Source organism: Allosaccharopolyspora coralli (genome assembly GCF_009664835.1).
GTDB lineage: Bacteria > Actinomycetota > Actinomycetes > Mycobacteriales > Pseudonocardiaceae > Allosaccharopolyspora > Allosaccharopolyspora coralli.
In genome coordinates, this window is record NZ_CP045929.1 from 2976410 (window position 1) to 3034080 (window position 57671).

Below are 57671 nucleotides of genomic sequence, written 5' to 3' on the forward strand. Positions count from 1 at the left end.
GGTGTCGACGTCGCGCAGCCGCGGGAGCAGCTCCACGCTCAATCCCGCCGCCCGCAGGGCTTGCAGAGTGCGTTCACCGGTGTCCTCAGAGGACATCGGCACCTCGTGCAAGACCCGCGCGTGGCGTGGATCCCGGAGCCCGAGCGCCCACCAGCCGCCGTCCTCGGCGAGCCCGAGCACGGCGTCCGGACCGCCCTGCCGGTGCAGCGGCTCGGTGCTGTCGGTGAGCACGCGGGCCGTAGCCTGCGGAGTGTCCATGCCGATCTGCAGTACCGGCAGGGTGCTGGCCTCGGCGACGTCGGAGTGCGCGGCGGCGAGCCGCTCGCCGAGACCGTCGCCCCGTTGGGCCAGCAGCGTCACCTCCGCCAATGCCCGCTCGATCTCGGCACTGCGCACCGCCCGCTGCAGCGTTCCCGTCCAGGCGACGAACGCTGTCGCCTCGGGTACGGCAAGCACCGCGCTCATCGTGTCGAGCAGGCTCGCCGCAGCGACCTGCGCGGCGCCCTCCGGACTCAGCGGAGGACACAGCCGGGTCTTCGCGTGGCCCGGCTCGGGCGCTTTCGCCACGACCAGCAGCGCGGTCGAGCTCATCGGGTCACTCCTCGCTTCGGACGGGTTCGCATCATGCGGCATTCGGCACGGTACGGCGAGTCGGTTGCTCCGTGCGCAGCGTGATCCACGTCATCGGGCAATCGGTGCGGCAGCGCGGTCCGAATCGTCCCGGAGTGCGTACGGGTTCGGAGACCGGCCGTCACCCCGGCAGGGCGTGACGCTACCGTCCTGACCATCGGCACCGTGAACACGGGAGGGAAAGTCAGCGCAGATGAGCGACGAGCCGCCGCGAAGGCAGCGACCGACACGCCGCTGGATGTCCTGGGGAGCCTGGATCGTCGGCGTACTGGGTGTCCTCACCGCGCTACTCGTGCCGTTCGCACCGGTGCTGGCGGACGAAACCACGGTCACCTGGCCGCAGGCCGGTGAACAGCCCGCACCGACAACGGCGTTCTTCGTGCCGTACGCGCCCGCCGAGGTCACCGTCGAGATCCCGTGCGAGGTCGTGCGCACGGCTCAGGGCGCCGATCCGCCCACGACCGTGGTCTCCAGTGCGCTGCCGGGACAGTCCGCGAAGGGTTTCGAGGTCGCGGGCACCGCAGAGGACCTTCGTGTGCTGGTCGGCGGACGCGAGATCCACCGCGCGCCGCTTCCGGAGGGCGCGTGCGACGTCCGGTTGGAGACCACTCCGGAGCGCAGCGTCCTCAGCGTCGGCGGAGAGCAGGTCGCGGACTCGACCGCGCACGTGCGCGAGATCTCCGTGTTCACCACCGACCTCTCCCCCGCCGATGCCGACGGCATGTCGGTGCAGGCGCGGACAAGCACGTGGTTCGACAGCGTGCCCACCACGGCGAAGCTGTGGCTGATCGGTGTGCAGCTGGCCTTGGCCGCCGCGGCACTGACCTGGATGGTCCTCAGCGACCGGCGCCGCGGCGTGTTCCGAGCCCGACCTCGGCGAAACCGCGGACCGCGTCCCCGCTGGCCACGCGCCTGTGTGGATGCCGTGGTCGTCGCCGCGCTCACCGCGTGGGCGGTGCTCGGCCCTCGAACGCCGGACGACGGCTTCACCGAGGGCATCGTCCGCAATGCGCTGGAGACCGGCGCGTTCACGAACTACTACCGCTGGGAGAACGCGGCGGAGGCACCGTTCATGCTCGTGCTGAACCTGGTGTCACCGCTGGTGGCCATGGAGGCGGACCCGCTGACGATGCGGGTGCCGAGCACTGTGGCGGCGCTGCTCACGTGGCTGCTGATCAGCCGTGGCATTCTGCCGGTGGTGCTCCCCCGACACGCCCGGCTGTGGTGGGTGCGCGTGGTGACCGCCGCGAGCCTGCTGGCGTGGTGGATGCCGTTCAACCTGGGCGTCCGGCCGGAGCCGTTCGTGGCGCTCGGAGTGACCGTGGCGTTGACGTGCCTGGTGCGGGGCAGCGTGCGGGAGCGCACTCCGTGCCTGACGCTGCTCGGGCTGGGCGGTCTGGCCGCAGGGCTCACGATCGCGGTCAACCCGGTCGGCGTGACCGCGCTGGCACCGGTGCTGCTGCTGGCCCCGACGTTCTGGCGCGCGCTGCGGAACTCGGCCACCGACGGGCAGCGACCGGCGATCGCGGCCTGGGGGACGTTGACGCTGATCGGCTGCCTGGGCGCGGTCGGTGTGGTCGCGATGTTCGCCGACCAGTCCTTGCACGGTGCGCTGCGGGCCACCGACATGCACAGCTTCTACGGCCCGAACGTCTCGTGGTTCCAGGAAATCTCCCGGTACGAGTACCTGCTCGGCTTCGACAGGGCCGTGCCGGAACAGGGCGGCATGGGACGGCGGCTACCGGTGTTGAGCACGCTCGCCCTGCTGGCCTGCGCGGTGCTGTTGCTGGCGAGAGGCGCCGGACGCCTGCCGGGGATGCGCAGCAGCTTCGTTCCGGTCGGCGCGTTCGCGCTCGGCCTCGTGGTGCTGTGGTTGACCCCGTCGAAGTGGTCGCACTACTTCGGCGCGCTCGCTGGGCTGGGCGCGACGGCGCTGACCACCGCCGTCGTCCTGGTGTGTGTCGCCGCGCGCCACTGGTCCCGGGACCGGGTGGTGCTCGGTGTGGGTGCGTTCGGCGCAGGTGCCGCCGTGCTCGCCGCGAGCCTGTCGTTCTCCGGGGAGAACGAGTGGTTCCTCTACTCCAGCTTCGGTGTTCCCCGCGACGACGGCCCGTTCCGTCCGTTCAACAGTCCGCTGTTCTGGGCGCTGCTGGTGGCCGTGACACTGGCCGTGCCGCTGTTGCCGAGGCTCCGGGCGGCGGTGTCCGCGCGCAGTGTGCTGGCACGGATGCCTGCGCTGGTCGCCTCGACCACGATGATCCTCACCGTCGTGGTGCTGCTCGTCTCGTTCGCGGTCGCGCCGAGCAGAATGTGGGGCAGCTACTCGGTCGGCGGTCAGAACGTGGCGCACCTGACCGGCACGAGCTGCGGCATCGTGGACCGCCTCGTGACCACGCGCGACGCGCCGGACGGTGTGCTGCAGCCGGTCTTCGGTGCGGACGAACTGGACGGGTTCGTCCCCGAGGGCGGTTATCCGAGTACCTCGCCCGCTCCCGCGCCGGTGGGCACGGGCAGCGCCGAGTACCTGTGGGGCAGCATCGACGGGGACACGAGGACGACCGGGAACATGACCAGCCGGTGGTTCGAGCTGGACGACGTCGGGGCCCGTCAGGAGTTGGCGCTCTCGGTCGCCGGCCGGACCGGCGACGGCAACCGGCTCGCGCTGGAGTTCGGCACGTCCGACGGAGACAACGCACCGCAGCCCGTGGGCGAGCGCGTGCTCGACGACGCCTACAAGGACTCCGACGAACGGCCGACGTACCCGACGCAACGCGAGGTCGAAGACCGGCCGCAGGACAACCCGGCGTGGCGCACGCTCTACGTCTCCTCGGACGAGGTACCGGAGGAAGCCGACCGAGTCAGGGTGCGTGCGGTCGACGCCACCACGGACTCGGGGGGCTGGCTCGCCACCACCGGGCCCCGCCTCCGCGACATCAGGCCGGTCCAGCAGTTCCTCCAGGACCGGGAGTCGGTGTACGTGGACTGGTCGATGGTCTGGGACGCGCCGTGCGTACGCCGGTCCCCCGAGGTCGGGCACGGCTTGGCCGAAGCGCCACGGACGCTGTTGCTTCCGCCGGACAGACTGGGCTTCTCGGGAGACGCGGCGTTCGTGCGGGGCGCGGGCGGCAGCTTCGCACCGATGGACGAGGTCGGTACCCGGACCACGATTCCGACCCGTTTGCAGGGCGTCGAGGACAAGCCCGAGTACGAGGACTGGGGCGAGCTGGTGACCGTGTCGTACCCCATCCAGCGGGACGCCTACGATACGCGCACCTCTCGTGACCGTCAGTGGGGATGGGAGGGGGCGCGACCTCCTCTCGGCTACTCGGCCGAGTGACCGTCCACCGTGTATGGGTGAAGCGACCAATCCGGTGATTCCCCTGCTCCGAATCCACCAGCGGTGGACGATGCCCCTGTCGGTGCATCCCGGCCGACACAGAGACCTCCAGCAGAAGGGACACGAGCATGGCGGAGCCGACGGTGGAGGTGGTGTTGCCCTGTCTGGACGAGGCAGCGGCACTGCCCGCCGTGATCGACGCGATCCACGCGATCGACGGGATGCGCGCGCTGGTGGTGGACAACGGGTCGACCGACGGGTCACCGGAGGTCGCCGCCGCACACGGTGCGCGGGTCGTGCACGAGCCGCGGCGCGGCTACGGTGCCGCCGCGCACACGGGGTTGGTCAGCGCGACCGCCGAGATCGTGTGCGTGATGGACGCGGACGGATCGATCGACGCGGCACAACTCCCCGAGCTCATCGAACCCGTCGACTCACGCCGGGCGACGCTCGTCACCGGCCGCAGGGTCGTCACTGATCTGGGTGGATTTCCGTGGCACGCGCGGGCGGGAAACGCCCTGATCGCATGGATGGTGCGCCGTCGCGGGGTCGACGTGCACGATCTCGCTCCGGTGCGGGTGGCACGGCGCGCGGACCTCGTGGAACTCGACATTCGCGACCGAGCGTTCGGGTATCCGCTGGAGCTGCTGCTGCGCGCCGGTGAGGCCGGCTGGACCTTGGTCGAGAAGCCGGTCCGCTACCTGCCTCGTACCGCCGGAACCAAGTCGAAAGTGGCCGGCTCGGTGAAGGGCACCGCACGGGCGGTGCGAGACATGGCGCAGGTTCTGCGGTGATCGCGGGCGACCCGGTCGCCCTTCCCGGTGAGGAAGGGGGCGAGCGCTGATGCAGGCGCTGTTCGACCTCGCCCTGAGGGGTGACGCGCGGCAGCTCGAGCACGACGACGGCACCATCTCGTCGCTGGCGGTGCGGCGCTGGCACGGCCACCCGGACGAGGTGGACGTGCTGCTCATCGAGCGGTGCAGGGGCGCCACTCTGGACGTCGGGTGCGGACCGGGCCGGATGACGGTGGGCCTGACGCGGCGCGGTCTGCCTGCGATGGGGATCGACACCTCGGCGGAGGCGGTCCGGATGACCGTGCGACGCGGTGGGGTGGCCGTGCAGTGCGACATCTTCGACCCGGTCCCCGCCGAAGGCCAGTGGGACCACGTGCTGCTGGCCGACTGCAACCTCGGTATCGGTGGTGACCTCGCGGTGCTGCTCGGCCGCGTGCACGACGTGCTCAGCTGCGGAGGAAGCGCGCTGGTGGAGGTCGCCGCTCCCGGTACCGGCCTCCGTGAGGGCACCGCGAGATTCGGCGATGGCCCGTGGTTCCCCTGGACGCAGGCCGACGCGGAAGCGGTCACCCGCCTCGGCGAGGAAGCGAAGCTGGTGACCACCTGGACGGCCGAACGGTCCGGACGCTGGCTGGTGGAGCTGACCCGACGCTGACTGACCACCGCACGTGCGGGCAACTCCGTCGCATCCCCTCGTGCGACCTGCGCGGGTTCCGAACCACTGAGCGGGCATGGGAACGCGGTTAGGTGGTCCGGTACCGCCGGGTACAAGAGCCAGCTCCCACAATGCACTCCGAGGCACCGGAGGCCGCAGCAACGCTCTGCGTCCGACTGACCCGGTGCCCGGAGTGCCCGCGCCGGTCGCACGTGTGGTGCGATACGTGCGGCGTGCGCCCGGCACGTCCTTCGTCAGGACAGGAAGCAGCATGAGCACCTTTCCCGCAGAGTCGACCCGCACCACACAGCAGGTGCGACCGTGACCGTCGTACTCGCCGGGTGTGGCGATCTCGGCACCGAGATCGGCCTGCGGTTCGCCGGGACGGGTCGCCGGGTGCTCGGCCTGCGTCGCCGGACGGACGTGCTTCCGCCGCAGATCGCGGGACTCCGTGTCGACCTCGCCCACGAGGTGCCGACGCTCCCGGACGACACCGAGACCGTCGTCGTGGTCCTCACCGCCGACCGGCGGACCGCGGACGGGTACCGCACGACCTATCTCCGTGGACTCACCCACGTCCTGGACTCGCTGAATACTGTTCAGGCACAACCGCGCGTGCTGCTCGTGTCCTCGACGGCGGTGTACGGGGTGAACGACGGCAGCTGGGTGGACGAAGACACTCCCGCCGAGCCTCGTTCGGCGACCGGCCGGGTCTTGCTGGAGGTCGAGAGCGAACTGCTCCGGCGGCGCCCGGGCGCGACGATCCTTCGGCTGACCGGGCTCTACGGCCCCGGGCGCGGCCGCATGATCGAGCGGGTGCGTGCCGGAACGGTCGAGGAACCAACGACCCCCACCTACACGAACCGGATTCATCGTGACGACGCGGCAGCCGCAGTCCTGCACCTGGCGACGGCGGTGACGGCCCCGGACTCGGTGTACGTCGGCGTCGACGACGCCCCGGTCGAGCGCAGTCACCTACTTCGGTTCCTCGCCGACGAGCTCGGCGTGGAAGCCCCGCCCTCCGACGAGGGGGACGCAGCCCCCGGCGGCAAGCGGTTCCGCAACACCCTGCTGCGGGCCACGGGCTTCGAGTTCGCGTACCCGACCTACCGCGAGGGGTACCGAGCCGTGCTCGCCGGCAACGGCACGCGGCACCCCTGAGCGGGTACCGTGCGGGCGTGAACGAAGAGTTTCGGTCGGGTCGCGAGCACGCGCTCGTCCTCGCCCGGCGTGAGCGTGCGGTGACGACGCGATGACGGACCCCACCCGCGAGCGGGAGATCGTGGCCGTCGCACACAACATGCGTTCGGCCTACAACGTGGGCGCGCTGCTGCGGATCGCCGACGTGTTCTCTTTGTCCACTGTGTACTGTACCGGGTACACGCCGTATCCCGAGCAGGAACGCGACCACCGCTCCCCCGAGCTCGTCCACAAGCTCCAGCACAAGATCCACAAGTCCGCGCTGGGCGCCGAACATCTCGTGCGCTGCCTGCACCATCCGGGCGTACCCGCACTGCTCGCCGAGCTGAGCTCCGAGGGATTCACCGTCGCGGGCCTGGAGATCGACGATCGTGCGGTCACGATCGCCGACTACACGCCACCGGGCAAGATCGCACTGCTGCTGGGCGAGGAAACCGCGGGCATTCCGGCGAAGCTTCGCGGCGAGTGCGACGTCCTGCTCGAGATTCCGCAGTTCGGGACCAAGGGGTCGTTGAACGTCGCGGTCGCGGCCGGGATCGCCTTCTACAGCCTTCGCTGTTCCTGATCTCACGGTCAGTTCCCGAGCAAGGGCACCAGCTGCCGGCGAGCGAACGCACGGCTGCGCTCGTCGCCGGTGTCCGGGATGCCTCCGTCCGGCGTCAACAGCATCGAGTGCACCAGCCTGACGTAGACCTCGGCGGTCACGTCGGGATCCACTACCGGTAACCGGCCCGCCCGTCGGTGTGCTCGCAGCTTCTCGGCGAGAAAGTCGCGACCGATCGCGAGGATCGTGCCCGCGTGCACGGTCATCGACGGCAACACGTCGCGGGTGTCGTGGGTCAGCAGGCGATTCAACAGCCGGTGCCCTCGAAGGCCGGTCATCACCACCACGTAGGTCTCGACGATCTGCTCGGCCGGGTCGGTGAACCGGCCGACCGCCTCGTCGACGGTCTCGAGGAAGCGGCGCACTTCCCGCAGCAGCACGGCGGAGACCATCGCATCCTTGTCCGGGTACCGGCGATACACCGTGGCACGGCCGAGTCCGGCCCGCCGGGCGATGCCGTGCATCGTGGTGCGCTGGATCCCGTTCTCCTCGAAGGCACCGAGCGCCGCGTCGAGCACTCGTCGGCTCAGCGCTTCCTCGGGTTCGGAGTCCCGGACGCGCGTGCGAACCGCCTCGCTCGCGCTCATGTGTTCACCCGTGCAGGCCGGGACGCGGCGCGAGAGCGGTGGAACGATTCCGGTCCGAGCTCGGTGATCTCGTACCCGTGGGGGTACGTGGGCGTGTTCGGCAGGACCGGTCGCGAATCGGGCCGCGGCGGACCGAGACGAATCAGGGCACCTCGCAGTTTCAGCGCGAGTTGCGCCGTCGTCCGCAGCACTCGCGGCGGACGGGGCAGCGCGAACGCGTCGAGCAAGTGCGGGTCCATGAGCAGTCGGGTGGCTCCGCCGACCGGCCCGGCCAGCGGGGGCGGGAACCACGAGCCGAACAACTTCATCGTCGCGTCCGCGACACGTTTGCCGCCCGCATCGAAAGCGAACCGTTCCCGTTCGTACCCGTCGAGTAGTCGCTCGAACTCCTCGTAGGTTTCCGGTATGCCGTCGAGACGCATCCCCTCACCCATCCGACGCATCGCGTTCGTCAACCCGCGGACCTCCCGCGGGTGCAGCCGTCGCCACCCGTAGTTCTCGATCCAGCGGACCGGAACGACGACGAAGGTCGCCAGCGTGTACACGAAATCGTCGTTGCTGATGCGGTACCGGCCGTGGATCCGGTTGAGCTGGTCGAGCGCGTCCCGGCGGCGTTCACTGTCGACTTCCGACTGCAAGATCTCGTAGAGCACCAGGACGGTGTCGTCGTAGCGCTTCTGCGGACAGCGCGTGAACTCGCCCGTCGCGTCGAGCAGGCGACCGATCGCCGGAACCGCGTAGGTACGGAACAGGGCGAGCTCCAACGAACGCGTGATGTCCCACGGGAATTCGTACTGGGACAGGAGTCGGTAGATCTCGTCACAGTCCCGCTCCGGATCGAGCTCGAGAATGTGACGCAACCGGTCGAAACGCTGCATTCCACGACACCTCCGCAGTGGTGGTCGTCACGGCACGACCGTAAGACCAGCGAGACACACGGTCAAGCTTTGTCTCAGAGGCATGTAGAAGGCGTGGTACTCAACAGGACCCCAACACCGCGAGGCGCGAACTGGCGCGGCGGTACCGGACCACCTCGCAGTCCCACAGTGCGCTCTCACCGGCGCTCGTGCGCAGCTGCTGTCGGTACCCTCTTACGATGGGCGGACCATCCCCGCCCGTACGGAGACATCTGTGGCTCGCACTCGGATACCCGTGATCGTCGTCGCCGGATTCCTCGGCTCCGGGAAGACCACGCTGCTCAACCACCTGCTCCGCCAGTCCGGCGGGACCCGGATCGGTGTCATCGTCAACGACTTCGGCTCGATCAACATCGACGCCATGGCGGTCGCGGGCCAGGTCGACGCGATGGTGTCGCTGGACAACGGATGTTTGTGCTGTGCGGTCGATCCCGGCGAGTTGGACACGATGGTGCACAAACTCAGCCGGCCGCAGTCCGCGATCGACGTCATCGTCATCGAGGCCAGCGGCCTCGCGGATCCGCGCAGCATCGTGAAAATGCTCATCTCAAGCGAGGAACCGGGCATCCGTTACGGCGGCTTCGTCGAGGTCGTCGACGCCGTCGAGTTCGACTCCACCAGATCTCGACACCCCGAGATCGACACTCAGATCGACTTCGCCGACGTGGTGCTGGTGAACAAGATCGACCGCGTCGACGCCGACTCTCGTGCGTCGGTGCTGCGCACACTGGGGACAATCACTCCGGGTACGCCGTTGCTTCCGACCGAACACGGCCGCATCGACCCGAGCTTCCTGTTCGACGAGCACGCCCGCTCCACGCAACCCAAGGTCGGCGAGCAGCTGTCGCTGGACGATCTCTGCGCGCACGACGAAGACGACCACGAGCACTTGCACACCGTCTACGAGACGGTGACGTTCACCTCCGAGTCACCGATGGATCCACGCAGCCTCATGCACTTCCTCGACCATCGACCCGCCGGTTTGTACCGCCTCAAAGGCAACGTCTACTTCGGACTCGCGGACCATCCGGAGAAGTTCGTCCTGCACACCGTCGGCAACTATCTCCGGTTCCACCGGAGAGGATGGGATTCCGGCGAGACCCGTACCACCTCGTTGGTCGCGATCGGCGCGGGCCTGGACACCACGGACCTGACAGCTCGGCTGCGGGACTGCGTCGCGCCGGAATCGTCCGAACACGACGAGTTCAGCATGCTCCCCATCCTGCGCTTCACCGACGGATGAGAACTGCTTGCAGACGGTGCGCCAGGGGGGTCGGGTAGCGGAACCTCAGCACCGGTGGTCGGGCCGCGTACGTGGTGACGGCTCAGCGCCTTCGCCGCTGACACGACACGACGACTTCTCGTACTGCACACCCTCTGGATCTGTCTCGCGCACTCTCCCGCCCGGCCGCTACGGAACCACCCACGCAGATCAACGCGCACACCCGCTCGGGCGTTCTGTGCGGGCGAGCGTCGAGAGCGCGTCGGTCAGATGCCGCACGAACGTCCGGCGTTGTTGCTCACCGATGCTGTCGAGCGAGAGGTACGGGTTGAGGTCTTCGAGCTCGACCAGTCGCAGTTCGCCGTCGGGCGTGCGACAGGCGTCGACGCGCTGGATGCCGTGTTCGATACCGTTCCAGTCGACAAAGCCTCGTGCGAAATCCAGGTCGGTCTCACTCGGCTCGTAGGTCGTCAGACCCCACCGTTGTGCGGGGTCTGGTGTGTACAGTGCGTATTCGAAGGTGTAGCCGACGAAGTAGAACGACACCTCGTACTCGAGGTCGACGCGCGGCTGGATCAGCACGTCACGATCGTTGATCCCGGAGATCTCCGACGGGCCCACGATACTCATCCCCACGGAGTCGGCACCGAACTTCGGCTTGACCACGTAGCTGTCGCACTCCGGAAGCCGGCCGAGATCGTCGACGGTGTCGACGGTCGGGATCACCGGATACCCGGCTCGGTACAGGTCGACGAGGTACTGCTTTCCCTGCATGTCGGCTTTGCCGGTCAGCTCGGTGAAAACCCGCGCACCGGTGGCCAGGGCATGGTCACGGAACTGCTCGTACTCCCGCGGGTAGTAGATGACCGGACCGCTGTTGCGTACGAGCGCGACGTCGAAACCGTCCATCAGAGCGACGGCGTGCCGCGGATGGCAGAGGGCGACGTCGAACGCCTCGCCCAGTTGGGACGAGAGGGAGATGTCCTCGTCGCAGTACCGGCGACCACGAGCTTCGTACGACAAGTCGGTCACGAGGAGCAGGGTGGGCCTGGCGGAGGACATACCCCAGTGTTTCACGTCCCTGCTCTACTCCCGCACGACAGCACGAGCCCCCGCACAGGCCGCTCGCCCGCGCGCACCAGGTTTCGGGTCAGCGTGAGTACGTTCCGACGACCCGGTTCTGTTCCAGCACGTGCGGACCGTACTGGGTGAGGAAGTCCTCCCGGGTCGGTGTGCCGTCGACCAGCGTGTCCAACGCGTAGACCCAGAAGTAGTAGCGGTGCACACCGTGTCCCGACGGCGGATTCGGCCCGGTGTAGCCGGTTTTGCCGAGACTGTTCGGCCCTTGTCGACCGCTCTCGGAATCGACCGTGCGGGTCTCGGGCGCGAGACCGTAGACGGTCCAATGCGTGAACCCGTCAGGCATGGGTGCGTCCGGGTCGTGGCAGATCACCGCCAACTCGACGGCGTCGGCCGGGACACCCGTGATGTCGAGGTCGACGGAGGTGTTCACACCTTCGACCGCGTGTTCGCGCGGGATCGGCTGATCCGGCTCGAAGTTCCTGCAGCTGATGCTGAGCTCGTCGATCCTGACCGCCATGTCGTGCACCTTCCTGTCACCGAGGATGTCCGGTCCTCCACGATCGCAACCGGTCGTCGATCACGCCAACCCTGCCCAAGAGTCGGTTCACAATGAGCGGTTGTCGTGTCTTGTCAGCGGCGGAGCACTGAGCGTTCAACCACGTACGCAGCCGGACCTCCGCCACCCCACCCACCGAGCAAACCGACTGACAGGAGCCATCAACATTGTGCGGAGACCGCTCGTTCGGACAGGGCGGCGTCGAGTGTCCGCGCCCATTGCCGGACGATCTGCGTCCGCCGCGCCGAATCGTCGGTGAGTACGTCGGCCAAGCCGAGACCGCGTGCCATGTCGAGAGTGCCCTGCACGAGACGGTGACCGACCCGGTCGCCGTCATCGACGCCGAGCAACTCCACCATCGCGCGGTGCGCCGCTCGGCCGAACCGAGCCTCCAGCGGGACGATCCGTTCACGCAACGACTCGTCGGCCGCCGCCGCTGTCCACACCTGCAACGCAGCCTTGAACAGCGGGGACGTGTAGTGCTCGACCATCCGGACCAGGATCGCCTCCGTACGCTCCGGACCCTGCGGTAGCTCGCCGGCTTCCTCGCGGACCAGTGCGAGTCGGTTGTCGGTCATGAACTCCAGCGCCGCGGTGATCAGCTCTTCGCGCGTCGGAAAATGATGCTGGGCCGCGCCGCGGGAGACTCCGGCGTGCTCGGCGACGACGCTGACCGTGGTGGCCTGCCAGCCATGGTCGGCGAGGCAGTCGATCGCCGACTCCAACAGCCGCTGACGGGTGGCACGGCTTCGTTCCTGCTTCGGTTCCCGGGTACTCATGTCCCTCTCCTGGTGGTGTCCGTCACCGGGCCCACCACGGCGTTCGCTTCTCCAGGAACGCCATCATGCCTTCCCGGGCCTGCTCGCTCGCGAACAACCTCGCCGAGCGGGACGCCAGATCCTCGGCACACCGGTCGAAATCGGCGAGAATCGGCGCAGACACCAGTGCTTTCGACTCGGCCAATCCTTGCGGGGAGCCGAGCCGCAGACTGCGCAGGATCGCCTCGACCTCCTCGACCGGCCGCTCGGCCGCGACGGTCACCAGGCCCAACCGGGCTGCTTCGTCCGCGCCGAACTTCTCGCCCGTCAACACGTACCGGTTCGCCGCGCGTGAGGTCAGACGCGGCAGCACCGTCAGGGACACCACCGCCGGCGCCAACCCGAGCCGCGCCTCGGTGAGCGCGAAAGTGCAGGACGGCCCGGCCACGACGACGTCGCACGCCCCGACCAGGCCCATCCCGCCCGCACGGACGTGGCCGTCGAGGAACCCCACCACCGGTTTCGGCAGCGCGACGATCGCCCGCAGCAGGTCGATCAGTGCGTGGGTCGCCTCGTCCGGCCGGGAGGCTTCTGCCCTGTCGCCGGCCTCCGTCAGGTCGGCGCCCGCGCAGAAGGTGGTCCCGCTGTGGGTCAGCAGAACGGCTCGCACGTCGGAATCTTCCGCCGTCTCGGCGAGAGTCGCGCGAAGCTCGGCGACGAGTTTCGCGGACAAGGCGTTGCGGTTGTGCGGGGAATCCAGCGTGAGCGTCGCGACACCGTCGGCGACCTCGACGTGGACGAAGCGATCCGTCATCACTGCCCCTCAGTACGACTTCGGCAGGCCGAGGCTGTGCTGGGCCACGAAGTTCAGGATCATCTCACGGCTCACCGGAGCGACGCGCGCGATCCGTGCGGTCGCCAGCATCGCGGACAGGCCGTGCTCCCGCGTCAGGCCGGAACCGCCGTACGTCTGGATCGCCTGGTCCAGCGCGCGAATGCTCGCCTCCGCCGCAGCGTACTTCGCCATGTTCGCCGCTTCGCCCGCACCGTCGTCGTCGCCGCTGTCGTAGAGCACAGCGGCCTTCTGCATCATCAGCTTCGCCATCTCGAGCTCGACCTTGATCTGCGCGAGTGGGTGCGACAAGCCCTGGTGTGCGCCGATCGGTGCTTTCCACACGGCACGTTCGTTCGCGTACTCGACCGCCCGGGCGAGCGCGTACCGGCCCGTTCCCACCGCGATCGCGGCACCGAGGATGCGTTCCGGGTTGAGTCCCGCGAACAACTGGAGCAACGCAGCGTCCTGCTCACCCAGCAACGCCTCGTCGGGCAGCCGGACCTCGTCGAGGAACAGCGTGAACTGCCGGTCGGGTGCGGTGATGTCCATCTCCATCGGCTGTGCGACGAAATGTGGACTGTTCGTCGGCACGATGAACAGTGCCGGACGGAGCCTGCCGGTCCTGTGGTCTTCGGTGCGTGCCACGACCAGCACGGCATCCGCCTGGTCGACTCCGGAAATGAAGATCTTCTGTCCATTCAGGACCCAGGAGTCACCTTCCCGGCGCGCGGTCGTGGTGATGTGGTGCGAGTTCGATCCCGCGTCCGGCTCGGTGATCGCGAACGCCATGATGGTCGAGCCGTCACCGAGTCCGGGCAGCCACCGCCGGCGCTGCTGTTCGGTGCCGTACTTCGCGATCACCGTGCCGCAGATCGCGGGCGACACCACCGCGAGCAACAGCCCCGCCCCCTTCGCGGCGAGTTCCTCCTGCACCAGGGCGAGTTCGTAGATGCCCGCTCCCCCTCCGTACTCCTCCGGCAGGTTGACCCCGAGAAAGCCGAGTTTTCCCGCCTCGTTCCACAGCTCCGTGAGGGGTTCGGTGTTGCGAGCCTTGGGCAACACGTAATCGAGGTAGTTGTACCGATCCGCCAACTTGGCCACCGATGCGCGAAGCTCCTGCTGCACGTCGCTTTCGATGAAACTCATGTCCGCTCCTCGGTCGCTGGGCTGTTCTTCCGGCTGCCGGTGTCTTCGTCAGAGTCGTGTCGTGCGTCCCCGTCGTCGGCCAGCACGACGGCGAGCACAGTGCCGACGTCGACGGCGTCACCGGTCTGGACGTCGAGCTCACGCACGGTTCCGTCGGTGGGCGCCGCGATGGTGTGTTCCATCTTCATCGCCTCCAACCACAACAGCGGTTGTCCGAGCGTGACCCGCTCACCGGGCGCGGCAGCGACACGGACGACGGTTCCCGGCATCGGGGCCAACAACGACCCGGGATCGACCTGCTCGACGGGATCGGTGAACCGCGGCCGACGGATCAACGAAACCGGCCCCGACGGAGAGTCGACACACACGAGCGAACCGTGTCGAGCGACTTCGAACCGCCGCCGCACCACGTCGTTCCTGACCGGGACGTCGAGAACCACGAGCTCCGGTGTCGCGGAGACCACGGTGAGGCCGTCGTGACCCTCGATGCACACACCGTCGCGGGAGAACCGGTACGCCACGTGGATCTCGTTCCCGGTTCCCGCGACGGTGAACACCTTGCTTTGTGCAACGGCTGGAACATTGCGCCAACCGGCCGGAATCGACGCGTTCACCGGTGCCACGCGACGATTGGCGGCGGATTCGGCAAGGCTCGCCGCGACCGCCGAGAGCTCCACCGACTGCGCGGACGCGATCGGCCGCGCGAGCACGTCGAGCCCGTGTGTCGCGAAGAACGCGGTGTTCGTGTCACCGGCGAGAAACGCCGGGTGTCCGAGTACGTTGACGAGCAGTTCCCGGTTGGTCGTGAGCCCGTGGACTTTTGAGCGCGCGAGCGCGGACCCGAGGATCCGCGCCGCCTCGTCCCGGGTCTCCGCCCACGCGACGACCTTCGCGAGCATCGGGTCGTAGTGCACGCCGATCATCGACCCGTCGCGGACGCCCGAGTCGAGGCGTACTCCCGGTTCGCGCAACGGTTCGAATTCGGCGGTCACGCCGGGAACGTCCAGCCGGTGCAGTGTCCCGCTCTGCGGTTGCCACTGTTGTGCCGGGTCCTCGGCGTAGAGCCGGACTTCGATCGCGCTTCCCTGCGCCGCGGGAGGTTCGGGTGGCAACGCGGCGCCCTGCGCGATGCGTAGTTGCCACCGCACCAGGTCGAGATCCGAGGTGCATTCGGTGACCGGGTGCTCCACCTGCAGGCGCGTGTTCATCTCCAGGAAGAAGATGTCGCCGTGCTCGTCGGCGAGAAACTCCACCGTGCCCGCACTCTCGTATCCCACGGCCTCTGCAGCCCGGGTCGCCGCCTCGAACAACCGCGTCCGCATCCGGGGAGTGCGCTCGACGAGCGGAGACGGGGACTCCTCGAGGATTTTCTGGTGCCGGCGCTGCAAGGAGCACTCGCGCTCACCGACCGCCCAGACCGTTCCGTGCCGGTCGGCGAGCACCTGGACCTCGATGTGTCGTCCGGTGTCGAGATACCGTTCGCAGAACACGGTCGGGTCGCCGAACGCCGACTGGGCCTCGCTGCGTGCTCCGTCCAGCTCGGCGGGTAGCTCGTCCAGCGCACGAACGACACGCATCCCTCGACCGCCGCCACCGGCGGAGGCTTTGATCACCACGGGGAGGTCGCTTTCGGTCACGGCGGCGGGATCGAGTTCCGCCAGAACCGGCACACCGGCGTCGGCCATGAGTTTCTTGGACTCGACCTTGGATCCCATCACCTCGATCGCCCGCACGGGGGGCCCGATCCACGTGAGCCCGGCGTCGAGCACGGCGCGGGCGAAGTCCGCGTTCTCGGACAGGAACCCGTAGCCGGGATGGACCGCGTCGGCACCGGCGGTCCGCGCCGCGTCGAGGACGAGGCTCTCGCGCAGGTAGGTCTCGGCCGGTGTCTTGCCGGGCAGCCGAACCGCCGCGTCGGCTTCCGTGGCGTGAGGTGCTGCCGCGTCCTCGTCAGAGAACACGGCCACCGTGGACACACCCGTACGACGCGCGGTGGCGAAGACCCGGCGCGCGATCTCGCCGCGGTTGGCCACGAGCAGGCTGGTCAGCATCGCCGTCCTCACATTCGGAAGACACCGAAGTTGTCGGTGCCCTTCACCGGAGCGTTGTGCAGCGCCGAGAGGCACATTCCCAGCACCGTGCGTGTCTCGCGCGGGTCGATCACGCCGTCGTCGTAGAGGCGTCCGGACAGGAACAACGGCAACGACTCCGCCTCGATCTGTTCCGCGATCGCGGCACGGAGCCCGGCGTCGGCCTCCTCGTCGAACGGCACGCCCTTCGCTTCCGCGGACGCCCGGTTGACGAGGGAGATCACCCCCGCGAGCTGCGCCGAGCCCATCACCGCCGATTTCGCGCTCGGCCAGGAGAACAAGAATCGGGGGTCGTAGGCCCGTCCGCACATCCCGTAGTGCCCCGCGCCGTACGAGGCGCCCAACAGCACCGACAGGTGTGGCACCGTCGAGTTGGACACGGCGTTGATCATCATCGCGCCGTGCTTGATGATCCCGCCCTGTTCGTATTCCTTGCCGACCATGTAGCCGGTCGTGTTGTGCAGGAACAGCAGTGGTGTGTTCGCCCGGTTCGCCAACTGGATGAACTGCGTGGCCTTCTGCGACTCCTCGGAGAACAACACCCCCTGCGCGTTCGCGAGGATGCCCACCGGGTAGCCGTGCAGGTCCGCCCACCCGGTCACCAGGCTCGAGCCGTACCGCTGTTTGAACTCGTCGAAGTCGGATCCGTCCACGATCCGCGCGACGACCTCGCGCGGATCGAACGGGACCTTGAGGTCGGACGGAACGACGCCGAGCAGATCTTCCGGGTCGTAGAGCGGTTCGGCGACCTTCTCGCGCGGTGTGGGTCCTTGTTTGGTCCAGTTCAGCCGCCTGACGATGTTCCGGCCGATGCGCAGGGCATCCGGTTCGTCGACGGCGTAGTAGTCGGCGAGTCCCGAAGTGCGGGCGTGCATGTCGGCACCGCCGAGGGCCTCGTCGTCGGCCTCCTCACCGGTCGCCATCTTCACCAGCGGTGGTCCGCCGAGGAAGACCTTCGACCGTTCCTTGATCATCACCACGTGGTCGGACATGCCCGGCGTGTAGGCTCCGCCTGCGGTCGAGTTGCCGAACACGAGTGCGATCGTGGGAATGCCCGCCGCCGACGCCTGGGTGAGATCCCGGAACGCCCGCCCGCCAGGGATGAACACTTCCTTCTGAGTGGGCAGGTCCGCACCGCCGGACTCGACGAGCGAGATCACCGGCAGCCGGTTCTGCATCACGATGTCGTTGGCGCGGAACGATTTTCGGACCGTCCACGGGTTGCTCGTACCGCCCCGGACCGTGGGGTCGTTGGCGATGATCATGCATTCGACGCCCTCGACGACCCCGATCCCGGTAACGACCGACGCACCGACCTGAAAGTCACTGCCCCACGCCGCGAGCGGGCACAGCTCCAGGAACGGTGAGTCCTCGTCGATCAGCAGCTCGATGCGTTCACGCGCGGTGAGTTTGCCCCGCGCCCGGTGACGTTCCAGCTTCTCCGGGCCGCCTCCGGCGGTCGCCTTGGCGTGCTCGGCGGTGATCTCGGCGAGTTTCGTGCGCATTGCCTGCGCCGACTCGGCGAATTCGGTCGTGTGCGTGTCCAGTACGGACTTCAGTGTCGTCATGCGGTGAATCCCAGAACTCGTGCCGCCAAGCCGGTCATAATCTCGGTCGTGCCGCCGCCGATACCGAGAATTCGCATGTCCCGGTACTGACGCTCGATCTCGCTTTCCGCCATGTACCCCGCTCCGCCGAAGAGCTGCACTGCTTGGTGTGCGACCCACTCGCCGGTCTCCACCGCCGTGTTCTTGGCGAAGCAGGTCTCGGCGACGAGGCCGGTTTCGCCCGCCGCACAGCGCTCGGCGAGCGTTCTCGTGTAGACGCGCGCGACGTCGATCCGGCGCGCCATCTCGGTGAGTGTGTTCTGCACGGCTTGCCGAGAGATCAGTGCGCGCCCGAAGGTTTCCCGGTCACGACACCATTGTGCGGTGAGGTCGAGACAGCGTTGTGCGCTCGCGTACGCCTGCACGGCCAAGGACACCCGCTCGGTGAGGAACGCGTCGGCGATCCGCGCGAATCCGCTGTTCTCGGCACCGACCAGATTTTCCACAGGAACCCGGCAATCCACGAAGGACAGCTCGGCGGTGTCCGAGGCGTGCCACCCCATCTTCTCCCACTTGCGCGTGACGGTGAACCCGTCGTTGTCTTTGTCGATCACGAGCAGGGAGACGCCGGACGACCCGGCTTCTCCGGTGCGCACCGCGACCACGGCGTAGTCTGCGCGGCACCCGGAGGTGATGTAGGTCTTCGCGCCGTTGACGACGTAGTGATCGCCGTCCCGTGTCGCGCGCGTCGCGAGGCGTCCGACGTCGGAACCTCCGTCCGGCTCGGTGATCGCGAGGCATCCGATCTTCTCCCCGCTCAGGGTCGGCCGCACCCACCGCTCGAGCTGCCGGGGATCACCGGCGGCGACGAGGTGCGGAACCGCGATTCCGCAGGTGAACAGCGAGGCGAACAGTCCACCGGAGCCGCCCGCGTGGTGCATTTCCTCCGCGATCGTCACGACGTCGAGGAAGTCGCCTCCGCCGCCGTCCACCGGGAACCCGGCTCCGAGCAACCCGAGGTCGCCGGCACTCCGGTGCAGCGAGCGGGGCAGTTCACCGCGGCGTTCCCACTCCTCGAGGTTCGGCAGGATCTCACGATCCACGAAGCGGCGGACCGTGGAACGCAGCTCCCGCCGCTGCGGGCAGTCCCAGACGCTCACGGAATCAACTCCTCGGGTACGGGCACACGGCGTGAGCGCAGCCACTCGCCGAGCGCCTTGGCCTGGGGGTCGAAGCGAGCCTGCGAGGCCGCTCCGTCTCCGAGCACGCCTTCCACGACGAAGTTCACCGCACGCAGGTTCGGCAGCACGGCCCGGGTCACCGGCAGGTCGGCGATCTCTGGCAGCAGGCTCCGGAGCCGCTCGACCGTGAGCGTGTGCACGAGCCAGCGCCATTCGTCGTCCGTGCGAACCCAGACCCCGACGTTGGCGTTGCCGCCTTTGTCTCCGCTCCTGGCCGCGGCCACCACACCGAGCGGTTCGTGCCGGGTCGACTCTGTGGGCAACGGCTCGGGAAGTTCCGGCTCGGCCACGTCCGCGAGCGCCCTCGTGTCCCGGATGGGTTCGATATCCACTGTGGCCCCGTCGGCAAGGACGGCCCGGTGCGGCACGGCAGCGGAGTCCACGAAGCCGGGGGCGAACGCTCCGTACACCGACCCGCTGCGTGGCACCGACGTCAGATGGCATCCCGGGTAGCTCGCCAAAGCGAGTTCCACCGCGACGTTCGCGAAGGACCGCCCGACGACGTCGGCGTCCGGATCACGCACGACGCACCGGAGGGTGGCGCTGGCTCGTTCTTGCGTGTCGGCGTCGACGGCGTCGGTGCGGGCGAGTGTCCACGTCATCTCCCGCGGCCGCTTCACCAGCCCGGCTTCGAGTTGCTCGCGTGCCAGCTCGGCCTTGGCGTGGATGTCCAGCCCGGTCAGGACGAACTCCACCTCGTTGCGGTAACCGCCGATCGAGTTCAGCGAGACCTTCAGCGACGGTGGCGGAGGTTCGCCCACCACGCCGCGAATGCCGACGCGGTCCGGTCCATGCTGCTCGAGTGCGACCGTGTCGAGGCGGGTGGTCACGTCCGGCCCGGCGTAGCGGGCCGTGTCGACTTCGTACATCAGCTGGGCCGTGACGGTGTCGACCGTGACCGCTCCCCCGGTTCCGGGATGTTTGGTGATCACGCTGCTGCCGTCACCGGCGATCTCGGCGATCGGGAATCCGGGACGGGTCAGGTCCGCGATCTCGGTGAAGAAGCTGAAGTTTCCGCCGGTGGCCTGCGTTCCGCATTCGATCACGTGTCCGGCCACGACGGCGCCCGCCAGCTCGTCGTAATCGGTGCGGGCCCATCCGAAATGGGCGGCGGCGGGCCCCGTGACCAGAGCCGCATCGGTGACCCGGCCGGTGACGACGACGTCGGCGCCCTCGGCCAGACACCGGGCGATTCCCCAGCCGCCGAGGTAGGCGTTCGCCGTCAGCGGCTCTCCCAGACCGAGCTCCTCCGTCCGCGCCGTGAGGTCGTCGCCCTCGACGTGGGCGCATCGCACGGGAACGTCCAGCGATGCCGCCACTTCCCGGAGCTTTCCGGCCAGACCCGCCGGATTGAGTCCACCGGCGTTGACTACGATCCGCACTCCACGCTCGACGGCGAGCCCCAGACACTCCTCTGCCTGCCGGAGGAACGTCTTGGCGTACCCGAGTTCCGGGTCCTTCATCCGGTCGCGGCCGAGGATCAGCATCGTCAGCTCGGCCAGATAGTCCCCGGTGAGCACGTCGAGTGCGCCGCCATCGAGCATCTCGCGCATGGCCGAGAACCGGTCACCGTAGAACCCGGAGCAGTTCCCGATGCGCAGCACCTCGGGCGTGGTCGCGAACGAACGCTCCGTCATACCGGCATCCCCGCCTTGCGGCCCGCGCTGGGCAGGCCCGCGAACGCCTGGGCGATCGTGATCCAGTACGCCGCGTCCGGCCCCACGACGTCGAGGCCGAGGTCGTCGCGGTGTCGACGCTGCGTGACGAGCAGGCAGAAGTCCAGCGCCGGTCCGGTGACGAACTGCTCGGCGTCCTCTGGCCCCCAGGTCCAGCACGCCCCGTCCGGCGCGGTGAGTTCCACCCGGAACGGCTGGTCCGGCGGAGTCCGGTCGTGTACGGCGTAGGCGAAGTCGCGGGTACGGACGCCGAGGTGGGCGACGTGACGCAGCCGCGCGGTCGACTCCCGCCGCACGCCGAGCGCGTCCACGACGTCCTGACCGTGCGCCCAGGTCTCCATGATGCGCGCCGTGGCCATCGACGCGACTCCCATCGGCGGGCCGAACCAGTCGAGCTTGCGACCGGCGGGCACCGCCCGCAGCGCGTCGACGAGGTCGGCACGACTCCGGCGCCACCGATCGAGCAGCGCCGTCGGAGCGTGCCGGGCCCCGTCCTGTGCGGCGAGGTCCACGAAACCGGCGGGATCCCGCGTCGCCTCCGCCACGACCTCGCCGAAACGGGCCGGTTCGGTCGCGGAGAGCAGGGCGACCTCGTCGGTCCAGGCGAGGTGCGCGATCTGGTGCGCGACGGTCCATCCCTCGGCGGGCGTCGGAACACTCCACCGAGCGTCGTCGAGCCGGGCCACCACGGCGTCGAGCTCGTCGGTCTCGGCGCACAGATCGTCGAGCAGGTCGTCCACGTCCGTCACGTCGATCACGTTCCCAGTCGCCTCGGAAAAAAGCAAGCGTGCTTGCTTTCTTTTACCGGATCTCCTACTTTTGCCTGAGAGTGATTCAGGACACACTGTAGACCCTGCCCCGGCGAAGGGACCGAGATGACCGCCACGCCACCCGAGCCCACGCTGCTCGGAGACCGCCTCGACCATTGGGCGCAGACCCACCCGACCACCGAAGCGATGACCTACGGCGACCGCACGTGGACGTGGTCGGAGTGGCGCGACCGGGTCCGGCGTGGCACCGGAGGCCTCCTCGACAGTGGCCTGCGCCGCGGCGACCGCATCGCGTTCCTCGACCTCAACAACGTGGCGTGCCTGGAGATGACGTTCGCCGCCGCGGCGATCGGCGCGGCGAACGCGATCCTGAACTGGCGGCTGGCGCCCGACGAGCTCGACTACGTCATCAACGACTCGGGCGCGCGCGTGCTGTTCGTGGGTGCCGAACTGCTTCCCACCCTGGACCCGATCCGCGATCGGCTCTCCACAGTGGAGCGCATCGTGGTCGTCGGTGGCGAGTCCGACGAGTACGAACGGTGGCTGGGGGACTCGGAACCGCGCGACGCCCGACCCGACGTGCGGCCGGACGACCCGTGCCTGGTCATGTACAGCTCGGGCACCACAGGACATCCGAAGGGTGTCCTGCTCACCCATCGCAACGTCGTCAGCCACGCGCAGCACGCCAGCGTCGACTGGGACTTCGATCCCGGCGACAAGAGCCTCGTCGCGATGCCGCTGTTTCACGTCGGCGGCACGTGCTACGCCGTGATCGGCATCCACGTCGGCACCGCGACGATCATGACCCGCGAACCCGACGCCGCGTCACTGTTCGGAGCCTTGCAGCAGGGCGCGACGCACGCGTTTCTCGTGCCCGCGGTCGTCGCCGGCATCGTGGCCGCGGGCGAACAAGCGGTCGCCGCCTTCGCCCGGCTCAAACACCTCGGCTACGGCGCCTCGCCGATGCCGCTTCCGTTGCTGCGTACGGCGTTGAAGCAGATGCCGGACACCCGGTTCCAGCAGGTGTACGGGCTCACCGAGGTCTCGGGCGTCATCTCCAGCCTGGACCCGGAGGATCACCGCGACGAAGACCACCCAGAGCGACTCGGCTCCGCGGGCACGCTCATCGAGGGCGCCGAGATGCGCGTCGTCGACCCCGCGACCGGCGAGGACGTACAACCGGGCATGCCGGGCGAGTTCTGGTTCCGGTCCGCGCAGGCCACACCGGGCTATCTGAACAAGCCGGAAGCGACCGCCGAGGCGATCACCTCCGACGGCTGGTTCCGCAGCGGCGACGTCGGGCGAGTCGATGCCGACGGATACCTGTTCGTCGAGGACCGGGTGAAGGACATGATCATCACCGGCGGCGAGAACGTCTACTCCCCTGAAGTGGAACGGGTCCTCGTCGAGCACCCGTCGATCGCCGAGGCCGCGGTGATCGGCGTGCCCGACGAGCGGTGGGGCGAGTCGGTGCTGGCCGTGGTCACCGCCGAGCCCGGGGAATCACCCGATCCGGACGAGATCATCGAGTTCACCCGCACCCGGCTGGCGCGCTACAAGTGCCCGCGTGCGGTCGAGGTGCACGACGAACTGCCCCGCAACCCCACCGGCAAGATCCTCAAGCGGACACTGCGCGCGCCCCACTGGGAGGGCCGTGAGCGCACCGTGTAGCCGGGCCGCGCGTGAGCCCTTTTGGTGCCTCTAGCCACCAAAAAGGCTCACGCACCGGATCAGCCCTGCTTGGTGGCGCCCGTGCCGTTGAGCGGAAGCACCGGGTGGGCGACCTGGATGCCTGCCCGGTCGAAGCCGCGCTTGAGGTACTCCCGCGCGGTCCGGCCGGTGGCCCACTGGGCTCCCGGCCGCGTCTTGATGATGATCCGCAGCGTGACGGCGCCGTTGCCGATTCCGACCACGCCACTGATGTCCGGCTTGTCCAGGATCTGCGAGTGCACCGTGGGGTCGTTCGCGAACTCGCCGAGCGCCTCCTCGGTCACGCGCTTGGCCTCGCCGACGTCCACGGAGTAGTCCAGCGGGACCTCCACCACCGCGTTGGCCCAGTCCTGGTTCATGTTGCAGACGCGCATGATCTCGCCGTTGCGCACGTGCCAGAGACCGCCGTCGAGGTCACGGATCTTGGTGACCCGCATCGTCATCGCCTCGACGGTGCCCACCGCGTCACCGACGTCGACGACGTCACCGACACCGAACTGGTCCTCGGTCATCATGAACAGCCCGGACAGGAAGTCCTGCACGAGGCTCTGCGCACCGAAGCCGATCGCCAGACCCAGAACGCCGGCGCTGGCCAGGACCGGACCCAGATTGATCCCGAACTCGCTGAGGATCATCATGAACGCCACGCCGAAGATGACGAACGAGGCGACGCTGCCCAGCACCGAACCGATGGTGTTGGCGCGCTGGGACTGCCGTTCCACACGGTCGGCGTTGTTCTCGGTCACGGCCTTGGTCACGACGGTGGCCGCCCGGGTCTTCGCCTGGCTGAGCTTCTGGTGCGAGCTGACGATCCGCTTGACCAGCTGCTTGATGAGGCGCCCGACCACGAACCGCGCGACGAAGGCGATGACGAGGATGATGCCGATGTTGACCAGGCCCGACAGCAGCGTGCCCGCGTTCGAGGTAATCCAGCCCATGAGCGGGCCGGCCTGGGCCAACACGCTGTCGGATCCGGCGAAGCCGGCGAGCGTGACCAGGGACACGAAATCCACCCTTTCGTGATCGAATGCCCGCACCCGCGAGCGAATAATGCCGAATGACGAAGATCTTGGGTGCTCGGTCCACCACCGGGCACTCGCGCGATGCTGTCAATCGGCCCCGGCGCTAGGCAAATCATGGTCACACTCCGGACCGGAGTGGACACACACCGCGATACTTGGCCGGATTCGCCCGATTCTCCGTGAGTCCGGGGTCACACGCCGCCGACGGGCGACTCAGCGGGAGAAATGGTCGCGAGCGAGATCCGCGAACTCCGCGGCCCGTTCGATCTGAGGCATGTGTCCGGCGCCGGTGAACAAGTGCGTCCGCGCATGCGGAATCCGGTCCGGCACAGCCTCGAGATGCCGCGCGGGCAGCACCAGGTCCGCGTCGCCCCATACCGCGAGAGTGGGTTTCGGATCACGGGCGAAATCCGCGAGCAGCTGTGCGCGCCACGCGGGCCGGATTCCGCGAACAGTGCCGAGCCGGCGGGCGAGTTCGACGAACACCCTCGCGCGGTGCGGCTGTCGCGCGACCTCGGTCGCGTGCGCGAGACGCTCCTGCGTGACGAACTCGCGGCTGCGGAACAGGGCACGCTCGGTCCGCCGAACGGTCGCGGGGTCCGTTCGACGCAGCAGCCGGGCGCCCAGCATCGGGATCCCGAGAACGCGCAGGGCGATCGTGACGTCCCTGCCGAACCCTACACTGTTCGCCAACAGCAGCGACGAGACCCGCTCTGGCGCCATGGCCGCCACCCGCATCGCGACCGCACCGCCCAACGAGTTCCCTGCGACGTGAACCGGCCGGGTTTCGCCGATCGAGTCCACGAGTGCGAGGACATCGTCGGCCAGGGATTCCAACGTGGTCGGCCCCGGTGTGGGCTCGGAGAGACCGAAACCGGGAAGGTCCGGTGCGATCACGTAGTGGTCGGTGGCGAGCAGGGGGTACTGCGGAGCCCAGTCCTCGAGGCTCCGTCCGATGCCGTGCAGCAGTACGACGGGCGGGGCTTCGGGGTCCCCGCCTGATCGGACACGGACTCGCGCGCCGTGCAGGGTGACCTCGCGCGTCCCGGCCGACTCCCCGGCCCTCATCGCACGGTCGCCCGGGAACGTGACCGATCGGATCCCGTGGCGAGCGCGATCAATCGCTGGTGGGACACCGGCAACAGGCGGGCGAGCAGGTCGGGGATCTTGGCGCTGGCCGCGATGAGCACCCGGGCACGCCGACGCTCGACGCCGTCGAGGATCTGTTCGGCCGCTTTCTGCGGTGGATAGGTCAGCAGCTTGGTGAACGCCTTCTTCTGGCCGTCCACCAGGTCGGCAGGCACTCCGGAACCCACGCGGGCGCTCTCGGCGACGCGCGTCTTGATCCCGCCGGGGTGCACTGTGGTCACGCCGGTTCCGGACTCGGCCAGCTCCGCCCACAAGACCTGACTCAGCCCACGCAACGCGAATTTGCTGGCACAGTAGGCCGATTGCCCCGCGGGCGCGACGAGTCCGAACAAGCTGGAGACGTTGACCACGTGCCCGCCGGGTGCGGCGGTGAGGGTGGGCAGCAACGTGTGCGTGAGCACGACCGGCGCCCGGAAGTTGAGGTCCATGAGCCATTCGAACTCGTCCAGGGTGACCTGGTCGAAACGGCCACCGAGCGCCGCACCGGCATTGTTGACCAGCAACGTGATTCGCTGGTGCTCGCGCAGGATCGTCTCGGCCGCGGCCACGGTGGCGTTCCGGTCGGCGAGGTCCACCACCATTGTGGACACGGTGATCCCGGAGTGGTCCTGCTCGATCGCCGCGCGAACCCGGTCCAGGCGCTCGGCGTCCCGGTCCACCAGCACGAGGTGACTCCCCCGCCTCGCGAGACCGTAGGCGAGTTGCTCCCCGATACCGCTGGCGGCGCCGGTGAGGACCGCTGTTCCTCCGGCGAAGCGGTAGCGGCCCATTCGACTCATCGTGCGCCCTCCAGGTTCCGGCGGTGGCTGCTCGTGCCGTGGCGCGTGAACGCCATGTCGCGAGCAGGGCCGGGACGTGACATCTCCAGCTTGTCGAGCAGGTAATTCTGCCGCACACGCCACGGCGACCGGTCGCCCTGCGAGGGAAAGCGGTCGATGGACCGTTTGATGTAGTTCGCGTCGAGGTCGAGCATCGGCTTGCGCACCATTCCTCCCGGCGGGCGCGGCGTCGCGGCGGCGAAACCCCGGGCGTCCAGGTAGTTGACCATGCGGCACACGTACCGGGAGGACAGATCCGCTCGTAGCGTCCAGGACGCGTTCGTGTAGCCGACGCAGCACGCGAAGTTCGGCACCCCGCTGAGCATCACGCCCCGGTAGACGACCGTGTCGGAGATGTCGACCGGCTCGCCGTCCACACTCAGTTCGAGCCCGCCGAACGGCAGCAAAGACAGTCCTGTCGCGGACACCACGATGTCGGCTTCGACCACGTCACCGGAGCTCGTCCTGATTCCCGAGGGGACGAACCGGTCGATGGTGTCGGTGACCACAGAGGCCCGACCCGAGCGCAGCGTCCGATAGAAGTCGCCGTCCGGAATCACGCACAACCGTTGGTCCCACGGCTGGTAGTTCGGCGCGAAATGCGTGTCCACGTAGGACTCGTCGCCCAGGTACCTGACGGCCTGATCGCGAAGGAACGTCTTCGCGCGCTCCGGGAAGCGGCGGCAGAACTGGTAGAAACCCAACGCGACCACCGCGTTCTTCGCCCGGATCACGGGGTGGGCGACCCGGGCGGGCAGGTACGTGCGGAGCTTGTCCGCGACACCGTCGACGGACGGCAGCACGGTGATGTAGCTCGGCGAGCGCTGCACCATCGTCACGTGTGCCGCCTTCTCGGCCATCGCAGGCACCAGAGTCACCGCCGTCGCCCCGCTGCCGACGATCGCGACCCGCTTGCCCTCGAAATCGAGGTTCTCGGGCCAGAACTGCGGATGCACCAGGCTGCCCTCGAACTCGTCGAGTCCGTCGAACTCCGGCTGATGCCCCTTGTCGTAGTCGTAGTAGCCGGTACACATGTACAGAAACGAACACCGGTACACGCGACGCTCGCCGTGCTCCCCGGTGCGGGTCTCGACGGTCCACCGGGCCTGTTCGGACGACCAGTGGGCGGAGACGACCTTCGTCGAGTACCGGATGTGCCGGTCGATCCCGTGCTCGCGCGCGGTGTCACCGATGTAGTCGCGGATGCTCGCGCCGTCGACGATCGACCGGGACCCTCGCCACGGCCGGAACGGATAGCTGAGCGTGTAGATGTCCGAGTCACTGCGCACGCCCGGATACCGGAACAGGTCCCAGGTTCCGCCGAGCGCCGCTCGCCGCTCGAGCACGGCGAAGCTCTTGCTCGGGCATTCCTGCTGCAGTCGACGGGCGGCGCCGATTCCGGACACACCGGCACCGACGACGAGCACGTCGACGTGTTCGGTGTCGGGATCGTCGCTGAGCTCTCGGGACTCGGTACTCGTCACGGCCGGACTCCTTCGACGCGGTCTCGCTCGTTCACATTCGACGCCGTGCTCGATGTCGCGTTCGACGCGGTGTTCACTTCCCCCAGTGTGTCGATCCGACCCCGAATCGGACTTGACCCAGCGCGACAACAATTTACCCTTGGGCGACATGGGATCGACCGTACGCGCCGCTGCGCTGCGCGGATTCGCGCCGCTGGCGGATCGCCTGGGCGGCGACGGCGACGCGCTGCTGGCCCGTCATCAGCTCAGTCGCACCGACACCGAGGACGACGACGCTGTCATCGACGCGACGTCGGCGGCCGCGGCACTGGAAGCAGCAGCGCACGAGCTCGACCGCGCGGACTTCGGGTTGCGGCTCGCCGAGCATCAGGACACCCGGGTGCTCGGCCCGCTCGCGTTCGCGATCGAAAACTCGCCGACGTTGGGTGACGCGCTGGAATGCGGGTCGCGCTACGTGTTCCTGCACGCCGCGCTCACCCTCTCGCAAGAGCCCGACCCGCTCGGGCACCCCGGGGTCGTCGGCATGTTCTACCGGAGCAACGAACCCGGATTGCCCCTACCGCCGCAGGTCGTCGATCTCGGTCTCGGCCTGTTCCACCGCGTCGCCTGCCTGTTGGCGGGCGGAAGCTACCGGCTGCGCTCGGCGCTGCTTCCGCACCCACCCCTTGCCCCTGTCGCCACGTACACCGAGTTCTTCGACGCCGACGTGCGCTTCGATGAGGACACCGCGGTGCTGCGAGCGCCCGCGAACGTGCTGTCGACCCCGGTGCACGGTGGGAACGAGACGCTGCGCACGATCACCATGGCCTACCTCGACAAGCACACGGAGGGGCCGGGTCAGAAGCGGGCCGCCCAGGTACGCCGAATCCTGTCCGGCTCGATGGGCACGACACCGCTGCGGATCGACACGGTCGCCCGGGTACTGCGGCTGCATCCGCGCACCCTGCAGCGCCAACTCGCCGCCGAAGGCACCACGTTCGAGTCGGTCATCGACGACGTGCGCCGGGACACGGCGCTCCGGCTGCTGACCCGGACGGACATGCCGCTGTCCCAGGTGACCGCGATGGTGGGCCTGTCCGAGCAATCGGCGCTCACGCGCGCCGCCCGCCGGTGGTTCGGCGAGGCACCGAGCACCACCCGCAGACGGGCGATCTCCGGACACGGCGATTCACGCTGATTCGCGAGTGTCCGCACGGGCTCGCCGCCGGGAGGACACCCACGGCCAGGTGATGAGAGCCCAGCCGATCACCACCGCCACGAACTCGACCGCGATGTAGTACGGCCACGGCCCCATGACGTCGAGCAGCGACGGGTTCGCGGGCTTGCGGTCGAGAAAGCCGTAGTTCGCCCCGGTGGCGGCGTTGAAGGTCTGCGCACACACCGCCCACGCCAGCGTCACGGCCAGCGTGACCCGCAGACTCCGCCACGTCGGCCGCAACCCGACGCCCCAGGTCAGATACAGGGCCGCCCACGCCACGAACAGGTGATGCCCCCAGAACTCGACGAACGCCACGTGCGGAAAGTCGGGTGCGTCGAGGGCGGGGGTGAACATCGCCTGAGGGGTCAGTGTGAGCCCCCAGTAGTAGGTCAGCGCGAACGCCCACCACCGGTGCGACCACAAGGCGTAGGCGGCGACGATCCACGCGAGGTCGCTGAGCTGGAACGGCAGCGACTCGTACAGGTCCCACTGGGCGGGTGTGAGCGCGCGGACCTGGAACGGGAGTTGGAACGCGACCAGGACGACGGCGAACCCGCGGCTCACGACGCGCGCGGTGTCGCGCCCACGGTGCCTGCGTCCGAGCGCGATCAGGAACACCGCTCCCCCGGCTCCGAGCGCGAGGACCGCCCAGTGCGTGCCGCCGTAGGGCACGAACACCGGTTGCTGCGCGAGTGTCGCCTGCTCGAACAGGATCACCACCTCCGTCGCGCCACCTGGAGAACTCATCAGCGAAGGTCTTGCTCGGTGGTCGGGTCGAGGAACCTCAGCGGTTCCGCTGGCAAGACACGACGACAGCCCAGTCCGTCAGGATGCTCAGTCTACGAGAAGGAACGCTTCTCACCAGCATGTTCGGCCGGTGTGGCGGCCGCTCCACAGTGGAACGCCGGTGCCCTGCGAGCCGTTCGCGGGTACGTGCCACCGGCTCGCACTGTCGGCTGCGGGACGGAACTCGGAGCGGAGACGTAAGGTACCCGGAGTGGACCACGCACGAGGAGGATCCGTGACCGACGCACGCACCGGGCCGTTCACCCTGACCTTCGGTGAGCACACGCCGCAGCTCGACGACGGCGCGTGGGCCGCGCCGGGGTCCAGCCTCATCGGCCGTGTGCGCCTCGCGACGCAGGCCAACGTCTGGTACACCACCGTGCTGCGCGGCGACGTCGCCGACATCTCGGTCGGTGCCCGCAGCAATGTGCAGGACGGCGTGGTGATGCACGCCGACGAAGGGTTCCCGGCCGTCGTGGGCAACGATGTGACCATCGGGCATCGGGCCGTCGTCCACGGCTGCACGATCGAGGACGAGGTGCTCATCGGGATGGGCTCGGTGGTCCTCAACGGCGCGAAGATCGGCAGCGGCAGCCTCGTCGCCGCCGGTGCCGTCGTGCTCGAAGGCGTCGAGATTCCGCCCGGCTCGTTGGTGGCGGGCACTCCTGGCAAGGTGCGTCGCGAGCTGACCGGCGACGAGCAGGAGATGATCCGCGCCTCCGCCCGGCACTACGTCGACCTCGCCACCTCCCACCGCCAAGCCCTCAGCGGGTAAGAACTCTCTCACTCGTGAGGCGAACGGCACTTTCGCCTCACGAGACGAGGCGAAAGTGCCGTTCGCCTCGCGCGCGACGCCGTGATCTCGGCCACCACGGCCGGGTTGTTAGGCTCGTCGCGAGCCAGTCGTGCCCACCGGCCAGGGAATCCGGTCGAAGTCCGGAGCTGACGCGCAGCGGTAGGGGCGACGAGCGCGGGAGGCGTCGCGTGTCGACGGTGACCACTGGGCGGGTGCCCGGGAAGGTTCCCGCGCTCTTCGAGCCCGAGCCCGAAGACCTGCTGGCTCCCGGTCGCCCCGAGCACCGGCCGTGTCCCAGCGGGCCCCGCGTCCGGGCCCCGACCGAAGGGCTCCGATGCGAATGTCCACACCGCGTTCGACGCGTCTACTCACCAGCGGCGCTGCCACCGCGATCACCGCGGGCCTCCTCGCGGTCACCGCATGTTCCGGCCCCACCGGCGGCCCGGCCGGACCTCCGGACATCGCGGACAACTGTGGTGTTCCCGTGTCGGTGGACGGTCCTCCGCGACGTGCGGTGAGTCTGAACCAGCAGCAGACAGAGATCATGCTCTCCCTCGGCCTCGAGGACCGCATGGTCGGTACGGCGACCTGGACCGACCCGGTCGCGCCGCATCTTGCGGAGGCCAACGCCAGCGTGCCCCGGCTGGCCGACAACAACCCGTCGCTGGAAGCCGTTCTCGGCACCGAACCCGACCTGGTGCTCGGCGGCTACCAGGCGATCTACACCGACGGAGGGGTCGCGCCGCGCGAACGGTTCGCCGAGTTCGGTGTGCCGACCTACCTGTCGCCGTCGAACTGCTACCCGGAGGAAGCCGAGCTCGGCGAACCAGTGGGGCTGGACGACATCTACCGCGAAGTCCGGGAGATCGCGCAGCTCTTCGACGTTCCCGAACGCGGTGAGCAGCTGGTGACGGAACTGCGCGGGCGGGTCGAGGCCGCGCAGGCGAAGGTCGCCGGTCTCGACGGCCGCGAGAACACCTCGGTGCTGTTCTGGTTCGCCCGCACCGGATCTCCGTACGTGGCCGGGTCGACCGGCGCGCCGGGGATCATCACCCGCACGCTCGGCGTCCGCAACGCCTACCCCGACGTGGCATCGATGTGGCCGCAGGTCGGCTGGGAGGACGTGCTTCGCCGGGCTCCCGACGTGCTCGTGCTCGGTGATCTGACCCGGGACAGCGAAGGCGACACGCTCGAAGCGAAGAAGCGGTTCCTGCGCACCGATCCCGCCGTGTCGCAACTGGACGCCGTCCGAGCCGAGAGGTGGATGCCCATGACGGGGTCGGCGATGAACGTCAGCATCCGCACCGTCGACGGCATCGAAGCGCTCGCCGACCGCCTCGTCGAACTCGACCGCCAGACATGACGGTCGCGCAGGAGCTGCCGCGAGCGGTACGCCGTGTCCCCACGACGGTGTTCGTGACCGTGGGAATGGCGTGCCTGGTCCTGTCCGTCGCCGTCGTCGTCACGATCGGACCGGCGTCACTGTCCGTGCCGGACGTCTTTGAGGTGATCGGGGCACGCCTGGGCTTCGTGGACACCGGCGTCTCCCGCATCGGCCAGGGGATCGTGTGGAATCTGCGCCTGCCCCGCACGCTGATGGCTGCCGTCTCCGGCGCCGGCCTGGCCGTCTGCGGTGTGGTGTTGCAGTCGCTGCTGCGCAATCCGCTCGCGGAACCGTTCCTGCTCGGTGTCTCCAGCGGCGCGTCCACCGGCGCGGTGCTCGTGCTCATCCTCGGGATCGGTGCCGGCGCGGTGAGCCTCACGATGGGCGCGTTCGCCGGGGCGGTGGTCGCGTTCGTGCTCGTGATGGCGCTCGCGAGGCTCGCCGGGGGTGGCACGGCGAAAGTCATCCTGGCGGGCGTCGCCGGAACACAACTGTTCTCGGCGGTGACCTCCTACATCGTCATCACCGCCGCCGACGCCGAACAGGCACGGGGTGTGCTGAACTGGCTGCTCGGCTCGTTGTCCGGGGCACGGTGGGACGACGTGGCCGTGGCGGGCATCGTGTGCGTGCTCGGACTCGCGCTGTGCGTGTCCCGTTCCAACGCTCTCGACGCCTTCGCGTTCGGCCAGGACGCGGCCTCCTCGCTGGGGATCGACGTACTCCGGTTGCGGTGGTTGCTGCTGACCGCGACCGCGTTGGTGACAGCGACGATCGTGTCGTCGGCAGGGGCGATCGGGTTCGTCGGCCTGGTGGTGCCGCACGCCGCGCGTCTGCTGGTCGGGCACCGACACCGGGCGCTGCTGCCGGTCACCGCGGTGCTCGGCGCGTTGCTGCTGGTGTGGGTCGACACCCTGTCGGTCGTCGTCGCCGGTGCGCAGGAAGTGCCGGTCGGGGTCGTCACGGCTCTCGTCGGTGTCCCCGCGTTCGCACTCTTGTTGGCACGTCGAAGGAACATGGGATGAGCCTGATCGCCTCCGAGCTCTCGTGGTCCGTCGCGAACCGGACGGTCGTGGACGGAGTCAGCCTGCACGTGGACACCGGCACGACGGTGGGTCTGCTGGGGCCGAACGGTGCGGGCAAGTCGTCGTTGCTGCGGCTGCTCGCGGGTGTGCGGACCCCCAGCGCAGGCTCGGTGTCGGTGCTCGACCGGCCGTTGGAATCGTGGCGCCGCAAGGAACTCGCCCGCACCGTCGCGGTGGTGGAACAGCAGGTGTCGACGGAGATCGACCTGACGGTCGCGGACGTGGTCGGGCTGGGGCGGATTCCGCACCGCAGCGAGTGGGCGGGCGCCACCGACGGCGACCAGGCGACCGTGTCGGAGGCGCTACGGCGCACTGGCCTCACCGAGTTCGCGGACCGCCGGTGGCACAGTCTTTCCGGCGGCGAACGCCAACTCACCCAGATCGCCCGCGCGCTCGCGCAGGAACCCGGCTACCTGCTCTTGGACGAGCCGACCAACCACCTCGACGTGGCGCATCAGCTGGACGTGCTCGACCTCGTGCGCAGAGAGCCGGTCACGAGCGTGCTCGCGCTGCACGACCTCAACCTCGCGGCCCTGTTCTGCGACCGGGTCGTCGTGCTCTCCGAAGGACGAGCGGTGCGCGCGGGCACTCCCGCCGAGGTGCTCACCGAGGAGCTCGTCGGCGAGGTCTACCGCGTGCGGTGCGAGGTCACGCCGACCGAGCCGGAAGGACGACCGCACATCCGATTCCTGCCCCCGAAACGCACCGAGGCAACACTGTCCACTGTGGACGTCTAGGTCCTTGTTGAACGGGTTACCCAGAGGGGCGGGTAGCGGAACCTCAGCCGGTGGTCCGGCCGCGTACATGGTGACCGCTCAGTGGCTCCGCCGCTGACACGACACGACAACAACCCATCCTGCAAGGATCCGTGAGCCGCCTCAGACCCGCACCGCCCCCGAGGCGACGTCGTCGACGTATCCGTCGTAGGCCGAAACGTAGCCATCCGAAGTGAGCACGTAGAGCGGGTCGTCGAACCGGCCCCGGTCGTGACCCTGCTCGCGCAACTCCACTTTCTTGCTCTTGAAGGTCGAGGTCTCCTCCAGCTGGTCCACGAGCCGCACGAACAACGGGACGGCGTAGGACGGGAGCCGGTCGGAGAGCCCCTTCGCCAGGCGCGGGCCGTCGAACTCCGCGGCGTGTTCGAGTTTCACCGCAGCCATACCTGCTTTCCCGTCGGTGCCGGGAACCGGAACGCCGTAGACGACGGACTGTTCCACCGCGGAGTCCTCACCCAGCGCGGCCTCGACCTCCGTGGTGGCGACGTTCTCGCCCTTCCACCGGAACGTGTCGCCGAGCCGGTCGATGAACGCGACGTGCCGGAAACCTTGGTTGTGCACGAGGTCCCCGGTATTGAACCAGACGTCTCCGGACTTGAACCCGTCCCGGACGAGTTTGCGCTCGGTGGCATCGGCATCGGTGTAGCCGTCGAACGGCGAGCGGTCGGTCACCTGGGTCACCAACAGCCCGACACCGCCAGGCTTCACCTTGCGCAGACGGCCTTTCTCGTCGCGTGTCGGCCGCTCACTCTCCAGGTCGTACTCGACGACGGAGAACGCCAGCGGGCAGATTCCGGCCGTCCGGTCGACGTTGAAGGCGTTGATGAACGCCACGTTGCACTCGCTCGCACCGTAGAACTCGGCGATGCGTTCGATACCGAACCGGGACCGGAACTCCTGCCAAATGTCCGGCCGCAACCCGTTTCCGACGACCACACGGATCCGGTGCTGTTTCTCCGCAGCGGTCTCGGGCTGCTGCAACAGGTACCGGCACAGCTCACCGATGTAGCAGAACGCCGTCGAGCGGGTGCGCACCACGTCGTCCCAGAACCGCGATACCGAGAACGACTCCCCGATCGCCAGCGTCGCCCCGGCGCCGAGAACGGCCGACAACGACACCGTCAACGCGTTGTTGTGGTACAGCGGCAGGCAGCAGTACATCGTGTCGTCCGAACGCAACCGGATCCCCAGGCCGGCGAGCGCGTACATGCTCTTCAGCCAGCGCAGGTGCGACATGGTGCTGGCCTTCGGCATCCCGGTCGTCCCGGAGGTGTAGATGAAGAACGCCTTGTCGGCTGCTGTCACCTCGGCGCACTGCGATGGGTTCTGCGCGCTCGCGTTCGCGGCTTCGGTGTCCAGATCAGCGTGTCCCGGCAGCGGGCGCCCGTCCTCGCGCAGCCCCAGCACGGTGCCGCGCAGCTCCTCGGCGGGCAGCGACTCCAGCGCCTCCTGACATTCCGCGCCCGCCACGATGACCGTGCTCTCGAGCAGCTTCTGACTGTGGTTGAGGACGTCGCCGCGCTGCCGGTGATTCAGCATGCCTGCGGTGGCGCCGAGCTTGATCGCCGCCATGGCGACCAGCAGCGTCTCCGGCCGGTTCGTCGAAAGCACACCGACGACCGAGCCCGGGCGAACACCCCGTGCCGCGAGCACCGCCGCGTAGCGGTTGACCTGCTCGTTGGCGTTGCCGTAGGTGATCTCGCTGTCGCGGAACCGCAGGAACGGCCGCTGCGGATGCTCTGCGGCCCGCTGCTGGAACACGAGACCGAGCGAGTTCTCGCTGTGCGGCTTCAAGGTCGCCGACCGGAACACTCCGCGCGCCATCGACGGCAGGTCGGGCACCATTGCAGGCAGCGCGCGCAGGAGATCGCTCAGGTGGACACGTTGGGCCACGCTCCGGTCTTCGCTTCCGACCTCGCTCGTCACCACGGTGCACTCACCTTTCGTCCTCGACACGTCCCGGCGGCAGGACCCCGAGTCCATCACCGCCGTCCCCCGTTCAACGACGACACATGACTCAAGTCACGGTCCGAGTCATATGCACCTTGTTGCAGTGCTCGTGGTTGCATACTACTGTTCAGCGTCATGGCGTTGGAACACGCGCTCCTGCTGTCGCTGGAAGAGCGCTCCGGCAGCGGTTACGAGCTGACTCATCGCTTCGAGAACTCGATCGGGTTCTTCTGGAAAGCCTCGCACCAGCAGATCTATCGCACCCTCAAGCGGATGGTGGCTCACGGCTGGGTCCGCTGCGACGAGATCGCGCAACGGGGGCGGCCGGACAAGAAGCTCTACGCCGTCAGCGACGGCGGCCGCGCCGAGCTGCGACGGTGGCTGGCCGAACCCGGCGACCCGGTCACCGTCCGCCACGAACTGGCGGTGAAAGTGCGCGGCGCGGCGCTCGGCGACCTCGACGCCGTGATCGACGACATCGCCAGGCATCGCGACCGGCACGCCGAACGCCTCGAACTCTACCGAGGGATCGAGCAGCGAGACTTTCCCGACTCCGACGGGCTCTCCGGCCAGGCACTGCACCACCATCTCGTCCTGCGCGGCGGAATCCGGCTGGAGGACAGCCTCGTCGCGTGGTGCGACGAAATGCTCGGAGCCCTGCGAGACGACCGCCCCGGAACCTCTGGAGAGAGCCCCGAACGATGAGCCGTTACCCGCACCTTTTCCGTCCGCTCGACTTCGGGTTCACCATGCTGCCCAACCGCGTGGTGATGGGGTCGATGCACACCGGCATGGAAGATCGGGCGAAGGACCTCCCGAAGCTCGCCGAGTATTTCGCCGAGCGCGCCCGCGGCGGGGTGGGACTGATCGTCACCGGCGGTTTCTCCCCCAACCGCAGCGGAACGCTGTACCCCATGGCCTCCAAGCTCAGCACCCGGCGCGAGGCCCGGCGGCACCGAGAGGTCACCGACGCCGTGCACGAGGCGGGCGGCAAGATCGCCGTGCAGTTGCTGCACGCCGGCCGGTACGCCTATCATCCGCTTTCGGTCTCGGCCTCGTCGATCAAGGCTCCGATCACTCCGTTCCGGCCGCGTGCGCTCACCGACCGGGGTGTGCGCGCACAAATCGCCGCATTCGCCCGCTCGGCCGCGCTCGCGCGCGAGGCGGGCTACGACGGCATCGAGATCATGGGCTCGGAGGGCTACTTCGTCAATCAGTTCCTCGCGCCACGCACCAACAAGCGCACCGACCGCTGGGGCGGGTCGGCTGCGAACCGGCGGCGGCTCGCGGTGGAGATCGTGCGCGAGACCCGAAGGGCGGTGGGTGCGGACTTCCTCATCCTCTATCGGCTGTCCGCGATCGACCTGGTCGAGGGCGGGCAGACGTGGGACGAAACCGTCGCGCTCGCCCAGGAGATCGAAGCCGCAGGGGCCAGCGTCATCAACACCGGCATCGGGTGGCACGAGGCACGGGTACCGACGATCGTCACGTCCGTCCCACGGGCGGCGTTCACGTCGGTGACCGGCAAGCTCAAACGACACGTCTCGCTGCCGGTCGTGGCGTCCAACCGGATCAACATGCCCGAGACCGCCGAGGAAATCCTCGAACGCGGGGACGCCGACATGGTGTCCATGGCGCGCCCGTTCCTCGCCGACTCGGAGTGGGTACTCAAGGCGCGCAGTGCCCGCGCGGACGAGATCAACACCTGCATCGCCTGCAACCAGGCGTGTCTGGACCACACGTTCTCCGGGACGAAGGCCTCGTGCCTGGTCAATCCGCGCGCCGGGAACGAGACGACGTTGACTCTGCTGCCCACCCGGCGCTCGAAGCGGGTCGCGGTCGTCGGCGCGGGCCCCGCCGGACTCGCCGCCGCGACTGCACTCGCCGAACGGGGACATCGAGTCGAGTTGTTCGAGGCAGGCGACGAGATCGGCGGCCAGTTCGACATCGCTCGGCGGATCCCCGGCAAGGAGGAATTCGGCGAGACGATCCGCTACTACACCAAGCTCATCGACAAGTACCGCATCACACTGCACCTCGGAACGCGCGCATCCGCCGACGACCTCGCCGGTGGCGGGTACGATGAGATCGTCCTCGCTACCGGTGTCACACCACGAATTCCCGACATCCACGGTATCGACCACACGTCGGTACTGTCCTATGTGGATGTCGTGCGGCACGGAAGGCCGGTCGGACGCAAGGTCGCCGTGATCGGCGCAGGCGGGATCGGAGTGGACGTCAGTGAGTTCCTCACCCACACCGACTCGCCCACGCTCGACCTCTCGGCATGGCAGCAGGAATGGGGCGTGACGGACCCGGAGACCGAGCGCGGCGGGGTGACCGACCCGAAACCGGAACCATCGCCACGACAGGTGTTCCTGGTGCAGCGCAAGACCTCACGCGTCGGTAAGGATCTCGGCAAGACCACCGGCTGGGTGCATCGGGCGGCGCTGCGCGCAAAGAATGTCGAGAAGATCACCGGCGCGCGTTACGACCGCATCGACGACCGGGGACTGCACCTGTCGTTCGACCCGAAGCAACAACAGGATCCGCGAGTGCTCGACGTGGACACGATCGTCGTGTGCGCGGGCCAAGAATCCGCACGGGACCTCGCCGACGAGCTGTCCGCCCGCGGACTGGCCCCGCACATCATCGGTGGCGCCGACGTCGCAGCCGAGCTCGACGCCAAGCGCGCGATCAAGCAGGGCACCGAGCTCGCCGCCGCCTTGTGACGGCCCTCAGCCTCACCCGTGCCGGACGAACTCCGGCACGCGAAGCCGCCGAACCGCGGGCAGGCGTGATTCTTTTTGGTGGCTATAGGCACCAAAAAGACTCACGCTGCCTCGCGCACTCAGAGGAAGCCACGTGAGCGCAGGAAATGCACGGCCGCCTCGTCCGGGCTCTTGCCCTGCAGATCCACCATCCCGTTGAGCTCGATGATCGCGTCCTCGGTCAGCGCCCGGCCGATCCCGTCCATCAACTTCCGGAGTTCGGGATGCTTGCGCACCGTCTCCTCGCGCACCGTCAACGCCGCGAGTTCGGTGCTGAACTGCGTCTTACCGTCCTCGAGTACCTTCAGCCCGAGGGTCTTCAACCGAGCGTCGGTGGTGAACACCTCGGCGAAGTTGCACGGGCTGCCCTTCGCGACGTTGACGAAGTTCAACGCGAACGCGTTCTGATACACCTGCTCCGGCGGGATGCGCACGTCGTAGGCCTGCTGGAAACCCTCCAACTCGCGGTCGAGGAACTCCGATGCCCCGCACAACGTCATCTCCTCCGGATGTTGCTGCGCGAACGACTTCAGCTCGCCGAGACTGTCGACCTGCCCGACCGGGCCTTCCGCGTCACCGGCGCGCGCGATGGCGTACTGGTTGCCGAACTTCGCCGGGCCGAGCCACTGGATACCGTTGCGGGCCGCGTCCTCGGCCGCCGTGGCCCGGAACTGCTCCTGGTCACCCGGTACGGGCCGATCGTGTTGGAGGAACTGCGACCACCCGGTTCCCGAGTACTCCCAATACATGTCGATGTCGCCGGACTGCAACGCGTTGCGCGCCAGGGTCGAACCGGACAGCCCCGTGTGATCGGTGGTGTCGGCGCCCGCGGCACCCAGCGCATGGATCATGATCTTGCCGAGAACGACCTGTTCGGTGAATTCCTTCGAGCCGACGTCGAAGTGGACACCGCTCAGGTCGATGTCCCGGGCGATCGAGCCGCCGCCGGGGGACGGCTGCGCCTGCGTGGCAGGCTCCGGTGCGGCCCCGGTCGCGGTACAACCGGCGACCGCGACCAGAGCGAGCGCTACGGCCGCTGGCCGCAGTCGCTGTCGAGCGCGTCGAAGCACAGTGACCTCCAGGAAGGAAGAGGAACTCCAGCGAGAGGAGAGAACCTCCAGGGAACGTGGTAAGAGCTACAAACCGCGTGGCCGCAACAAGTCCTCGGCGATGCCCGCGACCCAGTCGACGGTCAGTGCGAGCACGGCGACGAGCGCACTGCCGGTGACGAGCACGACGGTGCGGTTCGAGTTGATGCCGTTCGAGATGATGTCGCCGAGACCTCCGGCCCCGATGAACGTCGCCAACGCCACCGTGCCGACCGTGATGACCAACGCCGTGCGGATGCCCGCGAGCATCACCGGCACGGCCAGCGGCAGTTCGATCTGCCACAGCACCGCGGTACGCGTCATCCCCATCCCCCGTGCCGACTCGACGACCGATCGGTCCACCTGGTGCAGACCGGCGATCGTGTTGCGCAGCACCGGAAGGATCCCGTAAAGCACGAACGCGATGACGGCGATCTGGTTCACTCCGAGACTGACGAACGTCACCGCGAACAACACGATCAGCCCGAGTGACGGAGTGGCCTGCCCCATGTTCGCCACCGCCAGGATCGGACCGGCGATCCTGCGCGACCATGCACGGGTCAACAGCACACCGAGCGGGACCGCGATCGCGAGCACCAACGCGGCGACCACCCCGGTCAACGCCATGTGCTTGGCCATGCGGCTGACGATGTAGGTCGAGGTCAGGCTGCGTTGCTCGATGAGATCCAGCGACTGCGTCGAGACCCACAGGTACAACGCGACCAGGACGAGTCCGAGCGCCACCGGGGTGACGGCGTAACGCAACACCCCGGTGCGTGCGAACCGCACGAACGGCACGGGTGTGGGTTTGGTGCGTGCGTAGACGGCCACGGTGCCTCACACCTCCTGCAACGTCTCGACCGGAGCCGACCGTGGTTCGACGTTGATCGCCGAACGGATCGTGTCCAGGTCGAGCACGCCGCGGTACCTGCCGTCCGCGTCGACGACGGTGGCGGCCGACGAGTTCAGGGACAGCATCTGGTCGAGAGCGTCGAACAACGTGTCGTCCGGCCCCAGCAGCGAGATCAACGGCACGATCTCGCCGGGGCCGCCGTCCGGGCAGGCGGAGAGCCAACCGGCCGGCTTGTCGTCGCCGTCGAGCACGAGACGGAACTCGCCGGGTGCCGCAGCGACCTCTCCGCTGTCCACGTCACCTTCGGACACAGTGGACCATCGGGGGACGTCCACAGCCGACAGTGGGGTCAGCGACAGTCGCTTCACCGACGTGCCCGACCCGAGGAACTCGCGTACGAACTCGTCGGCGGGCTCGGCGAGAATCCGTTCCGGGGTGTCGTACTGCACGACCTCACCGCCCTGGCGGAACACCGCGATCCGGTCGCCCATCTTGATCGCCTCGTCGACGTCGTGGGTGACGAACACGATCGTCTTGCGTAGATCGGCCTGGATGCGGAGGAACTCGTTCTGCAGCGACTCACGGTTGAGCGGGTCGATCGCACCGAACGGCTCGTCCATCAGCATCACGTCGGGATCGGCACCCAGCGCACGCGCCACACCGATGCGTTGCTGTTGCCCGCCCGAGAGCTGCTTGGGGTACCGGTCGCGATACAACGCCGGATCGAGCCCGACCAGCCGGAGCAACTCGTCGACCCGTTCGGAGATCCGCCGGGACTTCCAGCCGAGCATCTTCGGCACGGTGGCGATGTTGTCGGCGACGGTGCGATGCGGGAACAGCCCGGTCTGCTGAATCGTGTAGCCGATCTTGCGACGCAGCAGGTCGGGGTTCACCTCCGTGACGTCGGTGCCGTCGAGGTGGATCCGGCCGGAGGTCGGCTCGATCAACCGGTTGACCAACTTCATGGTCGTCGTCTTCCCGCACCCGGACGGGCCGACGAACACCACGATCTCCCCTGCGGGGACGTCGAGGGTGAGCTCACGAACCGCGGGCTCGGACTGGCCGGGATAGGACTTCGTCAGATTCTCGAGCCGGATCATCGGCTCCGCACGCGACGCGTGATGCTCGCGCGAGTCGTTCTCAGGCACGGATCCCCCTCGACGTGGTGACTCGGTTCAGGACGGAGAACAAGACGTCGAACAGGACCGCGAGCAGGACGATGCCCGCGATTCCCTCGATCGTCAGATAGATCGCGAACGGCGTGCCTGCTTTCGCCAGGCCGTCCAGGATGAGGTTGCCCAACCCGGGGCCGTTCACGGCCGCCGCGATCGCCGCGATTCCCAGCAGCAGCTGGGTCGCGACCCGGAGGCCGGTGAGAATCACCGGCCAGGCCAGCGGCAGCTCCACCGAGGTGAGCAGCCGCAGCCGGTTCATGCCCATCCCCCGCGCGGACTGGAGGACGGCGGGGTCGACCTCGCGGAGCCCGACGACGGCGTTGCGCACCACGGGCAGCAGCGCATACATCGTCAGCGCCACGACCGACGGCGCGTTGCCCAGGCCGAGCGGGGCGATGAGCAGGCCGAACAGGGCGTAGGACGGGATGGTGAGCATCAGCCCGCACGCGCTGACCACCGCGATCCTCGGTGTTTCGGTCCGGTAGGTCAGCACCGCGATCGGCACCCCGATCAGAACGGCCAGACCGAGACCGGTCAGTACCAGCAGCGTGTGGTCGAGCGTGGCCGAGACGACCTCGGGCCAGTTTCCCGCGACGTACTCGAGGAACGTCATCGCACCGGCCCCGGCTCAGCCGACGAGCACGCGGTCGAAAGCGTCCGTGAAGAACCCGTCCAGCTGGTCGAGCAGTGCCCGGAACGTGGGGTGTTCGTCGAACATCCACTCGGTGTGCCCGGCGCCCTCGATGATCTCCAGCCGCTTCGGCTCCTCGGCGTGCTCGTACAGCGAGCGCGCCTCCTCGGGCTTGTGGAGCTCGTTCTCGCCACCGTGGACGACGAACAACGGGCGCGGTGCGATGCGGTGGGCTACGGACTCGGGGCTGAACCGCAGCAGCATGTCCGCCGACTCCAGGGTCACGCCGGACCCGAAGCCAGGGGCGCGGTACAGCTCGGCACCCACGTAGCCGTCGGTGCGGTCGTCGAGATCGAGCCGCACGATATCCCACGGCGAGGTGATCTCGGAACGGCCCCACTCGGAGCGGCGACCTCGGTCAGCGACGATGCGTTCCTGCAGGCTCTGCCAGGATCCGGCGTCGTGCATGTTGCGAGTGGAGCGCGTGCCGTCGGCGATGCCGTTGACCGCCGCGACCGCGCGCACGCGCTCGTCCTCCGCGGCCTCGGCGACCACGACGCCGCCACCCATGCCCCAGCCCAGCAGTCCGATGCGGTTGGCGTCGAGTTCTTCCACTGTGGACACACGGTCGACGGCGGCACGGAGGTCCTGCGCCCACTCCTGCGGAATCAGCCTGCCGTGTTCACCTTCACTGGCGCCGAAACTGCGGTAGTCGAACGCGAGCACCGCGTACCCACGCTCGGTCAACGTCCTGGCGAAACGCTCGGGGTGGATCACTTTCAGTCCCTGGTACCCGGACGACGGAATCACCACCGGGTACGGGGCGCCGGCGCCGCCGTCGTCGGGCAGGTGCAGGTCCGCGTCGAGGCGCAGGCCGCTGCTGAAGAAGGGAAGGGGACGAACAGACACCATGATCTCCTGGGTCGTGAGAACCGCCCGTTCTCGTCGCATTCGCCGAGAACGGAACGGAGTCGATGAATTGTGATGAGTGCGAACGGACCAGGACTCACCGAGGCGCGGGCGCCCCGGAAGCGGGTTTCCGCCCGGGCTCGACGGGATCGAGTCCCGCCATCGCCCGGCTGACCTGGTGGGCGGCGGCACGCACCATCCGCCCTGTGGCATCGAGCTCCCGCCGGAGCCGGAACTTCGGTGCGGAGACGTTCAATGCCGCGCAGACGCGACCGCGAAAGTCCCGCACCGGTGCGGCGGCGGCCACGAGCCCCTCCTCGAACTCTTCGTCGACGAGGGCGTATCCGAGCTCACGCGCCTGACCGACCCGCGCGAGCAGCTCGTCGACACTGGTGGGAGCACGAGGTCCCGTCCCTGTGAACGGGACCTCGCCGAGCAGATCGCGGATCTCGTCGTCGCCGTGATCCACCAGCAGGGCACGCCCCGAGGACGTCGACTCCAGCGGCGTGATCCTGCCGACCCATCCCGCGGTCTGCACCGCACGCATCGGGCTCTCGGAGAGCACCGTGAGGGCGCCGTCCCCGTCGAGGACGGTCAGGTGCGCCCGTTCCTTCGTGGCGGTCACCAGCCGGCGTAGGACCGGCGGTGCTTCGACCAGCAGCCGCTGCCTGCCGACGTTGACCGCCATCGTGAACAGCCGCCAGCCGAGCCGGTAGCCGAGCGTCTCGGAATCACGCTCGACCAGTCCGGTCGCCTCGAGCATCCGCAGTGCCCGGGAGATCTGGGTCTTCTCCCTGCCGACCCTGCGTGCGATCTCGACGACGCCGAGGCTGCCCTGTTCGGCCGCGTCTTCCGATCCGAGGACCGTCAGGATCGCGACTGCGCGGTGAACACCGGTCGAACCCTCCGTTGCCATGACGGCAGCGTGGACGGGCCGGGGTGGCGTGCGCAACACCAGTTGCCGACGGAGCAACGGCATGCGTGAGCCTTTGTGGTGGTTATAGGCACCACAAAGGCTCACGCATGCTTACCTGCAACGGAACTTGCGTTCGCGAGCCGACAACCAGTAGAAACCGCGGTTCGGACGCGCCCCGGCCGGGGCGGGAAACGGGAACGAAAGGCAGCTCATGCGGATCGCGCTGGCACAGGTGGACTGCCGCCTGGGGGACGTCGACGGCAACCTGGCCGAGGCCGAACGCACGGTCAAAGAGGCCGCCGCGTCGAACGCCGACCTCGTCGTCTTCCCCGAACTGTCGCTGCACGGCTACGCACTCGGCCAGGTCAGCGAGGACCGGTCGGTGGCCGTCGCCGACGCACGACTCGCCGCCCTGTCCGAACTCGGGCCGGACGTGCTGATCAGCTTCCTCGAGGACGGCAGGCTACGCCGGTACAACTCGTCGGCCTACTACGCGGACGGGGCGCTGGTGCACACGCATCGCAAGCTCTACCTGCCGAACTACCTCGACTGGGAGGAGCGCAAGCACGCCAGCCCCGGCTCTGCGATGCGTGCCTACGACACGCGCCACGCCCGGATGGCGACGTTGATCTGCAACGACGCGTGGCAGCCCGTGCTTCCGTGGCTGGCGGCCCAGGACGGCGCGGAAGTCATGCTCATCCCCACCAACAGCGCGGCGGGGCTGGCACCGGGCGCCGTCGACACCGCCGCCTACTGGCAGGACCTGCTGCTGTTCATCGCACGCATGCAGCAGTGCTGGGTGGTGTTCGTCAACCGCGTCGGCGAGGAAGCCGGCGCGTCGTTCTGGGGCGGTTCCCGCGTGCTCGACCCGTGGGGCGAGGTCGTCGCCGAGGCTCCACAGTGGAGTTCCTCGCTCACGGTGGTCGACATCGACGTACGCGCGGCACGCAAGCGCCGCCGCGAGATGCCGCTGTTGCAGGAATCCCGGTTCGGGCTCGTCTCTCGGGAGGTCAACCGGCTCCTGGAGGAAGCAGCCGACTGACCGGTCGTGTTGCTGCGCCGACAACACGGGTTGTCGGCGCAGCGCCCGGGGCGCACGGTGAGAGGCGTGTTCGACGTCCACGTGCACTCCTCCCCCGACGTCGTCCCCCGGCGGGGCGACGACCACGACATCGTGCGGTCCTACGCCGAGGCGGGTTTCACCGGATGCGTCCTCAAAGGACACTACGAGTCTACCGTCGGTCGCGCCGCCGCCGCGAACCGGAACAGCCCGATCACCGTGTACGGCGGGATCGCGCTCAATCAGCACGCCGGCGGCCCCAACCCGGCGGCGGTCGCCGCATGCCTCGACGCCGGCGGCCGAGTCGTGTGGATGCCGACCGCCGACGCGCACACCCAGCGCACCGCCGGACTTCCCAGCCTGTGCGGGGCACGGCCGGGCCTGGCAGCGCACTCGTACGCGATCCCGCCCGTCGACCGCTCGACCGCCGAAGCCGCGCAGGAGATCTGCGCGCTCGTGGCCGAGGCCGACGCGGTGCTCGCCACCGGCCACCTGAGCGGCCCGGAAGCGGAGTGGTTGCTCACGACCGCGCAACAGCACGGGGTGCGGCGGTTCTTGCTGACACACCCCAGCTACACGGTCCCCGCGCTCTCCGCCTCCGAGACCGCCGAACTGACCGCACGTGGCGCGCTCGCCGAGATCACCACGTTCCAGCTGCTACACCAACCGGGCTGCACTCCGCAGCAGCTCGCGGCTTTCGCCGACCGGGTCGGCCTCGACCACGTCGTTCTGTCTTCGGACGCGGGCCAACCGGACTCGCCGCAGCCGCCGGAGGCGCTGCAGTTGCTCGTCGACGCACTCGCCGGGGAAGGGCTCGACCGGGACGCACTGATGCGCTGCGCGAGCGACATTCCGGCCGCGCTCGTCACGCCCTGACCCTCCCCTGCCTCAGGAAGGCCCACGGTGACCTCACCCGACCTCACAGGATTCGCGTCCGCGCTGCGCCGCGACGTCGCGGGCACCGTCGCCCTCGACGCCGCGACTCGCGCGCTCTACACGACCGATGCGTCGAACTACCGCGCGGTGCCGGACGCGGTTCTCGTCCCTCGCAGCACCGACGACGTCGTGGCCGCGCTCGCGAGCTGCCACGAGTTCGGCGTGCCTGTGGTCAACCGGGGCGGCGGGACCTCCGTGGCGGGCAACGCGCTCGGGGGTGGGCTCCTCATCGACACCTCACGGCATCTGACGGCCGTGAGCGACATCGACCCCGAGTCGAAGACTGCCCGTGTCGAACCCGGGGTGGTGTTGGACGATCTCCGCGCCGCGGCCGGGCGGGACGGGCTCACCTTCGGCCCCGACCCCTCGACACACGGTCGGTGCACGGTGGGCGGCATGATCGGCAACAACGCCTGCGGTTCGCACTCGGTCGCGTGGGGAACGACCGCCGACAACGTCGAGTCACTGGACATCGCTCTCCCGGACGGCACCCGCATGACCGTCGGCGCGACGAGCCGCGAGCAGCTGCGCGACCGCGCCGCCGCACCGAACCGGCAGGGCCAGGTCTACGCGCGGCTGCAGCACCTCGTCGATCGCCACCTGGCCACGATCCGCACCGGACTGCCGACGTTCTCCCGGCGAGTCTCGGGATACGCACTCGACCAGCTGCTGCCGGAGAAGGGGTTCCACCTCGCACGCGCGCTGACAGGAACGGAAGGTTCCTGCGTCAGCGTGCTCGGTGCGACGGTTCGACTGGTCGAGAGCCCGAAGGCAAGGGCGTTGCTGGTGCTCGGATACCCGGATGCTCCCGCGGCGGGCGACGCGGTGCCCGAGATCCTCCGGCATCGCCCGCTCACGGTGGAAGGCCTCGACCGGGAGCTCGTCGACACCTGGCGTTCCCGGAGGCCGTCACGCCTGCGGACCGGCCTGCCGAACGGCCGCGCGTGGCTGCTGGTCGAGTTCGGTGGCGACGATCTCGCCGAGGCCGAGTCCCGGGCATGCGCCGCCTTGGCGTCGTTGTCCGGTGCGGCGCGTGGCGAAGACACCCGGGTACTGGGTGATGTCGCGAAGCAACGCGCGGTGTGGCGTATTCGCGAAGAGGGAGCGGGCATCGCCACCCGGCTCCCCGACGGATCCGAAGCGTGGCCGGGACTGGAAGATGCCGCCGTGCCCCCGGACAAGCTCGGCTCGTATCTGCGGGGGTTCGACAAACTCAAGGCCGCCCACGGTCGACGTGGCGTCGCCTACGGCCACTTCGGCGAGGGGTGTCTGCATGTCCGGCTCGACTTCGACATGGCACGAGACAACGGCATCGCGGACTTCCGGACGTTCATGGAAGACGCCGCCGAGCTCATTCACCAACACGGCGGATCGCTGTCCGGTGAACACGGCGACGGTCGAGCCCGCTCCGAACTGCTCGCGCGCACCTTCCCGGACGAACTCGTCCGTGCTTTCGGGGAGTTCAAGGCGATCTGGGACCCGGCAGCGCTGATGAACCCCGGCGTCATCGTCGAACCTGCACCTCTCGACGCCGATCTGCGCGTCCCGAGCCTGTCGCCGCCCACGGAAACGACGGCGTTCTCCTACCCGGAGGACGGTGGCTCGTTCAGCCAGGCCGTCGGTCGGTGCGTGGGAGTAGGCAAGTGCAGGCAGAGCACGCCCGGAAACGTCATGTGTCCCAGTTTCCAGGTCACCGCAGAAGAGCGACACTCCACTCGCGGACGCGCGCACCTGCTCGGCGAGATGCTCGCCGAAGACGTCATCACCGACGGCTGGCGCTCCGAAGAGGTGCGGGAGGCGCTGGACTTGTGCCTGTCGTGCAAGGGATGTCGCACCGACTGTCCGGTCAATGTGGACATGGCGACCTACAAGTCAGAGTTTCTGCACCATCACTACGCGAAGCGGTTGCGGCCCGCTTCGCACTACTCGATGGGATGGCTGCCGCTGTGGGCGCGCCTGGCGTCGGTCGCGCCGCGTGTCGTGAACGCGGTCGGACGACATCGCGCGACCTCCACCGTCCTCAAGCGCCTCGGTGGTATCGCTCCCGAACGGACCGTGCCGATCTTCGCCGCAGAGTCCTTCACGCGCGGATTCGGAGCGCGGTCGCGGCCGAGTCGTGGACGGAGCCCGGTGGCGCTGTGGCCGGACACGTTCACCAACTACCTCGCTCCGGAAGTCGGGCACGCGGCCGTCAAGGTGATGGAGGATGCCGGTTTCAACGTGCTCCTGCCGGACGGGCCGGTGTGCTGCGGACTGACTTGGGTCTCGACGGGGCAACTCGACGTGGCAAAGAGGGTGATGCGTCGATCACTGTCCTCTGTGGAGTATTATGCTTCACGCGGTGTGCCGATCGTCGGGCTCGAACCGTCGTGTACGGCGGCGCTTCGAACCGACGTGCCGGAACTCCTCGCGACCGAATCGGCACACGCCACCGCCGGTTCGGTGTTCACGTTCGCCGAGTTCCTGGAACGGCACGCCCCGGGTTGGACACCACCGCACGTACACAAGGAATCCATCAGCCAGGTCCATTGCCATCAGCACGCGGTCACCGGGTACGAGCCCGATGAAAAGCTGCTGCGCACGGCCGGTGTGGACAATACGCGGCTGGACTCCGGCTGCTGTGGACTCGCAGGAAACTTCGGCTTCGAGCGTGGGCACTACGAGGTGTCTCAGGCGTGCGGGGAGCAGGCCTTACTCCCCGCCGTTCGCGAAGCCGACGCGGATACCCTCGTGCTCGCCGACGGATTCTCCTGCCGCACGCAGATCGAGCAGGCGACGGGCCGCCGCGCCGCCCACGTCGCCGAGATCCTCGCCGACGCACTCCCGCGAAAGTGACTTGGGCGAACGGCACTCTCGCCCCACGAGACGAGGCGCCAGTGCCGTTCGCACCGTCGGTTTCGAGATTTTTCCGTGTGGTGCGGCAACCTTCGAGGCGCTGCCGACGTGGACGTCGGGAGTGCATCAATGCTTCTCGAAGGGGGTCACCATGGTCAGGAAAGCTCGCTGCGTCGCAACGGCGGCAGCGGTGACGGGGTCGGCCGCACTGGCGCTGAGTCTCGCCGCGCCGGCGAACGCCGAGCCTCTGCGCACCCAACCGGGCACGCAAGCCGTCATCTGCGACTACACGCCACCTGCCCAGCAACAGCAGCAGTCGGCGATCGACGCCCGGTACGACTCCGAGCCGGATCTGCAGCAACGCCTCGGAGCACCGGTCGCCGACGAGGTGCGCGACGGCGACGTCGCCTACCGCGAGTACGAACACGGGCGTCTGTACTGGACGGCGGAGACGTGGGTGCACGAAACCTACGGCGACATTCTTGCCAAGTTCCTCGAACAAGGAGGACATCCCGCGTTCGGAGTGCCGTTGACCGACGAATGCGGTACCGCCGACGGCAACGGCAGGTACAACCACTTCACCGGAACCGAGGAGACCGGGCTCAGCTCGGTGTACTGGCGTCCCGATGTGGGCGCCAACCTCATCTCCGGCCCGGTGCGGGAGCACTGGGAAGCGTCCGGATGGGAGACGGGCACGTACGGTTTCCCGGTCTCCGACACCCGACCTGCCGGCGAGAACGGCCTGTTCAGCGATTTCGAAGGGGACGACGGCTTCGGCGCGTCGATCCACTTCTCGCCGGAGAGCGGGACTCATGGAACGAAGGGGGCCATCCGGGACCACTGGCTGGGCCTCGGTGGCACCGGTTCGTACCTCGGCTTCCCGGTCTCCGACGAGTACGACGTCCCGGAGGGGAAACGCAGTGACTTCCAGGGCGGCCACATCGTCTTCAACACCGAGACGGGAGAGGTGATCGACGTTCCGGCGTCGTGACGTTCCCCCGAAAGTGACAGCGCGAACGGCACTTTCGCCTCGTGTGGTGAGGCGAAAGTGCCGTTCGCCTCAGTGGGGCTCAGTTGATGGGGCGGTCATCGCCCACCGGATGCCGCCGACGAGCAGCTGCCCCGAGGCCCGCACGGCGGTCGCTTCGGAGACCGGGAGGTACGGCAGCCGCAACGGCCATCGCGCCCATCGCGGCAGCAAGGACACCGCCGTGGCGCCGAGAACCGCGTACGGCCCACGCGCGAGCAACGGCAACGGGGGCTGCACGAGCATGAACCGCGCCGCTTCCCGCGCCTCCCTCGTTCCCCGGAGTTCGGGCCGGTAGGCGGCGAGTTGCTCGTCGAGTTCGGCGCGGCTGCGCGGCGCATCCTCTGCGCCGAGCGCTGTCGCGATGCGCGCCATGTCCTCGACGTAGCCGTCGCACTCGTCCGGGGTCAGCGCTCGCGCGCCGTACACCTGGTGTGCACGCAGGAAGCTGTCCGCCTCGGCGACGTGCACCCACCGCAACAGGTGCGGATCGGAGGCCTCGTACCGTCGCCCGTCCGCCGCGGTGCCCTGTACGTGTGCGTGCACTCTGCGCACGGTGTCCACCGCGCGCTGAGCGATCTCGTCCGGACCGTAGGTGGTCGCCGCGAGAAAGGCACTGGTGCGCTGGAGTCGCCCCCAAGGATCGCCTCGATAGCCGGAGTGGGCGGCCACCGCGGCCATCGCCAAGGGATGCAGGGACTGCAGCAGCAGTGCGCGGAGACCGCCGACGAACATCGACGCGTCGCCGTGCACGGTGCGGATCGGCCGATCCTCGTCGAACCAGCGCGGACCGGCGGTCTCGTGGATCCGCGTCCGGCGGTCCGGCCCGTCCGGGCCTGCGACCCGCTCGAACAACGCCGCGCCGAGTTGCTCCCGCACGGCGTCCATCCCCGGCACCGTCACCACGGTTCCAGTATGCCAGCCGGCCGGCGTTCCGGTCGTGGCACGAGGACTCCACCGTTCGCGCGGCACACATCTCTTCCGGATGACGAAAACCCCTGTGCCTGATCTCATGGAGCGGTCAACTCATCGCTGCCAGTCACGACCGTGGGAAGGACCCCTCGCCATGAGCGTCACCGACGAACTGCTCGCGAACAACGCCGCGTACGCCGAGGGCTTCTCCGGGGCGTTGCCGATGCCCCCCGCCCGCAAGGTCGCGGTCGTGGCCTGCATGGACGCGCGGCTGCACGTGCCCGCCATCCTCGGCCTCGACGAGGGGGACGCGCACATCATCCGCAATGCGGGCGGCGTCGTCACCGACGACACCGTGCGGTCACTGGCGATCAGCCAACGACTGCTGGGCACCGAGGAGATCGTCCTCATCCATCACACCGACTGCGGGATGCTCACCTTCACCGACGACGAGTTCGCCCGATCGCTCGAGGACGCCACCGGACACAGGCCTGCCTGGACGCCCGAGGCGTTCAGCGACCTCGACACCGACGTGCGGCAGTCGATCGAGCGACTCCGGTCCGACCCGTTCGTTGCGAACAAGGATTCCGTTCGGGGATTCGTCTTCGACGTCGCCTCCGGCGAGCTCCGAGAAGTATGATCGTCATCTTGTCCTGACGCCCGCGAGCAGCAAGCTGCAACGCCGGTCAGCGACCACCACCGAAGAGCGAAGACAGCTTCTGAGCGACACCGTCGGCCGGTGCCTGCCCGCGCAGGCCGCCGCCGCAGTGGGTCCCCGGAACACTAGACAACACACCAGTGTGGCGTGCCGACACATAGGACTAGCCGCGCGTCGTCTCTAGCGTGACTCTGCATGACGACGACGTCCGGACAGTTGGCCGGAGCCACCGCACTGATCACCGGCGCCGGAAGCGGCATCGGGCTGGCCTGCGCGCGAGCGCTGACCCGCGGCGGCGCGAAGGTGCATCTCGTCGACCGCGACGAACAGGCATGCCGCGACGCTGCGGAGAACGTCGGCGGCGTCCCGCACGCGGTCGACCTCGCCGAGCCCCGCGCGACGGAGACGTTGCCGCACGAGGTCGACGTGCTCGTCAACAACGCCGGATTCCAGCATCTCGCGCCGATCCACGAATTCCCCGCCGACCGGTTCCGGGCGATGCACGAAGTCATGGTCACCGCACCCTTCCTGCTCATCCGCCGCTGCCTGCCGCACATGCGGGACCGCGGCTGGGGCCGGATCGTGAACGTCTCGAGCGTGCACGGCCACCGCGCCAGCCCGGACAAGTCCGCCTACGTCGCGGCCAAACACGCCCTCGAAGGACTCAACAAAGTCGCCGCCCTCGAAGGTGCCGAGTACGGCGTCACAAGCAACTGCGTGGCGCCCGGGTACGTGCGGACCGCGCTGGTCGAGGGCCAGGTCCAGGCTCAGGCCGACAGCCGCGGCATCGCCTCCGACAAGGTTCTCGACGAGGTGTTCCTCAAACGCACCGCCATCAAACGGCTCATCGAACCCGACGAGATCGCCGCCGTCGTCACGTGGTTGTGCGGCCCGGGTTCCGACTACGTCACCGGCACCTCGATCCCCGTCGACGGCGCCTGGACCGCGCAGTAGCCGCGCACGTCGAGCGGCCCTCACGCCCGGAGCCCCTCTTCGCCCATCACAGAAAGGACAGCCATGTCCACAACGGAGTCCGCACCACGCACCCCCATCGGGCGGGTCGTGGGCGCGAGCCTCATCGGCACGACCATCGAGTGGTACGACTTCTTCCTGTTCGGCACCGCGGCCGCGATCGTGTTCAACGTCCTGTTCTTCCCGTCCGCGGACCCGCTGACGGGGACCCTGCTCGCGTTCACGACCTACGCGGTCGGCTTCATCGCGCGTCCGCTCGGCGGGATCGTGTTCGGGCACTTCGGTGACCGTATCGGACGCAAGAAACTCCTCGTCATCAGCTTGGTCATGATGGGCGGGGCCACGTTCGCGATGGGCCTGCTGCCGACCTACGCCACCATCGGCGTCGCCGCGCCGCTGCTGCTCGCGTTGCTGCGCCTGGTGCAAGGGTTCGCCCTCGGCGGCGAATGGGGCGGGGCCGTGCTCATCGTCTCGGAGCACGGTGACGCGAAACGCCGCGGCTTCTGGGCGTCGTGGCCGCAGGCCGGCGCACCCGGCGGCAACCTCCTCGCCACGGCGGTTCTCGCCGTGCTGGCTGTGGTGCAGACCGACGAAGCGTTCATGTCGTGGGGTTGGCGCATCCCGTTCCTGCTGTCCGGTCTGCTCGTGGTGGTCGGGTTGTGGATCCGTCTGTCGGTCGCCGAGTCCCCGGTGTTCGTCGAGGCCAAGCGCAGAGCCGACCAGGGACCGGTCCAGGAATCGCCGCCTGCCGTCGAGGTGGTGCGCAAGCAGTGGCGTGAGGTGCTGCTCGCCATGGGCGCGCGCTTCGGTGAGAACGTCTCGTACTACGTCATCACCGCGTTCATCCTCGTGTACCTGACGACGTTCGTGGGCCTGCCGAAATCACTGGGACTCAACGCGGTGCTCATCGGTTCGGCGATCCACTTCGTGAGCATCCCGCTGTGGGGCATCCTCTCCGACCGCATCGGTCGACGGCCGGTGTACCTGATCGGCGCGGTCGGAATGGCGGCGTGGGGCTTCGTCTTCTTCACGATGCTCGACACCGGATCGTTCGGCCTGATCGCGTTGGCCACCACGGTCGGGCTGGTGCTGCACGGGGCGATGTACGGGCCGCAGGCGGCCTTCTTCTCCGAACTGTTCGGCACTCGCGTGCGGTACTCGGGCGCCTCGATCGGCTACCAGCTCGCCTCGATCGTGGCGGGTGGTCTGTCCCCGCTGATCGCGACGGCACTGCTGCAGCAGTTCTCGAGCGGTACCCCGATCGCGCTGTATCTGGTCGGAAGCTGCGTGCTGACGTGCATCGCGATCGGACTCGCCCGGGAGACCCGAGGCGTGTCCCTGACAGAGTCCGAGGACACGGCCCGGGACGAGGCCGCGGTCCGGTGAGCGCGAGCGGGCCGGTGGTCGGCCAGGGTGATGCGAGGATGACGTCCATGTCCGACGCCGCACCCGACCACCGGCCCGCGCCGGGCGCGCCGGGCCGTCCGGCCTCGGCTCACCTGCGTGAGCTGATGGAGCTGCTCGTGCGGGACGCGCCGAGCGAGGACCTCGCGCGCGTACCCGGCCGCGCCCGCGCCGACGGGCTCGCCCCCGCCGCGCTCGAGGACGTCGAGCAGGGCTCGGCGCTGGCGCTGCGGCTGCGCCACACGCTCACCGAGCAGCGCAGGAGGGAGGCCGAACTCGCCGCCCTGTTCGACACCGCCAGCGACCTCGCCGGGGTTCGCGACGTCGACGCCGTTCTCCGCGCGATCGTGCACCGGGCGAGGATGCTGCTCGGCACCCACGTCGCCTATCTCAGCCTCAACGACGACGACGCGGGCACCACCTACATGCGGGTGACCGACGGTTCCGTGTCGGCGCTGTTCCAGCAGGTCCGGCTCGGGATGGGCGAGGGGCTCGGCGGCCTGGTCGCCCAGACCGCCCGCCCCTACGCGACTCCCTCGTACTTCGACGACGAACGGTTCGACCACACCAACCCCATCGACAGCGCCGTGCGCGACGAGCGGCTCGTCGCGATCCTCGGCGTGCCGCTGAAGGTCGGCAGCGACGTCATCGGCGTGCTCTACGCCGCCGAACGCACCTCCCGCGAGTTCTCCCCCGACGAGGTCGCGCTGCTCGCGTCCCTGGCCGACCACGCCGCGATCGCGATCGACACCGCCCGACTGCTCACGGAGACGCGGAGTGCGCTGGTGGAACTCAACGCCGCCAACGACACCATCCGAGAACACTCCGCCGCCTTGCAGCGCGCCGAACAAGCCCACGACCGACTCACGGACCTGGTGCTGCGCGGTGGCGACATCCCGAAGGTCGCCACCGCCGTCTCGACCGTGCTCGGCGGCGGGATCGTCCTGCATGACCCGGACGGTGCCGAGCTCGCGCGGATCGACGTCGGTCCGGTCGCTGCCGCTCCGGACGCCGTGCAGCGTTCCCGCAGCAGCGGGCGGGCCGTGCGCCAGGGTGAGAACTGGGTGTGCGCCGTGCTCGCCGGCCCGGAGGTCCTGGGCAGTATCACCCTCACCGGTCGTCCGGAACTCGCGGACGCCGACCGGCGGCTGTTCGAACGCGCCAGCGTCGTCACGGCACTGCTGTTGCTGTTGCACCGCACGACGGCGGAAGCCGAGGACAAGGTTCGCGGCGAGCTCGTCACCGACCTGCTCACCGGGCCCGCGCGCGATCGCACCGGGGTGCTCGCGCGTGCCCGACGGATGGGGCTCGACCCGGAGGCGACACAGCTGGTGCTCATCGCCCACAACGACGAGCTCGCCCGTGAGCGCCTCGCCGCCGCCGCGTCGCGGCACGCCACGGCGGCGGGTGGAATCGCCGGTGTCCACGCCCAGCACGTCGTTCTCGTGCTCCCCAGCACCGGCGAACTCGGCGCCGAACACCTCGCACGGCAGCTGCAGACGACCACCGGAAGCCCGGTGACCGTGGCGGCCTCCCGGCCTGCCGACGGGCTCGACGCGTTGCCCGCCGCGTACGCCGAGGCGGCCCGCACCTTGGAGGCGCTGTTCACGCTCGGCCGACGCGGCGGTGGCGCGAGCCCGGACGAGCTCGGATTCCTGGGCGTGCTGCTCGGCGACCGGGCCGACGTCGCCGGTTACGTGCGCGCCACGCTCGGTCCGGTGCTCGATTACGACGAGCGGCGCGGCACCGACCTGGTGGGCACGCTCGACGCCTACTTCGACTCGGGGACGAACCTCAACCGCACCGGACAGGCGCTGCACGTTCACGCGAACACGGTCACGCAGCGACTGGACCGGATCGGCACGCTGCTCGGCGACGGCTGGCAGGCCCCGGCACGGGCACTGGAGATCCAGCTCGCGCTCCGGCTCCGCAAGCTGACCGGGCCGGAGCAGCTCTGAGGGTGCATGTGGAACTGGCTTGTGTGCCCTACGGGCACAGATGCCAGTTTCCAGACGCTCTCGGAGTACCTGGCTTTGGTCTTGTCGTGATGGCCGTCAGAAATGATCTCGCGTGCTCAGCCCGAGCACGGTGACGGACGTTCCGGTTGTCGCTCGCAAGGGTCGCCGCTGCGTCCGGGCCGCACTCGAGGCGACCCCGAGACCTCGAGCCGCAAGCTGGGACGCCGGCACGACCGCCACCGCAGACGTGTGGCGCCCACATGTGACTGTCCCGGGCTGTGGTGGCCGACGACATGGTCGCGGGCTCACGGGGTCCGTAGCGTGACCTCGCAGTCGATCATATTGTGAGCTGTCTCACCAACGGAGGTTCGCCGTGGGCCGTCTCGCCACCCTCACAGTTCTCGCCCTCACTGCCACTGCGCTCACCCTTCCCGGCGTCTCGGCGGCGTCCGCCCCGGAGACAGCGTCAGGCCCTGACGCGGCACCCGGCCCGGAGGCAGCGGCCGAGATCGAGGAAGTGACCCAGTTCGGCAGCAACCCCGGCGCGCTGCGGATGTTCCGCTACACCCCGGACAACCTGTCCGAGGGACGACCGGTCGTCATCGCTCTGCACGGCTGCACCCAGGACGCCGTCGGCTACGGCACGAACTCCGGCTGGATCGAACTGGCCGACCGGTGGGGTTTCACGGTCGTGCTGCCCCAGCAGGAGTCCGCCAACAACGCCAACGGGTGTTTCAACTGGTTCGAACAGGCCGACACCGACCGGGACACCGGGGAAGCCGCCTCAGTCGCGCAGATGCGGCAGCGGGCGATCGACGACGCGGCGGCGGACCCACAACGCGTGTACGTCAGCGGGCTGTCCGCGGGCGGCGCGATGACCGCCACGATGCTGGCGACCTATCCGGAGCAGTACGCGGGCGGCGGAATCGTCGCCGGGTTGCCGTACCGCTGCGCCTCGACACTCCCGGACGCTTTCACCTGCATGAATCCCGGCAAGGACCAGACGCCGCAACAGTGGGGCGACCTGGTCCGTGCGGCGAGCGCGCACGAGGGCGCGCGACCGACCGTCAGCCTCTGGCACGGTGACGCGGACACGACGGTCGCCCCGGCCAACATGCGCGAGTCCGTCGAACAGTGGACCGACGTGCACGGCACGGATACCACCCCGGACGTCGAAGACACGGTGGCCGGCTACCCGCACGCCGAATACCACGACGGGTCCGGGCGAGCCGTGGTGGAGACGGTGACCATTCCGGGGATGAACCACGGACAGCCGGTGGACCCGGGCACCGGCGAGCAACAGTGCGGCCAGGCCGCGGACTACATGCTCGACGTCGACGTCTGCGCCGCGTATCAGATGGGCACCACCTGGGGACTGGCAGCCCAGGGCCGGTGACGCTCGCACTGTCCCCCACACAGGTGGGCTTCGAGTCGGTTCGGCGAACCTGCCGTTGATCGGCGGCGGGCTACCGCCGAGCCGACCCCATCCGTCCCGTCAGGAATCAGCCGCCACTTCTCAAACATCGTTCTACCGCCGAGTACGAGCACTCGAGAATTCCGGTTTTCCCTTGACAGCCACCTGTTTGACGTCACCTACTTCGATCCATACAGGACGTTCGATCACCTTTACCGGTCAAAGCACGGTTTTCATCGGTTCGTCCACAGTCGACCTGGATGAATCCTCTTGCTGTCCACCACACTCGGTGTGCGTTCGATGTGCGGAGGGCACGGTCCCGGGGCACGCTCTCGCTGGCATGGCCACC

49 protein-coding genes and 1 riboswitch (1 of these 50 cut by a window edge) are annotated in these 57671 nt (G+C 68.7%); of the genes, 23 read left to right on the forward strand and 26 right to left on the reverse strand.

The window, feature by feature from the left end; translation table 11 throughout:
- On the reverse strand, positions 1-591 hold the 5' portion of the coding sequence (locus GIY23_RS14025; protein WP_154077073.1) for a TIGR04282 family arsenosugar biosynthesis glycosyltransferase. The gene continues 87 nt to the left of window position 1, outside the view; only the first 591 of its 678 coding nucleotides appear in the window; the start codon lies at positions 589-591; its stop codon lies off the left edge, out of view.
- Between the two features lie 232 nt (positions 592-823).
- On the opposite strand from GIY23_RS14025, the gene GIY23_RS14030 reads away from it, so the two are divergent.
- The 5 genes from GIY23_RS14030 to GIY23_RS14050 all read left to right on the forward strand — a co-directional run bounded on the left by GIY23_RS14030 (position 824) and on the right by GIY23_RS14050 (position 7181).
- Positions 824-3967 carry an arabinosyltransferase domain-containing protein gene (locus tag GIY23_RS14030; protein ID WP_228717286.1) on the forward strand — a complete coding sequence of 1048 codons (3144 nt, stop codon included), beginning with the start codon at positions 824-826 and terminating at the stop codon, positions 3965-3967.
- 128 nt (positions 3968-4095) lie between these two features.
- A complete protein-coding gene (locus tag GIY23_RS14035) occupies positions 4096-4761 on the forward strand; it encodes a glycosyltransferase family 2 protein (protein WP_154077074.1) in 666 nt (221 codons plus the stop codon).
- Positions 4762-4810: 49 nt separating this feature from the next.
- Entirely contained in the window at positions 4811-5416 is a 606-nt protein-coding gene (locus GIY23_RS14040; protein ID WP_154077075.1) for a methyltransferase domain-containing protein, read from the forward strand.
- Between the two features lie 321 nt (positions 5417-5737).
- Positions 5738-6577: an NAD-dependent epimerase/dehydratase family protein gene (locus GIY23_RS14045; protein WP_154077076.1), complete on the forward strand. Its 840-nt coding sequence runs from the start codon at positions 5738-5740 to the stop codon at positions 6575-6577.
- Positions 6578-6668: 91 nt separating this feature from the next.
- Positions 6669-7181, forward strand: coding sequence for a TrmH family RNA methyltransferase (locus GIY23_RS14050; protein ID WP_154077077.1), 513 nt, complete (start codon positions 6669-6671; stop codon positions 7179-7181).
- Between the two features lie 8 nt (positions 7182-7189).
- Here the strand turns inward: GIY23_RS14050 and GIY23_RS14055 are convergent, their stop codons facing one another.
- The gene (locus GIY23_RS14055) at positions 7190-7807 is read right to left on the reverse strand and encodes a TetR/AcrR family transcriptional regulator (RefSeq protein ID WP_154077078.1); all 618 of its coding nucleotides are present in this window, start codon (positions 7805-7807) and stop codon (positions 7190-7192) included.
- A complete protein-coding gene (locus GIY23_RS14060) occupies positions 7804-8685 on the reverse strand; it encodes an oxygenase MpaB family protein (protein WP_154077079.1) in 882 nt (293 codons plus the stop codon). Before GIY23_RS14060 ends, GIY23_RS14055 begins: the two co-directional genes overlap by 4 nt.
- 253 nt (positions 8686-8938) lie before the next feature.
- Here GIY23_RS14060 and GIY23_RS14065 point away from each other — a divergent pair, with 253 nt between their 5' ends.
- Positions 8939-9967, forward strand: a complete 1029-nt coding sequence (locus GIY23_RS14065; RefSeq protein WP_154077080.1) for a CobW family GTP-binding protein — start codon at positions 8939-8941, stop codon at positions 9965-9967.
- A gap of 189 nt (positions 9968-10156) precedes the next feature.
- Here the strand turns inward: GIY23_RS14065 and GIY23_RS14070 are convergent, their stop codons facing one another.
- The 10 genes from GIY23_RS14070 to GIY23_RS14115 form a co-directional block, all read right to left on the reverse strand.
- Entirely contained in the window at positions 10157-10978 is an 822-nt protein-coding gene (locus tag GIY23_RS14070) for a hypothetical protein (protein WP_222850157.1), read from the reverse strand.
- 118 nt (positions 10979-11096) lie between these two features.
- Positions 11097-11546, reverse strand: a complete 450-nt coding sequence (locus tag GIY23_RS14075; protein WP_154077082.1) for a YbhB/YbcL family Raf kinase inhibitor-like protein — start codon at positions 11544-11546, stop codon at positions 11097-11099.
- A 200-nt stretch (positions 11547-11746) separates the two neighbouring features.
- Entirely contained in the window at positions 11747-12364 is a 618-nt protein-coding gene (locus tag GIY23_RS14080; protein WP_154077083.1) for a TetR/AcrR family transcriptional regulator, read from the reverse strand.
- 22 nt (positions 12365-12386) lie between these two features.
- On the reverse strand, positions 12387-13157 hold the full coding sequence (locus GIY23_RS14085; protein WP_154077084.1) for an enoyl-CoA hydratase family protein: 771 nt from the start codon (positions 13155-13157) through the stop codon (positions 12387-12389).
- 9 nt (positions 13158-13166) lie between these two features.
- A complete protein-coding gene (locus tag GIY23_RS14090) occupies positions 13167-14324 on the reverse strand; it encodes an acyl-CoA dehydrogenase family protein (protein ID WP_154077085.1) in 1158 nt (385 codons plus the stop codon).
- Positions 14321-16375: an acetyl/propionyl/methylcrotonyl-CoA carboxylase subunit alpha gene (locus tag GIY23_RS14095; RefSeq protein WP_154077086.1), complete on the reverse strand. Its 2055-nt coding sequence runs from the start codon at positions 16373-16375 to the stop codon at positions 14321-14323. The genes GIY23_RS14090 and GIY23_RS14095 overlap by 4 nt, the downstream gene beginning before the upstream one ends.
- Positions 16376-16383: 8 nt before the next feature.
- Positions 16384-17982: an acyl-CoA carboxylase subunit beta gene (locus tag GIY23_RS14100; protein ID WP_154077087.1), complete on the reverse strand. Its 1599-nt coding sequence runs from the start codon at positions 17980-17982 to the stop codon at positions 16384-16386.
- Positions 17979-19121, reverse strand: a complete 1143-nt coding sequence (locus GIY23_RS14105; RefSeq protein WP_154077088.1) for an acyl-CoA dehydrogenase family protein — start codon at positions 19119-19121, stop codon at positions 17979-17981. The genes GIY23_RS14100 and GIY23_RS14105 overlap by 4 nt, the downstream gene beginning before the upstream one ends.
- Complete coding sequence (locus GIY23_RS14110; RefSeq protein WP_154077089.1) at positions 19118-20839, reverse strand: acyclic terpene utilization AtuA family protein; 1722 nt, start codon at positions 20837-20839, stop codon at positions 19118-19120. Before GIY23_RS14110 ends, GIY23_RS14105 begins: the two co-directional genes overlap by 4 nt.
- Positions 20836-21627 carry a TIGR03084 family metal-binding protein gene (locus tag GIY23_RS14115; protein ID WP_222850158.1) on the reverse strand — a complete coding sequence of 264 codons (792 nt, stop codon included), beginning with the start codon at positions 21625-21627 and terminating at the stop codon, positions 20836-20838. Before GIY23_RS14115 ends, GIY23_RS14110 begins: the two co-directional genes overlap by 4 nt.
- A gap of 126 nt (positions 21628-21753) precedes the next feature.
- On the opposite strand from GIY23_RS14115, the gene GIY23_RS14120 reads away from it, so the two are divergent.
- Positions 21754-23319: an acyl-CoA synthetase gene (locus GIY23_RS14120; protein WP_154077091.1), complete on the forward strand. Its 1566-nt coding sequence runs from the start codon at positions 21754-21756 to the stop codon at positions 23317-23319.
- A 59-nt stretch (positions 23320-23378) separates the two neighbouring features.
- Here the strand turns inward: GIY23_RS14120 and GIY23_RS14125 are convergent, their stop codons facing one another.
- From GIY23_RS14125 to GIY23_RS14140, 4 genes are all read right to left on the reverse strand, one after another.
- Positions 23379-24362: a mechanosensitive ion channel family protein gene (locus tag GIY23_RS14125; protein ID WP_222850159.1), complete on the reverse strand. Its 984-nt coding sequence runs from the start codon at positions 24360-24362 to the stop codon at positions 23379-23381.
- A 231-nt stretch (positions 24363-24593) separates the two neighbouring features.
- Positions 24594-25448, reverse strand: a complete 855-nt coding sequence (locus GIY23_RS14130; protein WP_154077092.1) for an alpha/beta fold hydrolase — start codon at positions 25446-25448, stop codon at positions 24594-24596.
- A complete protein-coding gene (locus GIY23_RS14135; RefSeq protein WP_154077093.1) occupies positions 25445-26299 on the reverse strand; it encodes an SDR family NAD(P)-dependent oxidoreductase in 855 nt (284 codons plus the stop codon). The genes GIY23_RS14130 and GIY23_RS14135 overlap by 4 nt, the downstream gene beginning before the upstream one ends.
- A gap of 5 nt (positions 26300-26304) precedes the next feature.
- A complete protein-coding gene (locus tag GIY23_RS14140) occupies positions 26305-27831 on the reverse strand; it encodes a flavin-containing monooxygenase (RefSeq protein ID WP_228717287.1) in 1527 nt (508 codons plus the stop codon).
- A gap of 148 nt (positions 27832-27979) precedes the next feature.
- Here GIY23_RS14140 and GIY23_RS14145 point away from each other — a divergent pair, with 148 nt between their 5' ends.
- Positions 27980-29008: an AraC family transcriptional regulator gene (locus tag GIY23_RS14145; protein ID WP_154077095.1), complete on the forward strand. Its 1029-nt coding sequence runs from the start codon at positions 27980-27982 to the stop codon at positions 29006-29008.
- Here GIY23_RS14145 and GIY23_RS14150 read toward each other — a convergent pair.
- Positions 29000-29776: a YwaF family protein gene (locus GIY23_RS14150; RefSeq protein WP_154077096.1), complete on the reverse strand. Its 777-nt coding sequence runs from the start codon at positions 29774-29776 to the stop codon at positions 29000-29002. The genes GIY23_RS14145 and GIY23_RS14150 overlap by 9 nt on opposite strands.
- A 274-nt stretch (positions 29777-30050) precedes the next feature.
- Here GIY23_RS14150 and GIY23_RS14155 point away from each other — a divergent pair, with 274 nt between their 5' ends.
- The 4 genes from GIY23_RS14155 (at position 30051) to GIY23_RS14170 (ending at position 33814) form a co-directional block, all read left to right on the forward strand.
- Complete coding sequence (locus GIY23_RS14155) at positions 30051-30590, forward strand: gamma carbonic anhydrase family protein (RefSeq protein ID WP_228717288.1); 540 nt, start codon at positions 30051-30053, stop codon at positions 30588-30590.
- A gap of 108 nt (positions 30591-30698) precedes the next feature.
- Positions 30699-30890, forward strand: a riboswitch (cobalamin riboswitch).
- Positions 30891-30951: 61 nt separating this feature from the next.
- Complete coding sequence (locus GIY23_RS14160) at positions 30952-31974, forward strand: ABC transporter substrate-binding protein (RefSeq protein WP_222850161.1); 1023 nt, start codon at positions 30952-30954, stop codon at positions 31972-31974.
- Positions 31971-33017, forward strand: coding sequence for a FecCD family ABC transporter permease (locus tag GIY23_RS14165; protein ID WP_228717289.1), 1047 nt, complete (start codon positions 31971-31973; stop codon positions 33015-33017). Before GIY23_RS14160 ends, GIY23_RS14165 begins: the two co-directional genes overlap by 4 nt.
- A complete protein-coding gene (locus GIY23_RS14170) occupies positions 33014-33814 on the forward strand; it encodes an ABC transporter ATP-binding protein (protein WP_154077098.1) in 801 nt (266 codons plus the stop codon). Before GIY23_RS14165 ends, GIY23_RS14170 begins: the two co-directional genes overlap by 4 nt.
- 141 nt (positions 33815-33955) lie before the next feature.
- Here GIY23_RS14170 and GIY23_RS14175 read toward each other — a convergent pair whose 3' ends face one another.
- Positions 33956-35782 carry a long-chain-acyl-CoA synthetase gene (locus GIY23_RS14175; RefSeq protein WP_222850162.1) on the reverse strand — a complete coding sequence of 609 codons (1827 nt, stop codon included), beginning with the start codon at positions 35780-35782 and terminating at the stop codon, positions 33956-33958.
- Positions 35783-35938: 156 nt separating this feature from the next.
- Between GIY23_RS14175 and GIY23_RS14180 the strand changes: the two genes are divergently transcribed.
- The gene (locus GIY23_RS14180; protein WP_154077100.1) at positions 35939-36508 is read left to right on the forward strand and encodes a PadR family transcriptional regulator; all 570 of its coding nucleotides are present in this window, start codon (positions 35939-35941) and stop codon (positions 36506-36508) included.
- Positions 36505-38535, forward strand: coding sequence for an NADPH-dependent 2,4-dienoyl-CoA reductase (locus GIY23_RS14185; RefSeq protein ID WP_154077101.1), 2031 nt, complete (start codon positions 36505-36507; stop codon positions 38533-38535). Before GIY23_RS14180 ends, GIY23_RS14185 begins: the two co-directional genes overlap by 4 nt.
- A 119-nt stretch (positions 38536-38654) precedes the next feature.
- On the opposite strand, the gene GIY23_RS14190 is transcribed toward GIY23_RS14185, so the two are convergent.
- The 6 genes from GIY23_RS14190 to GIY23_RS14215 form a co-directional block, all read right to left on the reverse strand.
- Complete coding sequence (locus tag GIY23_RS14190) at positions 38655-39644, reverse strand: glycine betaine ABC transporter substrate-binding protein (protein WP_154077102.1); 990 nt, start codon at positions 39642-39644, stop codon at positions 38655-38657.
- A gap of 66 nt (positions 39645-39710) precedes the next feature.
- A complete protein-coding gene (locus GIY23_RS14195) occupies positions 39711-40493 on the reverse strand; it encodes an ABC transporter permease (protein ID WP_154077103.1) in 783 nt (260 codons plus the stop codon).
- Positions 40494-40499: 6 nt separating this feature from the next.
- The gene (locus GIY23_RS14200) at positions 40500-41663 is read right to left on the reverse strand and encodes an ABC transporter ATP-binding protein (protein ID WP_323845023.1); all 1164 of its coding nucleotides are present in this window, start codon (positions 41661-41663) and stop codon (positions 40500-40502) included.
- Positions 41656-42303 (reverse strand): ABC transporter permease, encoded by a 648-nt coding sequence (locus GIY23_RS14205; RefSeq protein ID WP_154077104.1) that lies wholly within the window; start codon positions 42301-42303, stop codon positions 41656-41658. The genes GIY23_RS14200 and GIY23_RS14205 overlap by 8 nt, the downstream gene beginning before the upstream one ends.
- A 15-nt stretch (positions 42304-42318) precedes the next feature.
- Positions 42319-43233: an alpha/beta hydrolase gene (locus GIY23_RS14210; protein WP_228717290.1), complete on the reverse strand. Its 915-nt coding sequence runs from the start codon at positions 43231-43233 to the stop codon at positions 42319-42321.
- Between the two features lie 94 nt (positions 43234-43327).
- On the reverse strand, positions 43328-44146 hold the full coding sequence (locus GIY23_RS14215; RefSeq protein WP_154077105.1) for an IclR family transcriptional regulator: 819 nt from the start codon (positions 44144-44146) through the stop codon (positions 43328-43330).
- A 211-nt stretch (positions 44147-44357) separates the two neighbouring features.
- On the opposite strand from GIY23_RS14215, the gene GIY23_RS14220 reads away from it, so the two are divergent.
- From GIY23_RS14220 to GIY23_RS14235, 4 genes are all read left to right on the forward strand, one after another.
- Positions 44358-45188, forward strand: a complete 831-nt coding sequence (locus GIY23_RS14220; protein WP_154077106.1) for a nitrilase-related carbon-nitrogen hydrolase — start codon at positions 44358-44360, stop codon at positions 45186-45188.
- Positions 45189-45254: 66 nt separating this feature from the next.
- A complete protein-coding gene (locus tag GIY23_RS14225) occupies positions 45255-46082 on the forward strand; it encodes a DUF6282 family protein (protein ID WP_154077107.1) in 828 nt (275 codons plus the stop codon).
- A 27-nt stretch (positions 46083-46109) separates the two neighbouring features.
- Positions 46110-48977: an FAD-binding and (Fe-S)-binding domain-containing protein gene (locus tag GIY23_RS14230; protein ID WP_154077108.1), complete on the forward strand. Its 2868-nt coding sequence runs from the start codon at positions 46110-46112 to the stop codon at positions 48975-48977.
- Between the two features lie 151 nt (positions 48978-49128).
- On the forward strand, positions 49129-49968 hold the full coding sequence (locus GIY23_RS14235) for an LGFP repeat-containing protein (RefSeq protein WP_154077109.1): 840 nt from the start codon (positions 49129-49131) through the stop codon (positions 49966-49968).
- A gap of 69 nt (positions 49969-50037) precedes the next feature.
- On the opposite strand, the gene GIY23_RS14240 is transcribed toward GIY23_RS14235, so the two are convergent.
- Positions 50038-50910 (reverse strand): oxygenase MpaB family protein, encoded by an 873-nt coding sequence (locus GIY23_RS14240; RefSeq protein ID WP_228717291.1) that lies wholly within the window; start codon positions 50908-50910, stop codon positions 50038-50040.
- 160 nt (positions 50911-51070) lie between these two features.
- Between GIY23_RS14240 and GIY23_RS14245 the strand changes: the two genes are divergently transcribed.
- The 5 genes from GIY23_RS14245 to GIY23_RS14265 all read left to right on the forward strand — a co-directional run bounded on the left by GIY23_RS14245 (position 51071) and on the right by GIY23_RS14265 (position 57304).
- Positions 51071-51556 (forward strand): beta-class carbonic anhydrase, encoded by a 486-nt coding sequence (locus GIY23_RS14245; RefSeq protein WP_154077110.1) that lies wholly within the window; start codon positions 51071-51073, stop codon positions 51554-51556.
- A 213-nt stretch (positions 51557-51769) separates the two neighbouring features.
- Positions 51770-52528 (forward strand): 3-hydroxybutyrate dehydrogenase, encoded by a 759-nt coding sequence (locus GIY23_RS14250; protein WP_154077111.1) that lies wholly within the window; start codon positions 51770-51772, stop codon positions 52526-52528.
- 63 nt (positions 52529-52591) lie between these two features.
- Positions 52592-53932, forward strand: a complete 1341-nt coding sequence (locus GIY23_RS14255; protein ID WP_154077112.1) for an MFS transporter — start codon at positions 52592-52594, stop codon at positions 53930-53932.
- A 125-nt stretch (positions 53933-54057) separates the two neighbouring features.
- On the forward strand, positions 54058-55908 hold the full coding sequence (locus GIY23_RS14260; RefSeq protein ID WP_407646876.1) for a helix-turn-helix domain-containing protein: 1851 nt from the start codon (positions 54058-54060) through the stop codon (positions 55906-55908).
- Between the two features lie 373 nt (positions 55909-56281).
- Entirely contained in the window at positions 56282-57304 is a 1023-nt protein-coding gene (locus GIY23_RS14265) for an extracellular catalytic domain type 1 short-chain-length polyhydroxyalkanoate depolymerase (RefSeq protein ID WP_228717292.1), read from the forward strand.
- The last annotated feature ends 367 nt before the right edge of the window (positions 57305-57671 follow it).

Bases quoted from the DNA above. Each gene is read 5' to 3' on its own strand.
- GIY23_RS14170 (WP_154077098.1), top strand. From the start codon at position 33,014: ATGAGCCTGATCGCCTCCGAGCTCTCGTGGTCCGTCGCGAACCGGACG.
- GIY23_RS14095 (WP_154077086.1), bottom strand. From the start codon at position 16,375: ATGCTGACCAGCCTGCTCGTGGCCAACCGCGGCGAGATCGCGCGCCGG.
- GIY23_RS14255 (WP_154077112.1), top strand. From the start codon at position 52,592: ATGTCCACAACGGAGTCCGCACCACGCACCCCCATCGGGCGGGTCGTG.
- GIY23_RS14050 (WP_154077077.1), top strand. From the start codon at position 6,669: ATGACGGACCCCACCCGCGAGCGGGAGATCGTGGCCGTCGCACACAAC.
- GIY23_RS14030 (WP_228717286.1), top strand. From the start codon at position 824: ATGAGCGACGAGCCGCCGCGAAGGCAGCGACCGACACGCCGCTGGATG.
- GIY23_RS14060 (WP_154077079.1), bottom strand. From the start codon at position 8,685: ATGCAGCGTTTCGACCGGTTGCGTCACATTCTCGAGCTCGATCCGGAG.
- GIY23_RS14145 (WP_154077095.1), top strand. From the start codon at position 27,980: ATGGGATCGACCGTACGCGCCGCTGCGCTGCGCGGATTCGCGCCGCTG.
- GIY23_RS14260 (WP_407646876.1), top strand. From the start codon at position 54,058: ATGGAGCTGCTCGTGCGGGACGCGCCGAGCGAGGACCTCGCGCGCGTA.
- GIY23_RS14090 (WP_154077085.1), bottom strand. From the start codon at position 14,324: ATGAGTTTCATCGAAAGCGACGTGCAGCAGGAGCTTCGCGCATCGGTG.
- GIY23_RS14180 (WP_154077100.1), top strand. From the start codon at position 35,939: ATGGCGTTGGAACACGCGCTCCTGCTGTCGCTGGAAGAGCGCTCCGGC.
- GIY23_RS14075 (WP_154077082.1), bottom strand. From the start codon at position 11,546: ATGGCGGTCAGGATCGACGAGCTCAGCATCAGCTGCAGGAACTTCGAG.
- GIY23_RS14215 (WP_154077105.1), bottom strand. From the start codon at position 44,146: ATGGCAACGGAGGGTTCGACCGGTGTTCACCGCGCAGTCGCGATCCTG.
- GIY23_RS14245 (WP_154077110.1), top strand. From the start codon at position 51,071: ATGAGCGTCACCGACGAACTGCTCGCGAACAACGCCGCGTACGCCGAG.
- GIY23_RS14040 (WP_154077075.1), top strand. From the start codon at position 4,811: ATGCAGGCGCTGTTCGACCTCGCCCTGAGGGGTGACGCGCGGCAGCTC.
- GIY23_RS14185 (WP_154077101.1), top strand. From the start codon at position 36,505: ATGAGCCGTTACCCGCACCTTTTCCGTCCGCTCGACTTCGGGTTCACC.
- GIY23_RS14220 (WP_154077106.1), top strand. From the start codon at position 44,358: ATGCGGATCGCGCTGGCACAGGTGGACTGCCGCCTGGGGGACGTCGAC.
- GIY23_RS14210 (WP_228717290.1), bottom strand. From the start codon at position 43,233: ATGGTGTCTGTTCGTCCCCTTCCCTTCTTCAGCAGCGGCCTGCGCCTC.
- GIY23_RS14130 (WP_154077092.1), bottom strand. From the start codon at position 25,448: ATGAGGGCCGGGGAGTCGGCCGGGACGCGCGAGGTCACCCTGCACGGC.
- GIY23_RS14160 (WP_222850161.1), top strand. From the start codon at position 30,952: ATGTCCACACCGCGTTCGACGCGTCTACTCACCAGCGGCGCTGCCACC.
- GIY23_RS14080 (WP_154077083.1), bottom strand. From the start codon at position 12,364: ATGAGTACCCGGGAACCGAAGCAGGAACGAAGCCGTGCCACCCGTCAG.
- GIY23_RS14110 (WP_154077089.1), bottom strand. From the start codon at position 20,839: ATGACGGAGCGTTCGTTCGCGACCACGCCCGAGGTGCTGCGCATCGGG.
- GIY23_RS14120 (WP_154077091.1), top strand. From the start codon at position 21,754: ATGACCGCCACGCCACCCGAGCCCACGCTGCTCGGAGACCGCCTCGAC.
- GIY23_RS14100 (WP_154077087.1), bottom strand. From the start codon at position 17,982: ATGACGACACTGAAGTCCGTACTGGACACGCACACGACCGAATTCGCC.
- GIY23_RS14250 (WP_154077111.1), top strand. From the start codon at position 51,770: ATGACGACGACGTCCGGACAGTTGGCCGGAGCCACCGCACTGATCACC.
- GIY23_RS14205 (WP_154077104.1), bottom strand. From the start codon at position 42,303: ATGACGTTCCTCGAGTACGTCGCGGGAAACTGGCCCGAGGTCGTCTCG.
- GIY23_RS14035 (WP_154077074.1), top strand. From the start codon at position 4,096: ATGGCGGAGCCGACGGTGGAGGTGGTGTTGCCCTGTCTGGACGAGGCA.
- GIY23_RS14150 (WP_154077096.1), bottom strand. From the start codon at position 29,776: ATGAGTTCTCCAGGTGGCGCGACGGAGGTGGTGATCCTGTTCGAGCAG.
- GIY23_RS14135 (WP_154077093.1), bottom strand. From the start codon at position 26,299: ATGGGCCGCTACCGCTTCGCCGGAGGAACAGCGGTCCTCACCGGCGCC.
- GIY23_RS14085 (WP_154077084.1), bottom strand. From the start codon at position 13,157: ATGACGGATCGCTTCGTCCACGTCGAGGTCGCCGACGGTGTCGCGACG.
- GIY23_RS14235 (WP_154077109.1), top strand. From the start codon at position 49,129: ATGGTCAGGAAAGCTCGCTGCGTCGCAACGGCGGCAGCGGTGACGGGG.
- GIY23_RS14055 (WP_154077078.1), bottom strand. From the start codon at position 7,807: ATGAGCGCGAGCGAGGCGGTTCGCACGCGCGTCCGGGACTCCGAACCC.
- GIY23_RS14165 (WP_228717289.1), top strand. From the start codon at position 31,971: ATGACGGTCGCGCAGGAGCTGCCGCGAGCGGTACGCCGTGTCCCCACG.